This is a genomic window from Micrococcus sp. iso_229, from assembly GCF_058072725.1.
Window position 1 is genome coordinate 1,364,126 of sequence record NZ_CM176514.1, and the last position, 57,671, is coordinate 1,421,796.

Annotated in this window: 43 protein-coding genes and 2 pseudogenes (2 of these 45 running past the window's edge); 22 read left to right on the forward strand and 23 right to left on the reverse strand. The window is 73.5% G+C overall.

Annotated elements, in window-relative coordinates:
• The 3 genes in view from AC3RKA_RS06340 to dxs are tightly spaced (at most 3 nt apart) and all read right to left on the reverse strand, a layout consistent with a single transcriptional unit that may run on beyond the window.
• On the reverse strand, nt 1-250 hold the 5' portion of the coding sequence (locus AC3RKA_RS06340) for an aldo/keto reductase (RefSeq protein ID WP_136940489.1). The gene continues 725 nt to the left of window position 1, outside the view; the window shows 250 of its 975 coding nt (coding positions 1-250); the start codon lies at nt 248-250; its stop codon lies beyond the left edge, outside the window.
• A gap of 3 nt (nt 251-253) precedes the next feature.
• Nucleotides 254-772 carry a hypothetical protein gene (locus tag AC3RKA_RS06345; protein ID WP_136940488.1) on the reverse strand — a complete coding sequence of 173 codons (519 nt, stop codon included), beginning with the start codon at nt 770-772 and terminating at the stop codon, nt 254-256.
• Nucleotides 769-2,784 (reverse strand): 1-deoxy-D-xylulose-5-phosphate synthase, encoded by a 2,016-nt coding sequence (gene dxs, locus AC3RKA_RS06350; protein WP_260446432.1) that lies wholly within the window; start codon nt 2,782-2,784, stop codon nt 769-771. The genes AC3RKA_RS06345 and dxs overlap by 4 nt, the downstream gene beginning before the upstream one ends.
• Before the next feature lie 266 nt (nt 2,785-3,050).
• On the opposite strand from dxs, the gene AC3RKA_RS06355 reads away from it, so the two are divergent.
• The 4 genes and pseudogenes from AC3RKA_RS06355 to AC3RKA_RS06370 all read left to right on the forward strand — a co-directional run bounded on the left by AC3RKA_RS06355 (nt 3,051) and on the right by AC3RKA_RS06370 (nt 7,014).
• Nucleotides 3,051-3,638: a YdhK family protein gene (locus AC3RKA_RS06355; RefSeq protein ID WP_136940486.1), complete on the forward strand. Its 588-nt coding sequence runs from the start codon at nt 3,051-3,053 to the stop codon at nt 3,636-3,638.
• An 89-nt stretch (nt 3,639-3,727) separates the two neighbouring features.
• A complete protein-coding gene (locus AC3RKA_RS06360) occupies nt 3,728-5,863 on the forward strand; it encodes a heavy metal translocating P-type ATPase (protein ID WP_136940485.1) in 2,136 nt (711 codons plus the stop codon).
• Nucleotides 5,860-6,209, forward strand: a pseudogene (locus AC3RKA_RS06365) (metal-sensitive transcriptional regulator). Before AC3RKA_RS06360 ends, AC3RKA_RS06365 begins: the two are co-directional and overlap by 4 nt.
• A gap of 181 nt (nt 6,210-6,390) precedes the next feature.
• Entirely contained in the window at nt 6,391-7,014 is a 624-nt protein-coding gene (locus AC3RKA_RS06370; RefSeq protein ID WP_136940484.1) for a CueP family metal-binding protein, read from the forward strand.
• A 386-nt stretch (nt 7,015-7,400) separates the two neighbouring features.
• Here AC3RKA_RS06370 and AC3RKA_RS06375 read toward each other — a convergent pair.
• The 4 genes and pseudogenes from AC3RKA_RS06375 to AC3RKA_RS06390 all read right to left on the reverse strand — a co-directional run.
• Nucleotides 7,401-7,825 (reverse strand): annotated as a pseudogene (locus AC3RKA_RS06375) (transposase); the annotation flags it as partial.
• Between the two features lie 225 nt (nt 7,826-8,050).
• On the reverse strand, nt 8,051-10,753 hold the full coding sequence (gene acnA, locus AC3RKA_RS06380) for an aconitate hydratase AcnA (RefSeq protein ID WP_002858140.1): 2,703 nt from the start codon (nt 10,751-10,753) through the stop codon (nt 8,051-8,053).
• Nucleotides 10,754-10,954: 201 nt separating this feature from the next.
• Entirely contained in the window at nt 10,955-12,427 is a 1,473-nt protein-coding gene (locus tag AC3RKA_RS06385) for a class I SAM-dependent RNA methyltransferase (protein WP_002858141.1), read from the reverse strand.
• 159 nt (nt 12,428-12,586) lie between these two features.
• A complete protein-coding gene (locus AC3RKA_RS06390) occupies nt 12,587-14,539 on the reverse strand; it encodes an APC family permease (RefSeq protein WP_060774517.1) in 1,953 nt (650 codons plus the stop codon).
• Between the two features lie 134 nt (nt 14,540-14,673).
• Here AC3RKA_RS06390 and AC3RKA_RS06395 point away from each other — a divergent pair, with 134 nt between their 5' ends.
• Nucleotides 14,674-15,375, forward strand: coding sequence for a potassium channel family protein (locus AC3RKA_RS06395; RefSeq protein ID WP_060774504.1), 702 nt, complete (start codon nt 14,674-14,676; stop codon nt 15,373-15,375).
• Complete coding sequence (locus AC3RKA_RS06400) at nt 15,372-16,085, forward strand: potassium channel family protein (protein ID WP_060774505.1); 714 nt, start codon at nt 15,372-15,374, stop codon at nt 16,083-16,085. Before AC3RKA_RS06395 ends, AC3RKA_RS06400 begins: the two co-directional genes overlap by 4 nt.
• Here AC3RKA_RS06400 and AC3RKA_RS06405 read toward each other — a convergent pair.
• From AC3RKA_RS06405 to dut, 4 genes are read right to left on the reverse strand one after another with little or no spacing between them, the layout of a single operon-like run.
• On the reverse strand, nt 16,037-16,741 hold the full coding sequence (locus tag AC3RKA_RS06405; RefSeq protein WP_060774506.1) for a DUF3159 domain-containing protein: 705 nt from the start codon (nt 16,739-16,741) through the stop codon (nt 16,037-16,039). The genes AC3RKA_RS06400 and AC3RKA_RS06405 overlap by 49 nt on opposite strands.
• A 23-nt stretch (nt 16,742-16,764) precedes the next feature.
• Nucleotides 16,765-17,082, reverse strand: coding sequence for a single stranded DNA-binding domain-containing protein (locus AC3RKA_RS06410; protein ID WP_002858152.1), 318 nt, complete (start codon nt 17,080-17,082; stop codon nt 16,765-16,767).
• Nucleotides 17,079-17,855, reverse strand: coding sequence for a DUF3710 domain-containing protein (locus AC3RKA_RS06415; RefSeq protein ID WP_002858153.1), 777 nt, complete (start codon nt 17,853-17,855; stop codon nt 17,079-17,081). Before AC3RKA_RS06415 ends, AC3RKA_RS06410 begins: the two co-directional genes overlap by 4 nt.
• Nucleotides 17,852-18,334, reverse strand: coding sequence for a dUTP diphosphatase (gene dut, locus AC3RKA_RS06420; RefSeq protein WP_002858154.1), 483 nt, complete (start codon nt 18,332-18,334; stop codon nt 17,852-17,854). The genes AC3RKA_RS06415 and dut overlap by 4 nt, the downstream gene beginning before the upstream one ends.
• A 117-nt stretch (nt 18,335-18,451) precedes the next feature.
• On the opposite strand from dut, the gene AC3RKA_RS06425 reads away from it, so the two are divergent.
• Complete coding sequence (locus AC3RKA_RS06425) at nt 18,452-18,994, forward strand: DUF3093 domain-containing protein (protein WP_002858155.1); 543 nt, start codon at nt 18,452-18,454, stop codon at nt 18,992-18,994.
• 19 nt (nt 18,995-19,013) lie between these two features.
• Here the strand turns inward: AC3RKA_RS06425 and AC3RKA_RS06430 are convergent, their stop codons facing one another.
• On the reverse strand, nt 19,014-19,313 hold the full coding sequence (locus AC3RKA_RS06430; protein WP_002858157.1) for a DUF4193 domain-containing protein: 300 nt from the start codon (nt 19,311-19,313) through the stop codon (nt 19,014-19,016).
• Nucleotides 19,314-19,604: 291 nt separating this feature from the next.
• Here AC3RKA_RS06430 and sepH point away from each other — a divergent pair, with 291 nt between their 5' ends.
• Nucleotides 19,605-21,029: a septation protein SepH gene (sepH, locus tag AC3RKA_RS06435; RefSeq protein ID WP_136940483.1), complete on the forward strand. Its 1,425-nt coding sequence runs from the start codon at nt 19,605-19,607 to the stop codon at nt 21,027-21,029.
• Nucleotides 21,030-21,048: 19 nt separating this feature from the next.
• On the opposite strand, the gene AC3RKA_RS06440 is transcribed toward sepH, so the two are convergent.
• From AC3RKA_RS06440 to AC3RKA_RS06450, 3 genes are read right to left on the reverse strand one after another with little or no spacing between them, the layout of a single operon-like run.
• Nucleotides 21,049-22,230 (reverse strand): alkaline phosphatase family protein, encoded by a 1,182-nt coding sequence (locus AC3RKA_RS06440; protein ID WP_489727011.1) that lies wholly within the window; start codon nt 22,228-22,230, stop codon nt 21,049-21,051.
• The gene (locus tag AC3RKA_RS06445; protein WP_049158347.1) at nt 22,227-22,895 is read right to left on the reverse strand and encodes a DUF5998 family protein; all 669 of its coding nucleotides are present in this window, start codon (nt 22,893-22,895) and stop codon (nt 22,227-22,229) included. Before AC3RKA_RS06445 ends, AC3RKA_RS06440 begins: the two co-directional genes overlap by 4 nt.
• A gap of 57 nt (nt 22,896-22,952) precedes the next feature.
• Nucleotides 22,953-25,682, reverse strand: a complete 2,730-nt coding sequence (locus AC3RKA_RS06450; RefSeq protein ID WP_136940481.1) for a bifunctional acetate--CoA ligase family protein/GNAT family N-acetyltransferase — start codon at nt 25,680-25,682, stop codon at nt 22,953-22,955.
• A 48-nt stretch (nt 25,683-25,730) separates the two neighbouring features.
• Between AC3RKA_RS06450 and AC3RKA_RS06455 the strand changes: the two genes are divergently transcribed.
• The 4 genes from AC3RKA_RS06455 to AC3RKA_RS06470 all read left to right on the forward strand — a co-directional run bounded on the left by AC3RKA_RS06455 (nt 25,731) and on the right by AC3RKA_RS06470 (nt 33,534).
• Nucleotides 25,731-28,337, forward strand: a complete 2,607-nt coding sequence (locus tag AC3RKA_RS06455; protein WP_136940480.1) for a DNA gyrase/topoisomerase IV subunit A — start codon at nt 25,731-25,733, stop codon at nt 28,335-28,337.
• Between the two features lie 140 nt (nt 28,338-28,477).
• On the forward strand, nt 28,478-29,509 hold the full coding sequence (locus tag AC3RKA_RS06460; RefSeq protein WP_002858168.1) for a 3-oxoacyl-ACP synthase III: 1,032 nt from the start codon (nt 28,478-28,480) through the stop codon (nt 29,507-29,509).
• An 18-nt stretch (nt 29,510-29,527) separates the two neighbouring features.
• Nucleotides 29,528-32,464: an alpha/beta fold hydrolase gene (locus AC3RKA_RS06465; protein ID WP_489727012.1), complete on the forward strand. Its 2,937-nt coding sequence runs from the start codon at nt 29,528-29,530 to the stop codon at nt 32,462-32,464.
• Nucleotides 32,461-33,534: an NAD-dependent epimerase/dehydratase family protein gene (locus tag AC3RKA_RS06470; protein ID WP_489727013.1), complete on the forward strand. Its 1,074-nt coding sequence runs from the start codon at nt 32,461-32,463 to the stop codon at nt 33,532-33,534. Before AC3RKA_RS06465 ends, AC3RKA_RS06470 begins: the two co-directional genes overlap by 4 nt.
• Before the next feature lie 123 nt (nt 33,535-33,657).
• On the opposite strand, the gene AC3RKA_RS06475 is transcribed toward AC3RKA_RS06470, so the two are convergent.
• Entirely contained in the window at nt 33,658-35,763 is a 2,106-nt protein-coding gene (locus AC3RKA_RS06475) for a DNA gyrase/topoisomerase IV subunit B (RefSeq protein ID WP_049160243.1), read from the reverse strand.
• Between the two features lie 252 nt (nt 35,764-36,015).
• Here AC3RKA_RS06475 and AC3RKA_RS06480 point away from each other — a divergent pair, with 252 nt between their 5' ends.
• On the forward strand, nt 36,016-36,225 hold the full coding sequence (locus tag AC3RKA_RS06480; protein WP_002858172.1) for a DUF7455 domain-containing protein: 210 nt from the start codon (nt 36,016-36,018) through the stop codon (nt 36,223-36,225).
• A gap of 65 nt (nt 36,226-36,290) precedes the next feature.
• Here AC3RKA_RS06480 and AC3RKA_RS06485 read toward each other — a convergent pair whose 3' ends face one another.
• The 3 genes from AC3RKA_RS06485 to AC3RKA_RS06495 form a co-directional block, all read right to left on the reverse strand.
• A complete protein-coding gene (locus tag AC3RKA_RS06485; protein WP_230955696.1) occupies nt 36,291-37,841 on the reverse strand; it encodes an RNA polymerase sigma factor in 1,551 nt (516 codons plus the stop codon).
• A 160-nt stretch (nt 37,842-38,001) separates the two neighbouring features.
• The gene (locus AC3RKA_RS06490) at nt 38,002-39,060 is read right to left on the reverse strand and encodes a DUF4192 family protein (protein ID WP_145031565.1); all 1,059 of its coding nucleotides are present in this window, start codon (nt 39,058-39,060) and stop codon (nt 38,002-38,004) included.
• Between the two features lie 36 nt (nt 39,061-39,096).
• Nucleotides 39,097-40,053, reverse strand: a complete 957-nt coding sequence (locus AC3RKA_RS06495) for a PAC2 family protein (protein ID WP_060774489.1) — start codon at nt 40,051-40,053, stop codon at nt 39,097-39,099.
• A 234-nt stretch (nt 40,054-40,287) separates the two neighbouring features.
• Here AC3RKA_RS06495 and AC3RKA_RS06500 point away from each other — a divergent pair, with 234 nt between their 5' ends.
• From AC3RKA_RS06500 to AC3RKA_RS06515, 4 genes are all read left to right on the forward strand, one after another.
• A complete protein-coding gene (locus tag AC3RKA_RS06500; protein ID WP_002858179.1) occupies nt 40,288-41,820 on the forward strand; it encodes a leucyl aminopeptidase in 1,533 nt (510 codons plus the stop codon).
• Nucleotides 41,821-41,935: 115 nt separating this feature from the next.
• Nucleotides 41,936-43,315 (forward strand): dihydrolipoyl dehydrogenase, encoded by a 1,380-nt coding sequence (lpdA, locus tag AC3RKA_RS06505; RefSeq protein ID WP_036336938.1) that lies wholly within the window; start codon nt 41,936-41,938, stop codon nt 43,313-43,315.
• A 98-nt stretch (nt 43,316-43,413) separates the two neighbouring features.
• A complete protein-coding gene (gene sucB, locus AC3RKA_RS06510) occupies nt 43,414-45,279 on the forward strand; it encodes a 2-oxoglutarate dehydrogenase, E2 component, dihydrolipoamide succinyltransferase (protein WP_060774488.1) in 1,866 nt (621 codons plus the stop codon).
• Between the two features lie 18 nt (nt 45,280-45,297).
• The gene (locus AC3RKA_RS06515; protein WP_010078527.1) at nt 45,298-45,642 is read left to right on the forward strand and encodes a hypothetical protein; all 345 of its coding nucleotides are present in this window, start codon (nt 45,298-45,300) and stop codon (nt 45,640-45,642) included.
• Between the two features lie 116 nt (nt 45,643-45,758).
• On the opposite strand, the gene AC3RKA_RS06520 is transcribed toward AC3RKA_RS06515, so the two are convergent.
• On the reverse strand, nt 45,759-47,432 hold the full coding sequence (locus AC3RKA_RS06520; RefSeq protein ID WP_489727014.1) for a serine/threonine-protein kinase: 1,674 nt from the start codon (nt 47,430-47,432) through the stop codon (nt 45,759-45,761).
• Between the two features lie 108 nt (nt 47,433-47,540).
• On the opposite strand from AC3RKA_RS06520, the gene lipB reads away from it, so the two are divergent.
• Genes lipB through AC3RKA_RS06535 form a run of 3 tightly spaced genes read left to right on the forward strand, consistent with a single transcriptional unit; the run spans nt 47,541 to nt 50,085 of the window.
• Nucleotides 47,541-48,242: a lipoyl(octanoyl) transferase LipB gene (lipB, locus tag AC3RKA_RS06525; RefSeq protein WP_184170625.1), complete on the forward strand. Its 702-nt coding sequence runs from the start codon at nt 47,541-47,543 to the stop codon at nt 48,240-48,242.
• Nucleotides 48,239-49,246, forward strand: coding sequence for a lipoyl synthase (gene lipA, locus AC3RKA_RS06530; RefSeq protein WP_002857341.1), 1,008 nt, complete (start codon nt 48,239-48,241; stop codon nt 49,244-49,246). Before lipB ends, lipA begins: the two co-directional genes overlap by 4 nt.
• Nucleotides 49,247-49,272: 26 nt before the next feature.
• A complete protein-coding gene (locus AC3RKA_RS06535) occupies nt 49,273-50,085 on the forward strand; it encodes a DUF4191 domain-containing protein (RefSeq protein ID WP_489727015.1) in 813 nt (270 codons plus the stop codon).
• A gap of 103 nt (nt 50,086-50,188) precedes the next feature.
• Here AC3RKA_RS06535 and AC3RKA_RS06540 read toward each other — a convergent pair whose 3' ends face one another.
• Nucleotides 50,189-50,689 (reverse strand): RDD family protein, encoded by a 501-nt coding sequence (locus AC3RKA_RS06540; protein ID WP_002854838.1) that lies wholly within the window; start codon nt 50,687-50,689, stop codon nt 50,189-50,191.
• A 151-nt stretch (nt 50,690-50,840) separates the two neighbouring features.
• On the opposite strand from AC3RKA_RS06540, the gene glnA (AC3RKA_RS06545) reads away from it, so the two are divergent.
• Together glnA (AC3RKA_RS06545) and AC3RKA_RS06550 are read left to right on the forward strand one after the other, a co-directional pair.
• Nucleotides 50,841-52,265, forward strand: a complete 1,425-nt coding sequence (glnA, locus tag AC3RKA_RS06545) for a type I glutamate--ammonia ligase (RefSeq protein ID WP_002854839.1) — start codon at nt 50,841-50,843, stop codon at nt 52,263-52,265.
• Nucleotides 52,266-52,420: 155 nt separating this feature from the next.
• Complete coding sequence (locus AC3RKA_RS06550) at nt 52,421-53,425, forward strand: LLM class flavin-dependent oxidoreductase (protein ID WP_489727016.1); 1,005 nt, start codon at nt 52,421-52,423, stop codon at nt 53,423-53,425.
• A gap of 66 nt (nt 53,426-53,491) precedes the next feature.
• Here AC3RKA_RS06550 and AC3RKA_RS06555 read toward each other — a convergent pair whose 3' ends face one another.
• Together AC3RKA_RS06555 and glnA (AC3RKA_RS06560) are read right to left on the reverse strand one after the other, a co-directional pair.
• A complete protein-coding gene (locus tag AC3RKA_RS06555) occupies nt 53,492-56,617 on the reverse strand; it encodes a bifunctional [glutamine synthetase] adenylyltransferase/[glutamine synthetase]-adenylyl-L-tyrosine phosphorylase (RefSeq protein WP_489727017.1) in 3,126 nt (1,041 codons plus the stop codon).
• Between the two features lie 10 nt (nt 56,618-56,627).
• Nucleotides 56,628-57,671: the 3' portion of a type I glutamate--ammonia ligase gene (glnA, locus tag AC3RKA_RS06560; RefSeq protein WP_144823933.1), read on the reverse strand. 297 nt of this gene lie beyond the right edge of the window; 1,044 of the gene's 1,341 nt are visible here — the last part of the coding sequence; its start codon lies off the right edge, out of view — the gene reads right to left on this strand; the stop codon is at nt 56,628-56,630.

Sequence of the window (57,671 nt, forward strand, 5' to 3'; positions counted from 1 at the left end):
TGGTGCCGATGACCACCTCCTCGCGGCGGGCGCCCAGGGCGCGGCCGAGCCGCTCCTCGGACAGGCCGGGCTCGGCGCCGTAGATGTCGGCGACGTCGAAGAAGGTGATGCCGGCGTCGAGCGCGGCGTGGACGACTTCGTCGGTGCCGGCCTGCTCCAGCGTGGCGGTGCCGGGGCGGCCGAGGTTGTTGCAGCCCAGGCCGATGACGGAGACGGTCAGCCCGGAGCGACCGAGACGGGTGTGGCGCACGGGTCAGCCCTCCTGCTCTGCGGTGCGGACGTCCACCTTGTTCGGCTGCACGCCGTCGGCGCGCTTGGCGGCCGCCGGGATCTCGGCGGCGGCCTTGCGGGCGTGGGGGGTCCGCACGCGCAGCACGAGGGCACCGACCTCCTCCACGACGTCCTCGACCTCGCCGAGACCGCGCCAGGCCAGCTGGTGGGTCACCTCGACGCGCAGCCGCTCGACGGTGCGTCGCTCGATCGCGGTGGCCTCCCGGCCGCGGAGCCGGTAGGCCACCGGCAGCACGGCGAAGGCCGCGGGGTCCGCCTCGGCGAAGCCCTCCTCCGCGCCCTGCGCCACGAACGCGGCCAGCAGCTGATCGCCCTCGGCAGGGTCGGCCAGGGGCTGCTCCCCGACGGTGCCGGGCTGGCCGACCCGGCCGTGGTGGACCACGAACTCCCCGGCCTCCGCGTCGGCCCATGCCTCGCGGTATTCGAAGAGCCGGGCGCCGTCGTCACCGACGGTCTCACGGTACAGCCGGACGATGCTCATGCCTGCTCCTGGTGGTGGGGGGCGGCCGCGTCCTCGGGGACGGGCCGGGCGTACGGGACCTTGGCGCCGAGGACCTGGGCGACGGTGTCCTGGGTGATGCGCTGCGCGGTGAGGCCCACGCGGGCCAGCACCTGCTCGCGACTGCCGTGGGCGAGGAACTCCACGGGCAGGCCGACCTCGTTCAGGGCGGTGTCCACGCCGGCCGCGCGCATCTCCTGCCGGATCCGCGAGCCGACGCCGCCGGCCCGCACCCCGTCCTCGAGGCACACGACGATCCGGTGGCGGGCGGCCGTGTCGATCACGGACCGGGCCACGGGCAGGACCCAGCGCGGGTCGATCACCGTGGCGCTGATGCCGTGCCGCTCGAGCCGTTCGGCGACGTCGAGGCCGAGCTCGGCCATCGCGCCCACCGCCACGATCAGCACGTCCCGCTCGGCGCCGTCGCGTCCGCCGGCCTCGCCGCGCCGGGCGAGCACGTCCGTGCCGTCCGACAGCCGCTCCAGGGCACGCACCGACTCGCCGACCGAGCCCTTCGCGAACCGCACCACGGTGGGCGCGTCCTCGACGGCGACGGCCTCGCGCAGCTCCTCCCGGAGCGTGTCCGCGTCACGGGGCGCGGAGATCCGCAGCCCCGGCACCGACTGCAGCAGGGCCAGGTCCCACATGCCGTGGTGGCTCGGGCCGTCCGGCCCGGTGACGCCCGCGCGGTCCAGCACGAACGTCACGCCCGCACGGTGCAGGCCCACGTCCATGAGCACCTGGTCGTAGGCGCGGTTGAGGAAGGTCGCGTAGACGGCCACCACGGGGTGCAGCCCGCCGAAGGCCATGCCGGCGGCCGAGGTGACCGCGTGCTGCTCGGCGATGCCGACGTCGAACACCCGGTCCGGATGGGCCAGCGCCATCGGGGCCAGGCCCACGGGATTCTGCATGGCGGCGGTGATGGCCACGACGTCCGGCCGCTCATTCGCGATCGCGACCATCTCCTCGCCGAACACGGAGGTCCACGACTGGGCCGTCGACGAGGTGATGGGCTCGCCCGTGGAGGGGTCGATCACGCCGATCGCGTGGAACTGGTCCGCCTCGTGCGCGACCGCCGGCGGATAGCCGTGCCCCTTCTCGGTCATCGCGTGGACGATCACGGGCCCGCCGTACGCCCGCGCGTCCTCGAGGGCCTCCTCCATGGCCGTGAGGTCGTGACCGTCCACCGGGCCGATGTACTTCATGCCCAGGTCCTCGAACAGGCCCTGCGGCGCCCAGAGGTCCTTGAGGCCCTTCTTCGCCGCGTGCAGCGGCCGGTACACCAGCTCGCCCGCGAGGCCGGCCTCCTGGAGGCGGTGCTTGAGGTAGTCGAGGGTCTGCTCGTAGCGGTGGTGGGTGCGCACCTTGTCCAGCACCCCGCGGCGCAGTCCGCCCAGGTGCTCGGCGACGCCGCCCACCGTGGGCGCGTACGAGCGGCCGTTGTCGTTGACCACGATCACCACGCGCCGATCCCGGCCGGCGGCGATGTTGTTGACCGCCTCCCAGGCCATGCCCCCCGTGAGCGCGCCGTCGCCGATGACGGCCACCACGGTGCGGTCCCCCTGCCCGGTCTGCGCCCAGGCCCGCGCGATGCCGTCCGCCCAGGAGAGCGAGCTGGAGGCGTGCGAGGACTCCACCACGTCGTGCTCGGACTCGGTGCGGTCCCCGTAGCCGGACAGGCCCCCCTCCTGGCGGAGCGTCGTGAAGTCCTGGCGTCCGGTGAGCAGCTTGTGCACGTACGATTGGTGGCCCGTGTCGAAGATGACCGCGTCCTTCGGCGACTCGAACACGCGGTGCACGGCCAGCGTCAGCTCGACGACGCCCAGGTTCGGTCCGAGGTGGCCGCCCGTCTTGGAGACGTGGGCGATCAGGTAGGCGCGGATCTCCGCCGCCAGCGCGGTCAACTGGTCCTCCGTGAGGGCCGACAGGTCCGCCGGGCGGGCGATCTGCGGCAGCAGCGGGGCGCCGGGGCTCGTGGGGGGCAGATGTTCCATGGTCCGACCAGCGTACTCCGCGGGCCCGCACCCGGGCGGGACGCAGCCGATCCCGTCACGACGGCGAGCGAGGTGAACCCGTCCGTTCGGGCCGCGATTCCATCGGCCACCAGAGCCGCCGAGCCGTTGTCCTCCATCGCAGCATCAGTGCCACCACCCCGGGTCGATTGGATCATGGCCGGGCGAGTCCACGCCCGCCGATCGGCATGCGATCGATACCCCAGGGGGGTATAATGTCGACTGGACCAGAACGAACAGGAGACTTCATGCGCAAGCGCCTCAGGACCACCGTCGCCGCAGGAGTGCTCGGAGGAGCGCTCGTATTCACCGGCTGCAGCACCGGCGGTGACCAGGACCAAGCGACCCCCTCGACGACCAGCCACCACGAGGGCCACGGCAGCAGCTCTGACAGTGGCGGGATGGAGCATCCGATGGACGGCGGCCCCGCACCCGAGGGCATCGAGACGGCTGCGTCGCCCACATACCCGGTCGGCACCGAGGTCACGCTCACCGCCGACCACATGGAGGGCATGGACGGTGCGAACGCGACGATCGCCGGCGCGTACGACACGTACACCTATGCGGTGGACTTCACGCCGTCCACAGGCGGGGAGCCGGTCAAGGATCACAAGTGGGTCGTCCAGCAGGAGATCAAGGACGCCGGAGATGAACGTCTGGCCGACGGCACCGAGGTCACTCTCGAGGCCGAACACATGGAAGGCATGGAGGGCGCGGAGGCGACCATCGCCTCCTCCACCGAGGAGACCGTCTACATGGTCGACTACGAGTCCGACGGCATGACGATGACCAACCACAAGTGGGTCGTCGAGAGCGAGATCAAGCCGGCCTCCTGAGCCGATCGCCGCGGGCGCGCTGAAGGTCCGCGGCGACATACGACCCGATCGAAGGAAAGATCGGGGAATGACGAGGGGAAGCGAAGAGCATGACGGACCCGACCACGCATCACCATGACCACGACGGCGTCGCGACCATCGAGTCCGGCCACCGTGACGACTCGCGCGCCGAGAACAAAGACCACACCACGGAACACGGTGACCACGCCGGGCACGGTCATCACGGCAGTGGTCACGCGGGCCACGGCGACCACGTCGGCCAGTTCCGGCGGCTGTTCTGGATCAACCTGATCATCGCCATCCCGGTGGTCGCGTTCTCCCCCATGTTCGCCATGCTCCTGGGCTACTCGGTCCCCAGCTGGGCGGGCTGGGTCGCCGCAGTCCTCGGCTCCGTCATGTACGCCTGGGGCGGCACCCCGTTCCTCACCGGTGCTGTCAGCGAGCTGAAAAGCCGCCAGCCGGGGATGATGCTGCTCATCGCGCTCGGCATCACCGTCGCGTTCCTCGCCTCCTGGGCCGCCACTGTCGGTCTCGTCCACCCCGAGCTCGAGTTCTGGTGGGAGCTGGCGCTGCTGATCGTCATCATGCTGCTGGGCCACTGGATCGAGATGCGCTCACTGGCCCAGACCACCTCAGCGTTGGACTCCCTCGCCGCGCTGCTCCCTGACGAGGCTGAGCGCGTAGAGGGAGACGACGTCGTCAAGGTCGACCCGGCAGAGCTGCGCGTCGGCGACGTCGTCATCGTCCGGCCTGGCGGCAGCGTCCCCGCCGACGGCACCATCGTCGACGGCCGCGCCGACATGGACGAGTCCATGATCACCGGAGAATCACGCCCCGTCGCCCGCGGCGAGGGCGAGAACGTCACCGCCGGCACCGTGGCCACCGACTCCGGCCTGCGCGTAGAGATCACCGCCACCGGCGACGACACGGCTCTGGCGGGCATCAACAGGCTCGTCGCCGAGGCGCAGGGCTCATCCTCCCGCGCCCAGCGCATCGCCGACCGGGCTGCCGCCCTGCTGTTCTGGTTCGCCCTCGGAGCTGCGCTGATCACCGCCGTCGTCTGGACGCTCTTCGGGCTCCCCGACGACGCGGTCGTTCGCACCATCACGGTCCTCGTCATCGCCTGCCCCCATGCGCTGGGTCTGGCGATCCCTCTGGTCGTGTCCATCGCCACCGAGCGCGCCGCCCGCGGCGGGGTCCTGATCAAGGACCGCCTCGCCCTGGAGTCCATGCGCCAGGTCGACGCGGTGCTCTTCGACAAGACCGGCACCCTGACCAAGGGCGAGCCCACCGTCATCGGCGTGGAGCCGACCGGCGGCGTGAATGCCGAACAGGTCCTCGCCCTGGCCGCCTCCGCCGAGGCCGACAGTGAGCACCCCCTCGCCCGGTCCATCGTCACCGCCGCCAAGGAGAAGAGCCTCGCCGTCGAACCGGCCAGCGGGTTCACCTCCTCCCCGGCGGTCGGCGTCACCGCGACGGTGGCCGATCACGAGATCCGCGTCGGCGGACCCCGTCTGCTCGAGGAGACCGGCCAGGACGAGATCGGTGTCGCCGACGAATGGCGGGCAGAGGGTGCGATCATCCTGCACGTCCTCCGCGACGGCAAGGTCATCGGCGGTCTCAAGCTCGCCGACGAGATTCGCCCAGAGTCCCGCGATGCCGTCGATGCGCTCCATCAGCTCGGCGTCGAGGTCGTCATGATCACCGGCGACGCGGAAGCCGTGGCGAACGAGGTGGGAAGAGAGCTCGGCATCGACCGGGTCTTCGCCGGCGTCCGCCCCGAGGACAAATCCGCCAAGGTCGACCAGCTGCAGAAGGAGGGCAAGAAGGTCGCCATGGTCGGCGACGGCGTCAACGACGCCCCTGCCCTGGCCCAGGCCGACGTCGGCATCGCCATCGGGGCCGGCACCGACGTCGCCATCGCTTCTGCAGGTGTCATCCTCGCCAGCTCCGACCCGCGCAGCGTGCTCTCGGTGATCCAGCTCTCCCGCGCCGCATACCGCAAAATGAAGCAGAACCTGTGGTGGGCTGCAGGGTACAACGTGCTCTCTGTGCCGCTCGCGGCTGGCGTGCTCGCACCCGTCGGCTTCGTCATGCCGATGTCAGTAGGTGCGATCCTGATGTCGATCTCCACCGTCGTCGTCGCGCTCAACGCCCAGCTGCTGCGTCGCATCGACCTCGCCCCAGCTGCCAGCACCCGCTCCGTCCTGGAGCACCAGAAGTGAAGGACACACCCGTGACCACTGACACTGCAGCCGATGAGACCGGCACCGACACCGGAGCCCATCGGCACGGCTACATCAGTGACAAGGACCGCTACCGCAACCGCATGAAGCGTGTCGAAGGCCAAGCCCGCGGCATCACGCGATGATCGACGACGAAAAGTACTGCATCGACATCCTCACCCAGGTCTCGGCCCTCACCCGCGCCCTGCAAGGAGTGGCGACCGGTCTGCTCGATGACCACCCCAAGCAGTGCGTGCCCGACGCCGTCAGGAAAGGCGATGAAGACGCGGCCATCGCCACGATCCAGGAGGCCAGCGACGCCATCAATCGCCTCGTGCGCTCCTGACACCATCCGATGTCGTCAACACAGGGTGCCTCGGACCGGTTGGCCCCAGATCAGGACAAGGCTCTCGATGTCTCCGGGCAGGCGTGCGTCGCACCTCGTCGAACCCTTGACACCGGCGAACTCGGATGCCTTCGGTCCAACCTGACGACATGAACACGTTCACCTGAGAAAAGAGTTGGGCATGCCACTTGCCATTGTTGCTCCGATCCAGTCCTCCAGGATCCGCCTGAGAATCTGCGCGGCCTTCACCGGTCTGGCGACCAGCGCCGTCCTCCTGCTCAGCGGCTGTGCTGATGCGGGACCGTCCGCTGATCCAGGATCCGATCGCTCACTGGTGGTCGAGCACGATCTAGACGGATTGAATGCTCGCGAGATCATCGAGCGCCTCGACTCAACGAAGATGACAGATCGCTCGTCCGAATTCATCGCTTCGATTGAACCGGACCAGCTTGTACTGACCGACGATCAGAACAATCAGACCACCCTGCGGATGCCAGAAGACGAATTCTACGTCTCTATCGCCCCGTATCGCAGCCAGACTCACGAATGCTACTTCCACAGCCTCACTACGTGCAGCGGCGAACTCGCCAATACGGACGTCCACGTCACCGTGGTCGAGGCGACGTCCGGGGAGACCATCCTCGATGAAACGCTGACGACTCACGACAACGGATTCGTCGGGGTCTGGCTGCCGCGTGGAATTGACGCCACTCTCACGGTCTCAGCTGAAGGCCGCACCGCGGAAAAGGCCATCTCGACCCGCCCCGACGACCCCACCTGCTTGACCGGTCTTCAGCTGGCTTGAGGCCCAGGCCTCATGCTCCTCTGCAGCCCCGACAGATCAGGCGTCGAGACGTCCCGTCCTTGGATGCCCCAAGGGTCTCGGCGTCCCGATGTGAGGATTCGCCCGAGAGCCGGCTTCAGAGTCATCGGAGGGCATAAGCAGACCGGGCTGAAGCCTCGTCGACCAGTATCAATCAGTGCCAACTGAAGAGCACTACATCACTCACGCCCCTTCACGATGTGCACTGTGGGGGATCCTCTCTGTCCGGGTCCTCACGCTCATGCCTGCCGGTGCTGAGCCTCGCCGAGCCTCTTGAGCACTTGACCTGGATCGTTGATCAGTTCGAACACGCTACGAGGGCGTGTCTGAGAATGCCGTCGACCACGCGAGCACAGCATTCAGGACCACGGCAGCCCTGCCCCGTCGATCAGCTGATGGGTCTTCGTGCTCAGCCCGCCCCAGGGGCGCCCGATGCCGTGATCGGCGGGGTCCTTCACGCGGATTCCTGTCGTTCGATCCAGCCCCCTGTGAGCCGGGTGGTGTTCGTGGCGCGCTGATGTGCGTGGGCGATCGTGGAGTCTACCGAGGCCGACCCATCGATCAGGCCTTCGGCCTCCGCTGCAGGGGGTCAGTGTTGCCGGCACCGTGTCCCAGGTGCCCTGTTCGGCCATGCGCCGGTGCCAGGTCCACACGTCACTGTCAGGGCCCGTAGACCTCGGGCAGGTCCTGCCAGGGGATCGATGCACCTGTACCGGTGGATGATGGCGTCGAGCATCGTGCGGGTATCGGCGAACGGCCGGCCCTGCCGGCCTGTGGGGGCGTGGGAGAGCATCTGGAACCGGGACGTGTCGTCGAGGGTGCCGGCCGCCCCCCGGCTTCATTGTCAGACACGCCCGAGGCCCGTCTGGCCCAAGGGTTAGCCGGTCCCTGCACTGGGGGATGAAGAGCGGTCGTGCACCGGAGTCGCCCCCGGCGCCCACGACGACGGCGGCCCGCCGCCCCCCGTGCGGAGGGCGGCGGGCCGCCGTCGTGGTGCCCGCGCGCGGTGTCCCGTGGATCAGGCCTTCGAGGCGATCTGACGGAGCACGTACTGCAGGATGCCGCCGTTGCGGTAGTACTCGGCCTCACCGGGGGTGTCGATGCGGACGACCGCGTCGAACTCGGTGACCTTGCCGTCCTCACCGGTGGCCGTGACCTTCACGGTCTTCGGCGTGGTGCCCTCGTTGAGGGCGATGATGCCGGAGATGTCGAAGGTCTCGGTGCCGGTCAGGCCCAGCGAGTCGGCGTTCTCACCCTCGGGGAACTGCAGCGGCAGCACACCCATGCCGATGAGGTTCGAGCGGTGGATGCGCTCGAAGGACTCGGTGATCACGGCCTTGACGCCCAGGAGCGCGGTGCCCTTGGCCGCCCAGTCACGGGAGGAGCCGGAACCGTACTCCTTGCCGCCCAGGACCACCAGCGGGGTGCCCTGCTCGGCGTAGTTCTGCGCCGCGTCGTACACGTAGGCCTGCGGGGCGCCCTCCTGGGTGAAGTCGCGGGTGAAGCCGCCCTCCACGCCGTCGAGCAGCTGGTTCTTGATGCGGATGTTCGCGAACGTGCCGCGGATCATCACCTCATGGTTGCCACGACGGGAGCCGTAGGAGTTGAAGTCCTTGCGCTGCACGCCGTTCTCCAGCAGGTAGCGGCCCGCCGGGGTGTCCGACTTGAAGGAGCCGGCCGGGGAGATGTGGTCCGTGGTCACGGAGTCGCCCAGCTTGAGCAGGACGCGGGCGCCGGAGATGTCCGACACCGGGTCCGGCTGCATGGTCATGCCCTCGAAGTACGGGGGCTTGCGCACGTAGGTGGACTTCTCGTCCCACTCGAAGGTGGAGCCCGAGGGGGTCTCCAGGGACTGCCAGCGCTCGTCGCCGTCGAAGATCGTGGCGTACTGCGAGGTGAACATCTCGGTGTCGATCGACGCGTCGATGATCTTCTGGACCTCGGTCGGGTCCGGCCAGATGTCCTGGAGGAAGACGTCGTTGCCCTCGGTGTCCTGGCCCAGGGCCTCGTTCTCGAAGTCGAAGTCCATGGTGCCGGCCAGGGCGTAGGCGACCACCAGCGGCGGGGAGGCCAGGTAGTTCATCTTCACGTCCGGGTTGATGCGGCCCTCGAAGTTGCGGTTGCCGGAGAGCACCGCGGTCACGGACAGGTCGTTCTCCTGGATGGCCTCGGAGATCTCGGACTCCAGCGGGCCGGAGTTGCCGATGCAGGTGGTGCAGCCGTAGCCGACCACGTTGAAGCCGAGGTCGTTGAGGGACTCGCGCAGCCCGGACTTCTCGTAGTAGTCGGTCACCACGCGGGAGCCCGGGGCCACGGAGGTCTTCACCCACGGCTTGGACTTCAGGCCCTTGGCGACCGCGTTGCGGGCCAGCACGCCGGCCGCCATCATCACGGACGGGTTGGACGTGTTGGTGCACGAGGTGATCGAGGCGATGGACACGGCGCCGTGGTCCAGCTGGAACTGACGGCCGTCCGCCATGGCCACGTCCACGAGCTTGGACGGGCGGCCCTCGCCGGCCTCGTCCTGCGTGGCGTAGTTGTGCAGGTCCTTGCGGAACTGGTCCTTGGAGTCGGTGAGCTCGATGCGGTCCTGGGGGCGCTTCGGGCCGGAGATGGAGGGCACCACGGTGGACAGGTCCAGCTCGAGGTACTCGGAGTACGCGACCTCGGAGGACGGGTCGTGCCACATCCCCTGCTCCTTGGTGTACGCCTCCACGAGGGCGACCTGCTCCTCGGAGCGACCGGTCAGGCGCAGGTAGTCGAGGGTGACCTCGTCGATCGGGAAGATCGCGGCGGTGGAGCCGAACTCGGGCGACATGTTGCCGATGGTGGCGCGGTTGGCCAGGGGCACGGAGCCGACGCCCTCGCCGTAGAACTCGACGAACTTGCCGACCACGCCGTGCTGGCGGAGCATCTCGGTGATGGTCAGCACGACGTCGGTCGCGGTGGCGCCGGACGGGATGCTGCCGGTCAGCTTGAAGCCCACGACCCGCGGGATCAGCATGGACACGGGCTGGCCGAGCATCGCGGCCTCGGCCTCGATGCCGCCGACGCCCCAGCCGAGCACGCCCAGGCCGTTGACCATGGTGGTGTGCGAGTCGGTGCCGACGCAGGAGTCCGGGTAGGCGCGCAGCACGCCATCGACCTCGCGGGTCATCACGGTGCGGGCCAGGTTCTCGATGTTGACCTGGTGGACGATGCCCATGCCCGGGGGGACGACCTTGAAGTCGTCGAAGGCGGTCTGGCCCCAGCGCAGGAACTTGTAGCGCTCCCCGTTGCGCTCGTACTCGATCTCCATGTTCCGCTCGATGGCGGCGTCGTTGCCGAAGGAGTCGATCTGCACGGAGTGGTCGATCACGAGCTCGGCCGGGGAGAGCGGGTTCACGCGCTCCGGGTCGCCGCCCAGGTCCTGGATGGCCTCACGCATGGTGGCCAGGTCCACGACGCAGGGCACGCCGGTGAAGTCCTGCATGATCACGCGCGCCGGCGTGAACTGGATCTCGGTGTCCGGCTGGGCGTTCGGGTCCCAGGCGGCCAGGGCCTTGATCTGGTCGGCGGTCACGTTGGCGCCGTCCTCGGTGCGCAGCAGGTTCTCCAGCAGCACCTTCAGGGAGTAGGGCAGCTTCTGCGCCCCCTCGACCTTGTTCAGACGGAAAATCTCATACTCGGCGCCCTTGACGTCCAGGACGCCCTTGGAGCCGAAGCTGTCGACGGTGGTCACAAGAGGACTCCTCTTCCCGCCCGGTTTCCTCCGGGCGCTCGTCCAGTGGGGGGTGGTCACCCGCGGTCGCGGACCGCGCGCCGTCCGGGACGGGCGTCGTCTGCGTCACAGGTGCCGCACTGCGTCCCAGGGTACCGCGCCGGTCCCGTGTGACGCGGGCATGGCGCGCGGCGGCCCGCAGGCCGCCGCGCGGATGCCGGATCAGATCTCGACGACGGCCGCGGCCGGGGTGCTCTGGGCGGCCGGCACCAGCACGGTCACCGACTCGAGGTGGTGCGTGTCCGGGTAGAGGTCGAACACGCGGGCGCGCTCCACCTCGTAGCCGCCGTCGCGCAGCCACGCCAGGTCACGGGCGAACGAGGCGGGATCGCACGAGACGTACACGATGCGGCCCGGCTCGAGCGCGAGGATGCGCTCGATCGCCCGCCGCCCCGCGCCGGCCCGCGGCGGGTCCAGGACGACGGTGTCCAGCGCGGCACCGCCGAGGCCGCCGTCGGCCACGGGGCGCTCGGGGTACTTCAGCCAGCTGCCGAGCACCTTGTCCGTGGGGCCGTTGAGCACCGAGGCCTGCGGCTGGTCGTGCAGGTTGCGGCGGGCGTCCTTCGAGGCCTGGCGGGAGGCCTCCACCGAGTACACGCGGCCCTCGGGTCCCACGGCGTCCGCCAGGTACGCGCTGAACAGGCCGGCGCCGCCGTAGAGGTCGGCCACGACCTGGCCCGGCTCGACGCGCGCGTCCTCGAGCACCGCGTCCACGAGGGTGGCCGGGGCGTGCTGGTGGACCTGCCAGAAGCCGTCACCCGTGACACGGAAGCGCTTGGTGCCGCCGCGCTCGGACTCCACGGTCTCCTCGACCCAGGTCTTCCCGGTGATGCGCTCGACCTTGACCGGCAGGAACCGCTTCGGGCCGGGCAGGGCCAGGCCGGTGGAGACGTCCACGCCGCACGCATTGGCGGCCTGGCGGATCCGGGTGCGCAGCCGGCCGAGCTTGACCTCGTCCGCCCGCGTCTGCGGGGTGGGCGTCACCAGCACGAGGGGGCGGGAGCCGGAGGCCGGCGTCGCGACGTCCACGCGGGCCGCCCCGGTGAAGTCCCAGTCCCACAGGGCGAGCGCGTCGAGGGCGGGCACGCCGAGCGGCATGTTGCGCACGGGCAGCAGGGTCGCCGAACGGTAGGCGTGCATCGCGATGTGCCCCTGAGGGGTCACCGCGAACGCGTTGCGGGTGCGCCAGCGCTGGCCGGTGGGCTCGTCCTCGGAGCCGGCGAAGCACACCTCCGGCTCCACCGCGAGGTCGGCGATGCGGTGCACCGTGTCCCGGAAGACCTGGGCCTTGAGCCGGCGCTGGTGCGGGACCACGATGTGGCCGAACTCGGCGCCGCCCACGGGCGGGCGGCCCGAGGCGTGGGCGCGCAGCATGTCGGCCAGCTTCCACTGGTGGATGCGGCGGAACTCGGAGGGCCGCAGCACCTCCACGACGTCGCCGCGCCAGAAGCGGGCGCCCTCCTCGGCCTCGGTCAGGGCCACCCGGACCTTCTCGCCGGGAACGGCGTGGCGCACGAAGACGACCCGCCCCTCGTGCCGGGCCACGCAATGGCCGCCGTGGGCCATGGCCCCGACCTCCACCTCGATGGTCCCTCCGATCCCGGTGACGTCTGTGGTTGTGTCGACGACTGCCATCTCTGGCTCCTCTCGCATCGCAGCGCGCTTCAGGTCTTGCCCTGAGCATCGACTGGCCAGATCATCACCATCCTTGCAGACCGATGCGGCTGTGTCGCCTCGATCTTGGGCGCGCCGTCGGACGGCGTCATCCGCCGCTCGCCGGGGGCGCCGGGGCGGTCAGGAGCCCTGGCCCTCGTGGACCTGCCACGGCACCGAGCCCACCATCACGCCCGGCTCCCGCTGCAGCCGCCGCGTCTGGCGGGTGGCGGTTCGGTTGTGCAGGAGCGTGCGCCAGCCGGGCCGGACCACGTACTCCGGGATGAACACCATGGTCAGGTCCCGCGGGGAGCGGCGTCGGTGCTCGCGCACATGCCGCACCAGGGGGGCCACCGTGTCGCGGTAGGGCGAGGCGATCACGGTGAGCGACATCGGCAGGCCGGCGCGCTCCCAGGCGTCGATCACCTCCAGGGTGGCGGCGCGCTCGGCGTCCACGACGACGGCCTCGAGCGAGGACGGCCGCGACGCGCGGGCGTAGGCCAGCGCCCGCAGTGCCGGCCGGTCCAGCGTGGTCACGACGACCACCACGTGGACCCGCGAGGGCAGGGCCCGCGCGTCGTCCTGGGGGTCCGGTGCGAGCTCGCGGTCCACGTCCGCGTAGTGGCGGCGGATCCGCCCCATCACCAGCGAGCCGAGCACGATCGCCAGCAGCGCCACCCACGCGCCCTGCGTGAAGCGGGTGACCAGGACGACGACGCCCGCCAGCGCCGTGACCACCCAGGCCACCGACGTGATGATCAGGCGCAGCCGGACGGCCGCGCGGGCCCGGGCGCCCGGCGTGTGCACGAGCCGACGGCGCCACAGCCGCAGCATGCCGGCCTGCGCGAGCGTGAAGGCCAGGAGCACGCCGATGACGTAGAGCTGTACCAGCAGGGCGGTCCGGGCCTCGAAGAACAACACGAGCGAGAGGGCCACGGCCCCCATCCCGAGGACGCTCCACGTGTGCACGAGCCGGTCGCTGCGGACCCTCAGCTGCCGGGGCAGGTAGCCGTCCTCGGCCACGCGCGCGGCCAGGGCGGGGAACGAGCGGAACGCCGACTTGGCCGCGAACAGCAGGAGCAGGGCGGTGGCCGCGATGGTGGCGACGGACAGGACGCTGCCCGGGCCGTACACGGTGTCCGCGAGCTGGGCGAGCACGGGGGCGGGGGCGCGGTCGGGCGTGACCTCCGCGCCCGCGGCGTCCCGGAGGTTCTCCAGCTCCAGCCCGACGACGACGCCGGTGCGCTGGGCCAGATGCATGACGCCCACAGTCAGCGCGCCGAGGGTGAGGGCCATCACGGTGAGCACCCACCGCACCATGGGCACGGCCGGCCGGGCCATCAGGCGGGTGCTCGACACCGGCACCTCGACGCCGGTGAGCAGCACCGATCCCGCGCTGAACGCGCGCAGGGCGAGCAGCGCCGTCGCCACGGTGCCGACGGTCTCGCCGACCCCGGCGCCCTCCTGCGTCCACCCGGCCGTCGGCGCCGCGCCGAGCAGCCCACGACCCTCCTGCCACAGACCCGCCAGGACGAGCAGCCCGGTCAGGGCGACGAACACGCCCACGAGCACGGGCAGCACCCACCGGGACAGCCGCACCCCGCGGAGTGCGGCCAGCAGCACGCCCACGAGCGCGGCCGAGGCCACCAGCACGCGGCTGCCGACGGTGAGCCCGGGGGCCAACGCCGCCACGAAGTGGGCGAAGGCGGCCACGGAGACCGCGGCGGTGAACACGAAGTCCAGCAGGAGCGCGGCCGAGGCGACGACACCGGCCCTCGGGCCGAACTTCGTGCCGGCCATGTGGTAGATGCCGCCGTGCGGAACGGCGGCGACCGCGGCGCGGAAGGACACGACGATGAGCAACATCACCGCGACGACGGCCCAGCCGACGGCGGGTCCGAGCGCGAGCGCGGACGTGCCGGCGGCGACCAGGGTGAGGATGACCTCGTCCGGGGCGTAGGCGAGGGAGGACAGGGCGTTCGACGACGTCACGGGCAGCGCCCGCCACCGGTTCATGCGGGGCTCGTCGGCGGCGTGCGACGTCACGGGGCGACCGAGGAGGCCGCGGCGCAGGAGGGAGGACAGCGAGGCCACCGCACCACGGTACCCCCGCCGGGCCCGGGCACCGCGGCGACGCGGATGCTCCCGGACGTGCCCGCCGGATGCGAGGATGGAGCCCGCGTCGGCTCCCCGGCGCACGGAGCACCGCACGAGAGGCAGGGACGGGCATGGCCCACTACGTGATCGTCGGCGGCGGACGGGTGGGCACCCGGCTGGCGGCCGCGCTGGACGCGGCCGGTCACGGCGTCGCCCTCGTGGACCGCGACCCGCGGACCGTGGAGGGGCTGGCCCCCGGCTTCTCCGGCGAGCTCGTGGCCGGTGTGGGCTTCGACCGCTCCGCGTTGCTCGCCGCGGGCATCGACCGCGCGCAGGGCCTGGCGGCCGTGACCGCGGACGACAACACGAACATCATCGCCGCCCGCGTGGCCCGCGAGACCTTCCACGTGGACCACGTGGTGGCGCGCATCTACGACACCGACCGGGCCCGGCTGTACCAGCGCCTGGGCATCCCCACGGTCGCCTCGATCCAGTGGACGGCCGACCAGGTGCTGCACCGGCTGCTGCCGGCTGGCACCGCCGACGCGGAGCACCGCGACGGCTCCGGCCGACTGCTCGTGACCGAGCTGGTCCCCCACTCCTCGTGGTGGGGCCGTCGGCTGAGCGACGTCGAGTCCACGGTGGGGATGCGCATCGCCTACCTCACCCGGCTCGGCGACGGTCAGCTGCCCCGGCCGGGCGACCGCCTGCAGGAGGGCGACGTGCTCCACGCCGTCTACCCGGTGGACCGCCGGGACCGGGTGGAGGCCGCCCTGCAGGGCGAGGCACGCGTGCCGGACGGCACGGACGAGGACGAGGAGGGACGGGCATGAGGGCCGTCATCGCCGGAGCGGGCGCCGTGGGCGCCTCCATCGCGCGGGAGCTGCACGCGCACGGCCACGAGGTGGTCGTCGTCGAGGCGCGCACGGACGCGGCCCGCAAGGCCGATGTCGGCGGCGCGCGCCTCGTCCTCGGGGATGCATGCGACCTGACCGTGCTCGAGCAGTGCGGCGCCCTGGAGGCGGACGTGCTCGTCGCGGCGACCGGCGACGACCGGGTCAACCTCGTGTGCTCCCTGCTGAGCCGCTCGGAGTTCGGCGTCGGCCGCACCGTGGCCCGCGTCAACAACCCGCTCAACGACTGGCTCTTCGACGAGTCGTGGGGTGTGGACGTGGCCGTGTCCACCCCCTCGATCATGACGGCGCTCGTGGAGGAGGCCGTCGAGACCGGGGACCTCGTGCGTCTGCTCAGACTGGAGGCCGGCGGCGCGGCGCTGTCCGAGTTCCGGGTCCCGGCGGGGCACTGGCTCGAGGGCCGGCGCATCGGCACCGTGTCCTGGCCGCAGGAGGCTCCGCTCGTGGCGGTCGTGCGCGACGGTGCCCCCCGGCAGGCGTCGGCGGACGAGGTCCTGGAGGTGGGCGACGAGCTCTTCTTCCTGGCCGCCGGCTCCGCCGAGCCGGCCCTGCGTCGCCTCCTCGTCGGCGAGGGCCGCGTTCAGGGGCGCTCGGAGGCGGCGGAGTCCGCCGGCACGCCGTCGTCCTGACCGGGCGAGCTGACGGACCAGGCGAGCCAGAGCCCCAGGGCATAGAGCGGCAGGCCCATCACCAGGCGGGCCACCCCGAGCGCGGTGACGGCGTCCCCGAGGTAGAGGGGCACCTGCACCGCCAGGCGCAGCGCGAACACGGCCACCAGGATCCAGGTGGCCGCGGCGTAGGCGCGGCGCCGACGCCGCTGGGCCCGCCAGCGGGTCCCCTCGGCGCGCACGAGGCCGAGCACCAGGCCCGCCGCGGGCCAGCCCACGAGGGCGGACACCGCGAACGCGAGGCCATAGGCGGCGTTGGTGACGAAGCCCCACAGGTAGTAGTCGCGGGCCTGGCCGGTGGTCAGGGAGACCACGACGGACAGGACGACGACGGCGAGGCCGGCCAGTACCTGGACCGGCGACTGGCGCTGGACGAGGCGCGCGACGCCCAGCACGAGTGCGACCACGACGGCCGCCACGCCGGAGGGCCACACCTGCTGGGTGGCGACGTAGCCGACCATGTAGACGAGGGTGGGCAGGGAGGCCTCGACGATGCCGCGCCAGCCTCCGACGCTGCCCAGCGCGTCGAGGCGGCCGCGCTCATCCAGACGGGCTCGAGACGGCAGGGGGCCGGCGCCGTCCGGGGCGGCGGTGGCGGGGCCATGCGGCTCGGTCATGGGCTCTCCTCTCGGGGCCGTGCTCAGAGCGTGGCGCCGGGCGCGTCGACCAGGTCGAACTCGGGGTTGTGCAGGGTGGGCACGCCGTCCATCTGGGTGACGCGGCCGCGGACCGTCAGCCACTCCCCCGGCATGACGCCGGGCACGCGGCGCCGCCCGTGCCAGACCAGCTGCAGCGTCTCGGCGGGCGCCATGCTCCCGGGTGCGGGCGGGCGGTCGGCCAGGGACGCGCGGAAGACGGTCGCCTCGTCCGCGCCGGGCAGCGTGACGGAGGCGATGACGCCGCGGCGCTCGATGCGGCCCGCGGCCCCGACCGGGCGGGGCGCGACGGCGGAACTCACCGGATCTCCGTGATCTCCGGACCGCGCTCGGGCAGCGCGGTGGCCTCCGGTGCCGCGCCGTCCCCCGGGCCGGCAGCGGTGTCCGCGAGCACGTCCCGGCCCTCGTCCGGGGCCGGGCGGCGACGCTGCAGCGGGCGCGCGTTGGGAGGCGGACGCAGGGGCAGCAGCTCGCGCGGCGGAAGCGGCTCGTCGCCCCGCACCACGACCAGGTCGGAGAACACCTGTTCCAGCGCCTCAGCGGCCTCCGGCTGGAAGGCGGCCTCGCCGTGGAACACACCGCGGACGAACCAGCGCGGACCGTCCACGCCCACGAACCGGGCGACGTTCCACCCCGGCGAGCCGTCCGGCAGCGCCGCCGGCACGCGCGTGAGGATCTCAATGCCGAAGCGGCCGGACTGCTCCTGCACGGTCGCGTGGGCGGTGGTCGACAGGGAGTCGTGCAGCTCGGCGCGCAGGTCGTCCCACAGACCCGTGCGGCGCGGGGCGCTGAACGCCTGGACCTGCAGGGCCGAGCGTCCGAGGCTGACGGTGGCGGCGACGATCCGCTTCGTCGCGTCCTCGACGTCGAGGCGCAGCTTCATGCCCTGGACGGCCCGCAGGCGCAGCGACCCCAGGTCGATCATGCCCGCGGGGTCCGGGCGGGTGGCGACGTCGTGCGGACCGACGTCGACAGTTTCCGGCGCGGCGGCGATCTCGAGGTCGCGCTCCTCCAGCAGCTCGTCCGGCAGGCTGACCTGCTCGTGGCGCACGGTGCGGTTACGTCCGAAGATCACGACGTCCTCCCAGGGGTGATGTCGGCGGTGAAGCCGCCGGTCGAGCCGAAGCCGCCGACCCCGCGCTCGGAGTCGGGCAGCGCGTCCACAGGCTCGAAGCGGGCGCGCACGACCGGCTGCAACACGAGCTGGGCAATCCGGTCGCCGCGGCGCAGCACGATCGGCTCGGTCGGGTCCAGGTTGATCAGGGGCACCTTGATCTCGCCGCGGTAGCCGGCGTCGATGGTGCCGGGGGCGTTGACGACGCTCAGGCCGTGGCGGACCGCGAGGCCCGAGCGGGGGTGCACGAACCCCGCGTGGCCCTCCGGGATGGCCAGCGCCACGCCGGTCGGCACGAGGGCGCGCTCGCCCGGGGCCAAGGTCACGTCGACGGCGGTGCGCAGGTCCGCGCCCGCGTCGCCCCGCTGCGCGTAGGCGGGCGGGGCCAGGCCCGGATCGAGGGCGTGCAGGGGCACGGGCAGCTCGGCGGAGTCGGTCACGAGGCCCGACCCTACACGAGCACCCGTCGGCCCGGGGCCGTGTCGAGGCGGCCGGGCGGGCGCCCTCGCCGGTGCCGCGCGGCGGGACCGGAGTCCGGATGTGGGAAGCTGGGACCCATGCGTGATCCCCAGCAGCACCCCGTCGCCGATGCCTCCCGCCGCGCCCCCGAGGGTGCTGCGGCGGGACCCGATCCGGTCCTGTTCGAGGAGCGGTTGACGCCCTCCGCGGGGGTCTGGGCCGTGGCGCTCATGCTGGCGGCGCTGACGATCCTCGTGTTCGCGCCGATCGACCTCGGGCTGGGCATCGCGGCCGCCGTCGTGTTCTTGGCCGTCGAGGTCCTGATCCTGGTGGCCACCACCCCGCGCATCGTGGTGCGCGAACGCACTCTCCAGGTGGGCCGCGCCAGCATCGAACGGCATCACGTCGGTCAGGTCACGGGGTATCGCGGCGAGGATGCCCGGGCCCAACGCGGCCCGCTGCTGCACGGGCTGGCCTTCGTGAACGTGCGCGGCTGGATCGCGCCCGTCGTGCGGATCCAGCTGACCGACGAGCGCGACCGCACGCCCTACTGGCTGACCAGCACCCGGCGCCCGGAGGAGCTGGTCGCGGCCCTCGGCGGGACCATGGCCCGGCAGGAGGGGGCGGCCGAGGACCGCTGACCGCCCCGGCGGCGGGGGCTCAGCCCTCGCAGTCGGTGCAGTAGATCAGGCCGTTCTTCTCTCGCGCGGCCTGCGAGCGATGGCGGACCAGGAAGCAGGAGGCGCAGGTGAACTCATCCGACTGGGCGGGCAGCACCCGCACCATCAGCTCTTCACCCGAGAGGTCGGCGCCGGGCAGCTCGAACCCCTCGGCGGCCTCCGCCTCGTCCTCGTCCACGACGGCGGACTGGGTGTCCGTGCGCCGTGCCTTCAGCTCCTCAATGGAGTTCTGGCTCAGCTCTTCCTCGTTCTTGCGAGGGGCGTCGTAGTCAGTGGCCATGGGGTTTCACGCTCCGCTGGTGGGGGACGGCACCGGGACCGGTGCCGGCACTGCGCGGACGGCGTCGTGGACGGGCCACGCATCACCGGCCTGCGCCGTTGCGCGTAGATTGTGCACCATGGCCGAACCCGTGCCAAATGTTGACCGGCATGCTCGCCCAGGGCGGATTCGCGCGGGCACTCGTCCCTCGCCCGGGCCGTGGTCTGCGGCCCGGCGGCTAGGATCGGGGCATGCCCGGCCGGGCGTCCGCATGCCCGGTGACCAGAACACGACGTGGGAGGGACCACCGCCATGGCAGAGCTGCGACTGACCGGACCCACCGAGGACGGCGACGCGCTGCGCCTGTCCGGGCCGGAGGGTGAGGAGCACACGCTCGCCCTCTCCCCCTATCTGCGCCGGCTGGTCATCGAGGGCGCTGCGCCGGAGGACGGGCGACCGGCCGAGGACGGCCCCGCGGCCTGGCACGACATGACGGAGACGGACGTCCCCGGGACGGGCGACGAGGACGCCGAGGGACCGGTAGACGCGACGACGCACACCGACGATGCCGCGGAGGAGGGCGAGCGGACTCCCGAGGCGCCCTCCGGCCCGGCCCGGCCGGACGAGGACCTCGCGCTCACCCCGCGCATCGACCCGCGGCCCGTGGCCGACGACGAGACCGCGGACGGACCGACCCCGGCGCCGCTGACCGACCAGGAGTCCGTCAAGGCCGCCGCGACCCAGGAGGCCGTGCCCCTCACCCCCCGGGAGATCCAGCAGCGCATCCGTGCGGGCGCCTCCGTGGAGCAGGTGGCCCGGGAGAGTGGGAACGCCTTCTCGCGCATCCGCACCTACGGTCACCCCGTCCTGGCCGAGCGCGACTGGATCGCCCGGCAGGCCCGCGCCGTCGAGGTCTGGGTCGGCGGGCCCGACCTCTACTCGGACCTCGTCCAGGACGGCGGCCCCACGACGCTCGGCGAGCTCGCCGCGCACCGGCTCGCCGAGCTGGGCGTGGACGAGGCGAGCCTCGAGTGGGACGCGTGGCGCGAGGATCAGGCCGGTTGGACCGTGGCCGCCCGGTTCGCCGTGGCCGGTGCGAGGGGTCTGCCCACCCACGAGGCGCCCCCGGCGCTCTGGACGTTCCGCCCGGCCGGACGCCACCTCGAACCCGAGAACGCCTGGGCCCGCGCCCTGTCCGAGGCGGAGGCCTGGGACCTGGTCCCCCGCGCCCCCGCGGCTGAACCGGTGACGGACGACGTGGACGCCGAGGACGCCGTGACCCCCGCGGGTGCGCACTCGACCGCCGCCGACCGCGACGCCGATCTGCTGGAGATCCTGCGGGTGCGCCGGGGTCAGCGCGTGGGCGCGGACCTGGAGTCGGACGACGCGCTCGCCCACCTGATCGCCCGCGAGCACCAGGACCGGAGTCAGCGCGAGGCCGCCCCGGCGCCCGAGCGGCTCGCCCCGGTCGACGCCGAGGGTGCCCTCACGACCGCCGACGACGCCCCGGGCGTCGACGAGCCGGAACCGGCCACCGAGACCGACCGCGCCGAGCACACTGCCGCAGACGTCGCGGAGCCGGGTGTCGAGGACGCGGGGGCGGAGCCCGCGCCCCGCGAGCGTGCGGCGCGCCCGGCCATGCCGACCGTCACACCGCGCCCCCGGGCCCGCTCGGCCGCGCGCCGAGCGTCCGTGCCCAGCTGGGACGAGATCGTCTTCGGCCGCAAGGGCGACTGACCCCGGCCCCGGGGCGGGCTCAGCGGTGCCAGGTGAGCAGCGGGACCTCCCGCTCAGCGCGCGTGGGCGCGCCGTGCTGGCCCACCATCTCGAAGGCGTGCGGGGGCACCCGCCGGCCGTCGTAGAGGGCCAGATCCCCGTGGACGGCGACGAGCAGATCCCCGATGCGGGCACGGACCCGGTCCTCGACGACGGTGCCGAACCAGCCGGCGTCGACGGCCTCGTCCCGCGTGAGCACCCACGCGTGCGCCCCGCAGCGCTCGGCCCAGGCGCGCCGCACCCTCGCGCGCACGTCCGGACCCGCATCGGACCGGAAGTGCAGCTGCACGAGACGGGGCTCCCCCGCGGTGTGCGCGATCCCCTCGAGCAGCGCAGGGTCGGCGAGCTCCCCGGTCTCGTCCAGGGCGGCGTAGTCCACGCGGCGCGACGGCGGCACGTCGACCATGCCGTGGTCGCCGGTGGCGAGCACCACCGTGCCGGCGGGCACGCGGTCCACCAGGCGCCGCACCGCCGCGTCGATCTCCTCGAGGGCGTGCAGCCACCGGTCCGAACCCACGCCGTCCCGGTGGCCGGCCTTGTCCAGCTCGTTGACGTAGAAGTAGACGAGCGTGGGCACGCGGGCGTCATTCAGCACGCGCTCGGCGGCCTGCGTGCGGGCGATCAGGGTGCGGCCGGCCACGAACCGGCCGCCACGCAGCCCCGCCCGTGTCAGGGCCGAACGCTCGAAGGCGGGCAGCGAGACCGTGACGGCGTCCACGCCGGCCGCGGCGGCGCGCTCGAACACGGTGGGCTTCGGCTGCCACCCCACCGGGTCGGTGGACTCGTCCCAGCCGCCCAGCTGGTTGATCACCACGCCCCGGTCCGGGTCGAGCACGTCGTAGCCGGCCACGCCGTGCTCCCCCACGTCCAGCCCGGTGCCCAGGCTCGTGAGGGAGGCGGCCGTCGTGGTGGGCACGGCCACCTCGAGGACGCGGCCGCCGTCGGCCATCGCGGAGCGCAGCGTGGGGGCGTGGCCGCCGAAGCGCTTCAGCAGGGACCGTCCGAGGCCGTCCACCAGGGCCACGACCACGCGGCGCCCCTCCGGGACCGCGAGCGCGTTCTCACAGCCCGGGACGCCGAGGGCGGCCGCGGCGGAGGTCAGGACGGAGCGCAGGGCACGGTCGGGGGGGACCACGCCGGCGGGCAGGGCGGGTCCCGTCACGTGGTGGCCGCCAGGTGGGCGCGGCGCAGGGCCCGGGCGAAGGCCAGGGCGCCGTCGACGGCGCCCTGCCCGTCGGCGTCGGCGGCGACGCGGATCACGAGGTCCTCGCGGGTGGCGGTGCCGGTGTAGCCGTGGTCGAGGTCGCACTGGGGGTCGGCGCAGCCGGCGGGCTGCAGGTCCAGGCGCTGGCCGCCGGCCCACATCAACCCGAGGGTCATCTCGGCCACGGGGTCGGACGGCCGGAAGCGGGCGGGGTCGGCGTGGCCCGTGGTCAGGACCACGGAGCCGAGGGCGCGGACCGGGACCATCTCGGTGGAGACCTGGGCGAGGACCGCCTGGCCGGCCGGGTCGGCGGCGTGGTCGTCGAGGTGGACGGCCAGCAGGGTGTCCCCGGCGAGCACGAGGGCCGTGATGTGCCGGTGGATCTCCTCGTAGTCGAAGTGCGTGTCCACGTGGACGAGGTGCGCGTCCGGGGTGCGGCCCTCGAGCTCGACGGCGATGGCGTGCGCCACGAGGTCTGGGTAGAAGCCGGCGCGGACGAGCGAGGCGTCGAGGCCGCCGCTGCCGTCCAGGGTGCGGGCCTCGCGCTGCCGTCCCTCGGCCTCGGGGGTGCCGGGGCGGTGGTCGGGACGGCCGGGCTCGTGACTCCTGCGGAACGGGCTCATGTCCCCCATGCTACGGGTCCGGCGCCGGGCCGCCGGGGCCCGCTGTGGACGGCCCGGTCAGCGGCCGCGCAGCGCGCGCCGGGCCGAGTCGGTGCGACGGGCCGCGTTGGCGACGTGCACCTCGGCCTGCAGCACCGTCACGCCCTCGGGGGCGGCCAGCACGGGCGCGAAGCGCAGGCGGGCGACCTGCGGCAGGTCGTCCTTGAGGACGCTGACGCGGCCCACGAGGTCCTCGAGCGCGGCGAGGTCGACGGGGGGCACCCCGCCGGTGCCGCGCAGCTTCACGGCGGCGCGGGGGGCGCGGACCATGCGGGCCACGTCCCGGTCCGTGAGCGGGGGAACGCGGTGCACCCAGTCCCCGAGCAGGTCCGTGGCGTCGCCGGCGATGCCGAAGGAGACCACGGGGCCCAGCAGCGGGTCCTCGAGCGCCGTGAGCATGCAGGCCTGCCCGGCGGGGGCCATGGCCTGGACCTCGAGCTCGCGCACGCCGAACGGCGCGAGCAGACGCCGCATCTGTTCGACGTTGCGGCGCAGCGAGTCGGCGTCCACCACGTTCAGACGGACGCCGCCCAGGTCGAGACGGTGCCGCAGGTGGGGGTCCACGGCCTTGAGGGCCACGGGGAAGCCGAGCCGCCCGGCGGCCGCCACGGCCTCGTCGGCGGTCTCGAACCGGGCCGAGGGCAGCACGGTGATCCCGTAGTGGCCCAGCAGCGTCTGGGTCTCCTCGTCGGGGAGCCGGACGAGTTCGGTGCCCTCGGCGCGCGCGGCGGCCGCCTCCACGAGCTCCTCGGCCTCGTGCGGGTGCAGGCCGGTCGGCTCGAGCGGCTCGCCGACCTCCTGGCAGCGCCAGTGGACGTAGTCCGCGAGCGCGCCGAGCACGGACAGGGCCTGCTGCGGCGACGGGTAGAAGGGCAGGCCGGGCTGCAGGGAGCCGGGCTCGGCGTCGTCGTCCACGGGCCCGGCGGCGCCGAGCGTGGCGCCGCGGTAGCGCGGGGAGACGACGTCGGTCAGGCAGCCGAGCACGGGGATGCGGGCGTCCCGGGTCGCGTCGGCGAGGGCCTGGGCTAGCCGCTCCGGCTCGTCGTCCGCCTGGTGCAGGCCGAGGCGGGCCAGCACCACGACGGCGTCGGCCTGCTCGTGGCGGACGGCGTCCCGGACGGCGGAGACCAGCGTGTCGGCGGGCGGGGCGATGCCCTGCTCGCTGCCGACGAGGCCGACGGTGGCCGTGACCTCGAGCCCGGCCTCGGCCGCGGCGTCGCGGCCCAGCCGGTCCAGGGCGAGCGAGTCGGCCACGAGGACGACGCGGTGGCCCGTGGGCAGCGGCTGGCTGGCCACGGCCATGAGGATGTCGAGCATGGCCTCGTGCGTGTGGGCCTCGAGCACGCCGGTCTGGTCGAGCATCGAGTCCACGGTGCCCTCGGGGGCCTGGGTGGTGCGGGTCTCGTGGCCCGGGGGCAGGAAGCGCCCGGTGACGTCGGAGCGGACCACCACGACGGGCTTGGTCCGGGAGAGCCGCCGGGCGATGCGGGAGAACTTGCGCGGGTTGCCGAACGACTCGAGGTACACGCCGACGGCGGCGGTGTGGGGGTCCGCCTCGAAGAACTGCATGGCGTCGTTGCCCGAGACGTCCGCACGGTTGCCGGCGCTGATCGAGGTGGAGATCCCCACCCCGCGGCGCTTGACGCCGGCGGAGACCATGGCGCCGACGGCGCCGGACTGGCTGAACAGGCTGACGGGGCCGCGCTGGGCCAGGCCCGGGGACGGGGAGGCGTTGAGGCGGATCGCGGGGTCGGTGCGGACCAGACCGGTGGAGGCCGGGCCGATCACGCGCATGCCGTGGGCGCGGGCGAGGGAGACCAGGCGGCGCTGGGCCTCGAGTCCCTCGGCGCCGGCGTCGGCGTAGCCCGAGGTGAGGACGACCAGCCCCTGGGCCCCGGCCGCGGCGGCCTCGGGGATGAGGGCCTCGACCTCGTCGGCGGGCACGGCGACGACGACGAGGTCGACCGGCTCGCCGATGTCGGCCAGGGAGCGGTGGGCGGTGAGGCCCTGGACGTCCTCGGCGGCGCGGTTCACGGCGTGGACGGCACCCGTGAAGCCCGCCTCGAGGACGTGGCGCAGCACGAGCGAGCCCACGGCCTGCGGATCGCGGGAGGCGCCGACGACGGCCACGGAGGCGGGCTCGACCAGCTCGGCGACGCTGCGGGACTCGGCGCGGTGCTCGCGGGACTCGACTACGGCGCGCCACCGGGCGGTGGGGTCGATGGGGAACTCGACGGCCACGACGCCGTCCTCGAACCGGCGGGTCACCTCGAAGCCGGACTCCTGGAACACCGAGAGCATCTTGCGGTTCTCGGGCAGGACCTCGGCGGTGAAGCGGCGGATGCCGTTCTCGCGGGCGGCGACGGCCAGGTGCTCCATGAGGATGGAGCCCAGTCCGCGGCCCTGCGCGGCGTCGGAGATGTTGAAGGCGACCTCCGCGGTGTCGGAGTCCCCGTAGCGGTCGTAGCGGCCCACGCCGAGCAGGCGGCCGCCGCGGGTGATCACGAACGCCACCCGGTCCCGGTGGTCCACGTGGGTGAACCGGTCCAGGTCCTTGGTGCTTAGCTCGGACTTGTACGTGAAGTAGCGCAGGTAGATGGAGTTCTCGGACTGCCCGGCGTGCATGCGCTGCAGCTCGGCGGCGTCCTCGGGCGAGATGGGCCGCAGGTGGGCCGTGGCGCCGTCACGGAGCACCACATCGGCCTCCCAATGGGAGGGATATCCGCGGTCGGCTTCGGTCTCACCCATAGGATCACTGTAGACAATCCCCGACGCCGTGAGGACTCCCCGACCACCATGATGGCCCGTTCATCCCGTTCCCGCCCCGCCGAGCAGGACGCCCCGCGCCCGCTGCCGCTGGAGCAGGAGAACATCGTCGACGTCGACGTCTCCGAGGAGATGGAGGCGTCCTTCCTCGAGTACGCCTACTCGGTGATCTACTCGCGCGCCCTGCCGGACGCGCGCGACGGCCTCAAGCCGGTGCAGCGGCGCATCCTCTACATGATGTCCCGCATGGGCCTGCGCCCGGACCGCGGCCACGTGAAGTCCGCCCGCGTGGTGGGCGAGGTGATGGGCAAGCTCCACCCCCACGGCGACGCCGCGATCTACGACGCGATGGTCCGCCTCGCCCAGCCGTTCTCCCTGCGCCTGCCCGTGGTGGACGGGCACGGCAACTTCGGCTCGCTCGACGACGGCCCCGCGGCCCCGCGCTACACGGAGGCCCGCATGGCCCCGGCCGCCCTGGCGCTCACCGCGGACCTCGACGAGGGCACCGTGGACTTCATCCCCAACTACGACAACCAGCTCCAACAGCCGGCCGTGCTGCCCGCCGCCTACCCCAACCTGCTCGTCAACGGCACCACTGGCATCGCCGTCGGCATGGCCACGAACATGGCCCCGCACAACCTGCGCGAGGTCGTGGCGGGCGCGCGCCACCTGCTCGCGGACCCCGCGGCGGACCTCGAGGCGATCATGGCCCACATCCCCGGCCCCGACCTGCCCTCGGGCGGCCGGATCGTGGGGCTCGACGGCGTCCGCGACGCCTACGCGACCGGCCGCGGCACGTTCCGCATGCGGGCCGCCGTCGCCGTGGAGCAGGTCACCGCGCGTCGCACCGGCCTGGTCGTCACCGAGCTGCCGTACGGCGTGGGCCCCGAGAAGGTCATCGAGCGGATCAAGGCCGGCGTCGACGCGAAGAAGCTCAGCGGCATCGCCGACGTCGTGGACCTGACGGACCGCAAGAACGGGCTGCGCCTGCAGATCGAGCTCAAGTCCGGGTTCAACCCCCAGGCCGTGCTGGCCGCCCTCTACCGGCACACCCCGCTCGAGGAGACGTTCGGGATCAACAACGTGGCGCTCGTCGACGGGCAGCCGCAGACCCTGGGCCTGCTGCCCCTGCTGCGCGTCTACGTGGACCACCGTCTGGACGTGGTGCGGCGCCGCACCGGGCACCGCCTCGGCAAGCACCGCGACCGCCTCCACCTCGTGGAGGGCCTGCTGCTGGCGCTCGTGGACATCGACGAGGTCATCGAGATCATCCGTTCCTCGGACGACACCGCGGCCGCGCGCACCCGCCTCATGGGCGTCTTCGACCTCACCCAGGTGCAGGCCGATCACATCCTGGAGCTGCGGCTGCGCCAGCTGACGAAGTTCTCCCGCATCGAGCTGGAGGCCGAGCGCGACGAGCTGCAGGCCGCGATCGCCGAGCTCGAGGCGATCCTCGCCTCCGACGCGCGGCTGCGCGAGGTGGTCTCGTCCGAGCTGCAGGCCGTGGCCGACGAGCACGGCGACGACCGCCGCACGGTCCTGCTCGAGGCCGAGACCGCCGCGGCCCCCGCCGCCGGGCCCGCGCCGTCCGGGCCGACCCCCGCCGGCGCCGGTCAGGCCGGGGCGGACCTGATGGTCCCGGACACGGCGTGCTGGGCCCTGCTCTCCACCTCCGGACGCCTGCTGCGCACCGCGGACCGCACGCCGATCGCCCCGCAGGGCCGGCGCCGCAAGCACGACGCCTTCGCCTCCGTGGTCCCGACGACGGCCCGCGGCGAGATCGGGGCCCTCACCTCCGCCGGCGCGCTGCACCGCCTCCAGGCGGTCGACCTGCCGGTGGCCGGCGAGCCGTCCGCGGCCCCCGCGATGACCACGGCCCTCCCCGCCGCGGAGCTGGTGCCCCTGGCCAAGGGCGAGACGCTCGTGGCCCTGGTCCCCCTGGACACCGTCATGGCACTGGGCACCGCCCACGGGGTCGTCAAGCGCGTCCGGCCCGAGTGGCCCCTGAACCGCCAGGTCGTCGACGCCGTCGCCCTGAAGGACGGCGACGCGGTGGTCGGGGCCGCCCCCGCCCCGGACGAGGCCGACCAGCTCGTCTTCCTCACCCGCACCGGCCAGCTGCTGCGCTACGCCGCCTCCGCCGTGCGCCCCCAGGGCCCGGCCGGCGGCGGTGTCGCGGGCATCCGGCTGGCCGCCGGGGACACGGTGCTCGCGTTCGGGGTGGCCCCCGCGGCCTCCCTCACCGAGACCGGTGCGGACGCCGCGGCCCACCCGCGGCCCGCCGTCGTGGTGACCGTGACGGACGGCGAGGCGGACGTGCTCGGCTCCGCCCCAGGCTCCGTGAAGGTCACGCCGCTCGGGGAGTACCCGGCCAAGGGCCGCGGCACCGGCGGCGTGCGCGCCCACCGGCTGCTCAAGGGCGAGAGCGGCCTCGAGCTCGGCTGGATCGGCGCCGCGCCCGCGCTCGCGGCCTCCCGGGCCGGCGTGGCCCGCGCGCTGCCGATCGAGTACGGGCGCCGGGACGGCTCGGGCGTGCCCGTGGACCAGCGCATCGAGGCCGTCGGCGCCGGCGCCTCCCCCGAACTCGTCCCGGCCCCGCCCGCCGAGGACGACGCCGTGGCCGTGTCCGCGGACTGATCCCGGCCCGGGGCGACCCTGTTCGCCCCGGGCCGATCGACGCCCCCGATGGGCGCCCCACCCGGCCCCTCCGATACAGTGGGCTGTCGTCTCACCGCAGGTGAGCACCCCCTCCCCCGACCCCCCGCAGATTGGTCCTGGTGACGAACGTGTCCGGCAACGCCAGCTACGAGTACTCCCGCGCCGCCCTCCTGGCGGTCACCGAGGTGGAGGCCCCCGTCGAAGTCACCTCGCAGGACCTCGACGACCAGCTGGCGGAGGTGCTCACCCGCCTGCGCCTGCCCGGCTCCCTCCTGGAGCGGGTGGCCGGTGTGCGCAGCCGACGGAACTGGGACGAGACCGAGGACTTCCAGGAGGCCGCCGCCCGCGCCGGCGTCGCGGCCCTGGAGCAGGCCGGCGTCCCCCGGGAACGGGTGGGGCTGCTCGTGAACACCTCGGTCACCCGGGCCACGCTCGAGCCCTCCGTGGCCGTGCGGATCCACCACCTCATGGGGCTGCCGACCTCCGCGACCAACTTCGACATCACGAACGCGTGCCTCGGGTTCGTCAACGGCCTCATGCTCGCCTCCACGCTCGTGGACGCCGGCCAGATCGACTACGCGGTCGTGGTCGCCGCCGAGGACGCCTCGAAGGTGCAGGCCGCCACCGTGGCCAACCTGCACGCCGAGACCACGCACCGCGGCAACTTCATGGAGCAGTTCGCGTCCCTGACGCTGGGCTCCGGGGCTGCCGCCGCCGTCGTCGGCCGCATCGAGGACCATCCGGACGCCCACCGGATCGTCCGCGGGATCACCCGCGCCGGCACCGACCACCACGGCCTGTGCGTGGGCGACCACCACGGCATGTACACCGACTCCACCGCCCTGCTCAAGGACGGTCTCGAGCTCGTGATGGACGCGTGGCACGACGTCCCGGCGGAGTGGGCGTGGCCGGAGGCGGACCGGTTCATCACCCACCAGGTCTCGCAGATGCACACCGACGCGATCGCGGAGTCCGCCCACCTGGACCCGGCGCGCATCCCGACGACGTTCCCCACGCTGGGCAACGTCGGCCCGGCGTCGCTGCCCATCACCCTCGTGCGGGAGATGGACGCCCTGGAGGACGGGGACACGGTGGTCTGCCTGGGCGTGGGCTCGGGCCTGAACACCGCGATGCTCGAGATCGAATGGTGAGCTGAAGGAGCCAGAGCCATGCCCCAGATCCCCGCCGCCCCTGCCGCCCTTCCGCCGGCCGACCGACTGCCCGGCTGGGACCCGGCGTGGTCCCGCCTCGTGGAGATCCGCTCCGCCGCGGACCCGGAGGGGACCGTGCGGACGCTGCACGTGGCGGACACCGGTCCCGTGCTCGCGGCGGCCGGGGCGGAGATCGTCGGCACGATCGTGGCGGTGCACGGCAACCCGACGTGGTCCTGGCTGTGGCGGTCCCTGCTCGCCGAGACGGTGCGCCGGGCACGCCGGGGCATGGCCGCGTGGCGCGTCGTGGCGCCGGACCAGCTGGACATGGGCTTCTCCGAGCGCCTCGCGCACGCGGGCTCCCCGTCCGCCGCGTCGATGGGCCGCGCCGGCGACACCTACCGCACGCTGGGCGGCCGCATCGCCGACCTGGACGCCCTGCTGGCGGCTCTCGGGCTGCGCGACCTGGCAGCCACCGGCCACCCGCTGATCACGCTCGGCCACGACTGGGGCGGCGTCGTGTCCCTCGGCTGGGCGGCGCGTCATCCGGAGCTGGTGGCCGGCGTCGCGACCCTGAACACCGCGGTCCACCAGCCCGAGGGGGCGCCGATCCCCGCCCCGCTGCAGGCCGCCCTCGCCGGGCCCGTCCTGCCGGCCTCCACCGTCACCACGGACGCCTTCCTCTCCGTGACGACCTCCCTCGCCACCCCGGCCCTCGACCGCGAGACCCGGGCCGCCTACCACCTGCCCTACGACACGGCGGCCCGACGCGGCGGCGTCGGCGGCTTCGTCGCGGACATCCCGGCCGACCCCGGCCACGGCAGCCATCCCGAACTGCAGCGGGTGGGCGAGGACCTCGCCGCCCTGGGCCGCACCGACGTGCCCGCCCTCATCCTGTGGGGCGCCGACGACCCGGTCTTCCTGGACCGCTACCTCGACGACCTCCGCGACCGCCTGCCCCACGCGCGCGTGCACCGCTACGAGCGGGCGGGGCACCTGCTCGTGGACGACCGCGACATCACCGCGCCCCTGCTGCAGTGGGCCCAGCTGCTGCGCGGCGGCCAGCTCTCCGACCCCGCCTCGGGGCTGCCGGGCCCCGTCCCGCACGCCACCGCCGACGCGGCCGCCGACCCGGGCCTGGAGGTGGACCTCGGGGAGGAGCCCGGAGCCCGCGAGCCCGGCGCGGTCCGGCTCTGGGACCACCTGCGCGACTGGGGCGCCCCCGGCTCGGACCACCGCGAGTACACCGCGCTGGTGGACATGGCCGGCGCCCAGGCTGGCCGCTCGCTCGTGGGCACCGCCCGCCGACCCGTGGCCGTCACCTGGGGCGAGCTGCAGGAGATGGTCTCGGCCATCGCCACCGGGCTGTGGGCCGCCGGCATGCGGCCGGGCGACCGGGTCGCCATGCTCGTGCCGCCGGGCCGCGACCTGTCGGCGGCCCTGTACGCCGTGCTGCGCGTGGGCGCCGTCGCCGTGGTGGCGGACCAGGGCCTCGGCGTCAAGGGCATGACCCGGGCGATGAAGTCGGCCCGCCCCCGCTGGATCATCGGCCGCACCCCCGGGCTGACACTCGCCCGCGCCCAGTCCTGGCCGGGCACCCGGATCTCCGTGACCGAGCCCGGCGCCGCCCAGCGCCGCCTGCTCGACGTCACCGACTCGCTCTACGCGATGGTCGACCGCCACCGCGACCCGGCCGCGGGCGACGCCGTCGACGAGCACGGCACCGTGCTGCCCGAGCCCGCCCTGGACGCGGACGCCGCGGTGCTGTTCACGTCCGGCTCCACGGGCCCGGCCAAGGGCGTCGTGTACACGCACGAGCGGCTGGGCCGCCTCGTGGCGCTGATCTCCCGCACCCTGGGCATCCGTCCGGGCGGCTCCCTGCTGGCCGGCTTCGCCCCGTTCGCGCTGCTCGGACCCGCCCTCGGCGCCGCGTCCGTCTCCCCGGACATGGACGTCACCCAGCCGGCCACCCTCACCGCGCAGAAGCTGGCCGACGCCGCGATCGCCGGGCAGTCGAGCGTGCTGTTCGCCTCTCCCGCCGCCCTGGCGAACGTGGTCGCGACCGCCGACGGCCTCGACGCGCCCCGGCGCGAGGCGCTCGACGCCGTGCGTCTCGTGCTCTCGGCCGGCGCCCCCGTGCACCCGCAGCTGATGCGTCAGGTCTCGGACCTCATGCCGAACGCCCGGGTCCACACGCCGTGGGGCATGACCGAGGGGCTGCTGCTCACGGACATCGACGGCGCCGAGGTGCAGCGCCTGCGCACCGCCGACGACGAGGGCGTCTGCGTGGGCTCCGCGCTGCCCACGGTGTCCCTGGCCATCGCGCCGCTGCTCGAGGACGGCAGCGCCGACGACGTCATCCTCGACCCCGCGCGGGGCCACGGCGTCCTCGGCGAGATCGTGGTCAGCGCCCCCCACCTGAAGGACCGCTACGACGCGCTCTGGCACACCGACCAGCAGAGCAAGCGCGACGGGCTGTGGCGGCGGGACGGCCGGGTGTGGCACCGCACCGCCGACGTCGGCCACTTCGACGCCGAGGGCCGCGTCTGGCTCGAGGGTCGGCTCCAGCACGTGATCACCACGCCCGCGGGCCCGGTCGGTCCGGGCGGGCCCGAGAAGACCGTCGACGCCCTCGGGCCGGTGCGGCGCAGCGCCGTCGTCGGCGTCGGGCCCCGGGGCACGCAGGCCGTGGTCGTCGTCGTGGAGGCGGCAGTGCCGGCCACGCGCCCGGCGCGGCGCCCGGGTCACCACCGGGACGGCCGGCCCAAGCAGGGCCTCGCCCCGACCGCGCTGGCCTCCGCCGTGCGCGCGGCCCTCGAGCCGCTGCCGGTGGCCGCGGTGCTCGTGGCCGATGAGATCCCCACGGACATCCGGCACAACTCGAAGATCGACCGCGCCCGGGTGGCCGACTGGGCGGAGTCCGTGCTCGCCGGCGGGACGGCGGGTGCGCTGTGAGCGGCTTCGGCTACGACGTCGGCCTCGATGCCGCCGGCATGCCCGACCTCGTCGAGCGCCTCGAGTCCCGCCGCGTCCTGGTGACCGGCGCCTCGGGGCTGCTGGGTGCGGGCGTCGCCCGGGTGCTCGCCGATGCCGGCAACGACGTGACCACCCTGCAGCGGCGTCCGTCGGGCGTGCCCGGTGCGCGGGACGTGCGCGGGTCCGTGACCGACCCGGCCGCCGTCGAGGAGGCCCTGACCGGCGCGGACACCGTGGTGCACGTGGCCGCGAAGGTGTCCGTGTCCGGCCCCGAGCACGAGTATGAGGCCGTGAACGTCGAGGGCACGCGCATCCTCCTGCATGCCGCGCAGCGCCACGGCGTGCGACGCTTCGTCCACGTCTCCTCCCCCTCCGTGGCGCACGCCGGCGACTCCATCGTCGGTGAGGGCGCCGGAGCCGCCAGCCCCGAGCACGCGCGCGGACCCTACGCCCGCACGAAGGCGGCCGGCGAGCGGCTGGCCCTGGCCGCCGACCGCGACGACTTCCGCGTCCTCGTGCTGCGCCCCCACCTGATGTGGGGGCCCGGGGACCTGCAGCTCACCGACCGGATCGTGCAGCGCGCGCGGGCCGGGCGGATGCCCGTGCTCGGCACGGGCGCTCCCCTGGTCGACACGCTGTACACGGCCAACGCCGTCGAGGCCGTGGTGGCGGCCGTGTCCGCGGCCGACGTGCACCACGGCGAGGCCCTCGTGGTGACCAACGGCGAGCCGCGACCGGTGGGCGAGCTGATCCGCCAGATCGCGCTGGCGGGCGGCGCCGCGGAGCCCGAGCGCCGCGTCCCGGCGGGCCTGGCCCGGCGCGCCGGCGCCCTGATCGAGCGGGCGTGGGAGCGGGACCTGTTCGGGCTGCGGTCCCGGGGTGTCGGCTCCGACGACGGCGAGCCGCCGCTGACCGAGTTCCTCGCCGAGCAGCTCTCGACCTCCCACTGGTTCGACCAGCGTCGCACCCGTGAGGTCCTCGCGTGGACGCCGACCGTGAGCATCGACGAGGGCCTGCACCGCGTCGCGGCGTACTACCGCGACCGCTGACGTCCGCCGCGGGCGGAACGGGCGCCCACCCAGAGCTTTCGTTCGGGAAACGGCGCGGGTCACGCCGCTTTCGTTCGGGAAACGGCGGCGGCCGCGCCGCCGTCTCCCGAACGAAAGCGGGGGTCAGGCGTCGATACGCTCGCGATCCAGCTCGTCGGCGTGGGAGACGATGAAGTCCTTGCGCGGGGCCACCGCAGAACCCATGAGCAGGTCGAAGACCCGCTCGGCGGCCTCCACCTCGGCGATGTTCACGCGGCGGAGCATGCGGTGGCGCGGGTCCATGGTGGTCTCGGCCAGCTGGTCGGCGTCCATCTCGCCCAGGCCCTTGTAGCGCTGGATCGGCTCGCGGTACGAGCGGCCCTCCCGCTCCAGGCGGGCGAGCGTCGCGTGCAGCTCCTGCTCGGAGTACGTGTAGATGACCTCGCGTTCCTTCACGCCGCGGGTCACCGCCTCGATCCGGTGCAGCGGCGGGACTGCTGCGTACACGCGCCCGGCCTCGACCATGGGTCGCATGTAGCGGAAGAAGAGCGTCAGCAGGAGGGTGCGGATGTGGGCACCGTCCACGTCCGCGTCCGTCATCAGCACGACCTTGCCGTAGCGGGCCGCATCCAGGTCGAAGCTGCGCCCCGCACCACCTCCGACGACCTGGATCAGCGCCGCGCACTCGGCATTGGCCAGGATGTCCGAGACGGAGGCCTTCTGCACGTTCAGGATCTTGCCCCGGATCGGCAGCAGGGCCTGGAAGTCGGAGGACCGGGCCAGCTTGGCGGTGCCGAGCGCCGAGTCGCCCTCGACGATGAACAGCTCGGAGGAGGCGACGTCGTTGCTGCGGCAGTCCGCCAGCTTGGCCGGCATCGTCGAGGTCTCCAGGGCGTTCTTGCGTCGCTGGTTCTCCTTGTGGGTGCGCGCGGAGATGCGCGACTTCATCTCGGCGACGACCTTCTCCAGCAGCGTGTGCACCTGCTGCTTCTGGGCGCGGGCCGTGGAGGTGAGGCGGGCGGTCAGCTGCTTCTCCACCACCTGGGAGACGATCCGCCGCACCGCGGAGGTGCCGAGGATCTCCTTGGTCTGCCCCTCGAACTGCGGTTCGGCGAGGCGCACCGTCAGGACGGCGGTCATGCCGGCCAGCACGTCATCCTTCTCCACCTTGTCCGACCCGGCCTTGAGCCGGCGCGCGTTGGCCTCGACCTGCGCGCGGAACACCTTCAGCAGTGCCGCCTCGAACCCGGACTGGTGGGTGCCGCCCTTGGGTGTGGCGATGATGTTCACGAAGGACCGGAACACGGTGTCGTAGCCGACGTCCCAGCGCAGGGCGACGTCCACCTCGCACGTGCGCTGCACATCCTGCATGGAGGTGCGCCCGTCCTCCCCGAGCACCGGGACCCGCTCCTTGAAGGTGCCGGAGCCCTGGATCCGCCACACGTCCGTCGCCGGGGTGGCGGGCGTGAGGTGCTCCACGAACTCGGAGATGCCGCCGTCGTACTGGAAGACCTCCTCGACCGGGTCGTCGGCGCCGGGCGTGCCGGGTCGGCGGCGCAGGTCCTTGACCGTGATCCGCAGACCCGGGATCAGGTAGGCGGTCTGGCGCGCCCGCGCCTGGAGCTCCTCCGCGGAGAACGTCGCATCCTTCACGAAGATCTGCTCGTCCGCCCAGTAGCGCACGCGCGTGCCGGTCTGCCCGCGCTTGGCCTTCCCGACGACGTCCAGCGGCGAGGCGTCCGTGGACGGCTCGAACGGGGCGTCCGGCGACGGGCGCGACCCGTCCTGGAAGCGGCCCGGCTCGCCGCGCCGGAACGACATCTGGTGGACCTTGCCGCCGCGCAGCACCTGCACGTCCAGGCGCGAGGACAGGGCATTGACCACCGACGCGCCCACGCCGTGCAGGCCACCCGAGGCGGCGTAGGAACCGCCGCCGAACTTGCCGCCGGCGTGGAGCTTGGTGAACACCACCTCGACGCCGGACAGGCCGGTGCGCGGCTCCACGTCCACGGGGATGCCGCGCCCGTTGTCCTCGACCTCGACGGAGCCGTCCGGATGCAGGGTGATCTCGATGGACTGCCCGAAGCCGGCCAGGGCCTCGTCCACCGAGTTGTCGATGATCTCCCAGAGGCAGTGCATGAGGCCGCGGGAATCGGTGGAGCCGATGTACATGCCCGGCCGCTTGCGGACGGCCTCGAGCCCCTCCAGCACGGAGAGGTGGCGGGCGTTGTACTCGGTGTTCGCGGGCACGGGGGCGGGCCTTTCGGTGGACGACGGCGGCCGGTCCAGCCTACTCCGCGGGCCGGACACGCCAGGATCCACGCCGGTCGTCCCGGGCCGCCCGGCCCGCGCATTCGCGTACGCGGGTGGCGAAACGCGGGTGCGAGGCGGGCGCGCGGGGAAGTTCCCTGCCATCCTTGCTGTTCCATGGGACAAGAGGAGGACCGGCCCGCCCCACCGGCGTCGTCGCCCTCCAGCCCCGAGAGACCCGAGGAGGACACCATGTCCATCACCGCCGTGGCCGAGCCGGCCGCCCTCACCCGTTCCGACCGCTGCGACCGCTGCGGCGCGCAGGCCTACGTCCGCGCCGTGCTGCACTCGGGCGGTGCCCTCCAGTTCTGCGCCCACCACGCCCGCGCCGTCGAGGACGCGCTGCGTCCCCAGGCCGCGCTGTGGCAGGACGAGACGGACCGCCTCACCGCCGGCGCCTGACGCGCCCGGCATGACGAAGGGCCGGACCCCCGCGGGGGTCCGGCCCTTCGTCATGCCGCTCCGACTCAGTCCAGGTAGTCCCGGAGCACCTGCGAGCGGGAGGGGTGACGCAGCTTGGACATGGTCTTCGACTCGATCTGGCGGATCCGCTCGCGCGTCACGCCGTAGACCTTGCCGATCTCATCCAGCGTCTTGGGCTGGCCGTCGGTCAGGCCGAAGCGCATGGCGACGACGCCGGCCTCGCGCTCGGAGAGGGTGTCCAGCACCGAGTGCAGCTGCTCCTGGAGCAGCGTGAAGGAGACCGCGTCTGCGGGCACCACGGCCTCGGAGTCCTCGATCAGGTCGCCGAACTCCGAGTCGCCGTCCTCGCCGAGCGGGGTGTGCAGCGAGATGGGCTCGCGGCCGTACTTCTGCACCTCCACGACCTTCTCCGGGGTCATGTCCAGCTCCTTGGCCAGCTCCTCCGGGGTGGGCTCGCGGCCGAGGTCCTGGAGCATCTGCCGCTGCACGCGGGCCAGCTTGTTGATGACCTCCACCATGTGCACCGGGATGCGGATGGTGCGGGCCTGGTCCGCCATGGCGCGGGTGATGGCCTGACGGATCCACCACGTGGCATACGTGGAGAACTTGAAGCCCTTGGTGTAGTCGAACTTCTCGACGGCACGGATCAGGCCCAGGTTGCCCTCCTGGATGAGGTCCAGGAACAGCATGCCGCGACCGGTGTAGCGCTTGGCCAGGGAGACCACCAGACGCAGGTTGGCCTCGAGCAGGTGGTTCTTGGCCTTGCGCCCGTCCGCGATGATCAGCTGGATGTCCCGGCGCTCGCGGTAGTCGTCGGAGGCCTCGTGCTGCACGACGTGCTCGGCGTAGAGGCCGGCCTCGATACGCATGGCCAGGTCCACCTCCTGCTCGGCGTTGAGCAGGGCGACCTTGCCGATCTGCTTCAGGTAGTCCTTCACCGGATCCGCCGTGGCGCCCGCCACGACCACCTGCTGCACCGGGGCGTCGTCCTCGGAGTCGTCCATGACGAACGCGCCCTTGGACTGGGCCACCTTCTGGCCCGTGGCGGCCTTCGTGCCGGTCACGGCCTCCGCGTCCATCGCCGGGCGCTCCGGAGCGTCCGAGCCGTCCGCGTCCTCGTCGTCCGAGTCCTCGGTGGCGGTCTCGTCCTCCACCACGTCCTCCTCGACGGCGTCGGCGGCCTCGGTGCGCTCGCGCGCCTCGACGAACTCCTCGTCGTCCTCGGCCTGCTCGGCGGAGGCGGCCGAGGCGGTGGCCTTCTTGCCCCGGGTCGTGGCGGCCTTCTTCGTGGCGGTGGTCTTGGCCGCGGCGGTGGTCTTGGCCGCGGCGGGCTTCCGGGTCGCCTTCTTCTTGGCCGTCGGCGTGGCAGCGGTCTTGGTCGCCGCCGACTTCGTCGCGGTCGTCCGCGTCGTGGTGCCCTTGGTCGTGGCGCTCTTCGTGGCGGTCGACTTCTTGGCAGCCGTGGAGCGGGTGCGCGTGGTCGTGGCCCCGGAGGCAGTGGTCTCCTTGCCGTCCTGCGCACCGCTGGTCGTCGAAGTGGTCACTCGAGGCCTTTCCGTCTCGTCCGCGGCCACCCGCGGATCCTTGCAGTCCATATACACGTGACCCTGTCAAGTCCCGGCCTCGGACGACCGACGTCGTCCGGGCCCGTCGACTGCAGGGTCCGCGAGTGCCAACGACGGCTGTGACCGATCTATTCCGAACCCGGGAAACGGGGTGCGATCGGCCGTGCCGTCGTGAAGCCGCATCATTCTCTCATGGGCCGCCACCGTCGGGCCGCCACGCGGTGGCCGGGTCGGTCGCCCAGCCGGCGACGCACCCCGCGGCCACGATGCGTCGCAGGACGGAGACGAACGGGTCGCCGGGGTTCAGCGCCGCCGCCGCGGTCAGGTGGGCATCCGCGTCGGAGCCGTGGCCGCGGGCCCAGCCGACCCACCCGGCCAGCGCCAGGGCCTGCGCCGCCACGGCCGGCGTCGCGACGGGCACGAGCGCGCGCAGCCCCGCCCGCAGGGCGTCCAGCCGATCCCAGGCCGGCGCCCGGCCCGTGGCCGCGGTGAGGATCCGTTCCTCGTCCCCCGGATCCCCCGTGGCCGCGCCGGATGGCGCGGCGGCATGGAGCAGCAGGCCGTCGCGCCAGGCCGGACGCGTCAGCGGCGAGCCCAGCACGGCGGGTGCGGGCGCGCCGCGGTCACCCACCGCGCCGGTCAGCACCGACTCCCACTGCGCCAGCCACGCGCGGCGTGCCGCGGGCGCGTCCTGCTCGGGCGGCCGCCACCGCGCGTCGTCGGGCCGGGCCGCGGCGGGACCGCGGCGCGGGACCGGGTCGGGCACCGCCGCACGGTCCCAGACCGAACCGCGGGTCATCAGGTGCAGGGACAGCGGCGCGGCTCGGGGGTCGAGCGGGCCCTCCTCGGCGACGCCGCTCCCCCACCAGGGGCGCGCCCGTCCCCGCGCGCACGTCCAGGCCGCGGCCAGGGGGCGACCCGCGGACGCCAGGGCGTCGTCGAGCGTCGCGGCCCAGCCGGGACGGGCGAGCGTGGCCCGGGCGCCGTCCGGCAGCGCGAGGCAGAGCGTCGCGTCCGCGGCCGCGTCCCGCCGGCACACCTCGGCCACGGCGCAGGCCCAGGCGCCGGCGTCGACCTCCTCGGGAGGCAGGTCGACCCGCACCACGGCGCGCAGGCGCCCGTCGCGCAGGGTGAGGAGGACGAGGCTGTCCTCGGGCAACCGCCCGAGGGCGTGGCCGACGTAGGCGAGCAGGTCCTCGGGGCCGCGGGCCGGCAGGACGGGGACGTCGAGCGAGGTGGGGGCTTCCATGCCGCCACCCTGGCCGACCGGGTGCCCGCGGTGGGATCAGTCCCCGTCGTCGGTGGACGGACGGCCGGGTCCGTCCTCCTGTGCAGGAGCGGACCCGCCGCCGGCGTCCCGCGCGGCGAGGTACGCCTCGACGGCGGAGGCGAGTTCGTCCCCGTCGGGCAGGCCCTGCTCGGTCTCCAGGAGCGATCGCTCCTGGTCCTCGGCGTTCTGGTCGTAGTTGCGCTCCAGGCCGGCGATCATCTGCTGGATCTCCCCGGACCCGGAGACCTGGCGCTCCAGCTCGGCCTCGATGTCCCGCGAGGCGTCTCGCAGGTCGTCCGAGGGCAGCATGAGTCCCATGGCGGCCCCCGCGTACTCGAGCGCGGCCACGGCCGCCTGGGGGAAGGACGCCTCGGCCACGTAGTGCGGCACATGGACGGTGTAGCCCGCCGTCGGCAGGTCCGCCTCCTCGGCGCGCAGCTCGAGCATCTGCAGCAGCCCCGCGACGATGTCCGCCTGCGGGCTCCAGGTGGACAGCCCCTCGACGGCGTCGGCGCGGGAGCCGTGGGTCGTGACCCCGAGCCGCCGCGTGTGCGGCACGGGCAGCGGGGCCGCGTCGAGGAACGTGAGCGAGTCCACCTCCCACTCCTGCGCGAGGCCGAGCACGGCCTCCGTCACCGCGTGCCACCGGAAGTCCGGCTCGGGGCCGGACAGCAGCAGGAAGGGGTGGCCGAGCAGGTCCTCGACCAGCTGCACCTCGAGCGCGGGCAGGCGCAGATCACGGTAGCGGTCCCGGTCGAACCGGAGCCGGGGACGCCGGGCGCGGTAGTCGAACATCGAGTCGACGTCGAAGGAGACGACGGTCCGATGGGTCAGGTGCTCGTGCAGCGCGGCCCGCACCTGCCGAGCGACCCGGCCCGCGTCCATGTGTCCGGTCAGGGCCACGAGCATGCCCAGGCCGGGGGGCACGGGCGCCCCCTCATGACGGGTGTACAGCGGCGCGGCGTCCTGCACGTCTCGTTCCCCTTCCGGTGGTCTGTCTGCGGAAGAGCCGTCCCCGCCGCCCGGATGGCGACGGACGCGGATCCCTCCCTGTCCTCTGGCGTCAGTCAACCACGGCACGGCACCCTCCTATTCCGCGCCCGCGCGCCCTGGACGGGTGCGCGAGCCCTCTGACTAGGATGACGCGGGACGGCCCGGCCCACCCCGCCGGGCGCAACCCCCCACCCCCGGAAGAGAGGCCCGTCCGTGATCACCCTGGACCGCCCGACCCTGACCGCCCGCGCCCTGGAGGACCTGACCGCCTCCGCCCTGGTGGTGGGGGTGGGCACCGGCCCGGACGGCCCCGTGCTCCTGACGGACGCGCTGCCGGCCGAGGCGGCCGCCGCCCTCGAGGCCTCGTTCGAGCTGCTGGGCGTGCGGGGCGCCGAGGACGAGGTCCACCGCCTCCCGGGCCTGGGCGGCGTGCCGGTGCCGCTGCTGGTCCTGGCCGGCGTCGGCGGTCTGGACGACGACGGCGAAGCCGCGGACGAGTCCCTGCGCCGCGCCGCCGGGGCTGCCGTGCGCTCCCTGGCCGGCACCGACGCCGTGGCCCTGGCCCTGCCGGCCGACACCCCGGCCCGGCTGGCCGCCGTCGCCGAGGGCGCCGTCCTGGGTGCGTACGCCTTCACCGCCCAGAAGTCCGAGCGCGCCCGCGCCGAGGCGGACACGTCCCGTCCCGTCCGCGAGGTCGAGGTCGTCACCCCGCTCGCCGCCGCGGACGCCGACCCCGTGCTGCGCCGGGCCGCCGTCGTGGGCGACGCGGTCTGCGCCGTGCGCGACCTGGTGAACACGGCCCCCTCGCACCTCTACCCGGCCACGTTCGCGGACGCGGTCGCGGAGGACCTCGCGGACTCGTCCGTGAGCGTGGACGTGTGGGACGAGGACCGCCTGCGCGCCGAGGGCTTCGGCGGCATCCTCGCGATCGGCCAGGGTTCCTCCCGCCCGCCGCGGCTCGTGCGCATCGAGCACGCGCCGGCCGACGCCGCCGCGCACATCGCGCTGGTGGGCAAGGGCATCACCTTCGACTCGGGCGGCATCTCGCTGAAGCCCGCCGCCTCGATGATGACGATGAAGTCGGACATGGCCGGCGCCGCCACCGTCTTCGCCGTCGTGCGCGCCGCCGCGGCCCTGGACGTCCCCGTGAAGGTGACCGGCTGGCTGGCGCTGGCCGAGAACATGCCCTCGGGCACCGCCATCCGCCCGTCTGACGTCATCACGATGTACGGCGGCAAGACCGTGGAGGTCATGAACACGGACGCCGAGGGCCGCGTCGTCATGGCCGACGCCCTCGTGGCGGCCACCGACGAGCGCCCCGACGCGGTGCTCGACGTGGCCACCCTCACCGGCGCCCAGCTGGTCGCCCTCGGCGTGCGCCACACGGGCGTCATGGGTGACGACGCGCTGCGCGACGAGGTCGTCGCCGCGGCCGACGCCGCCGGGGAGCTTGCGTGGGGCATGCCCCTGCCGGAGCAGCTGCGCGCCTCGCTCAATTCGCGCGTCGCGGACATCTCCAACATGGGCGACCGCTTCGGCGGCATGATGACCGCCGCCACCTTCCTGCGCGAATTCGTCGACGCCGGACGGTCGGAGGGCGACGCCGCCGCACGGACCCCCTGGGCCCACCTCGACATCGCCGGCCCCTCCTTCAACGAGTCGGCCGCGTACGGCTACACCCCGCAGGACGCCACCGGCGTGATGGTGCGGACCCTGTTGGGTCTCATCGAGGGGCGTGCCCGGTAAGGTTGGTCCCGATGTCCACCGCGTCCCCGGCCGCGCGGCCCGCCGCCGACGGCCGGGGGTGGCGGTGACGCACCACCACCACGATCCACCGACCCCAGCACCAAGGAGCAACACCGTGGCCGACAAGGCAACCGCTCAGGAATTCGACGTCCTCGTCCTCGGCGGTGGCTCCGCCGGGTACGCCGCAGCCCTGCGTTCCGTGCAGTACGGCAAGTCCGTCGCCCTCGTGGAGAAGTCCAAGGTCGGCGGCACCTGCCTGCACTGGGGCTGCATCCCCACGAAGGCCTACCTGCACGCCGCCGAGGTGGCCGACGAGACCCGCAACGCCGCCAAGTTCGGCGTCAACGCGACCCTCGAGTCCGTGGACATGGCGAAGGTGCGCGACTACAAGGACGGCATCGTCGCCGGCAAGCACAAGGGCCTGGCCGGCCTGCTGAAGATGCGCAAGGTCCAGGTCATCGAGGGCGAGGGCAAGCTCGTCTCGAAGAACGAGGTCGAGGTCGACGGCACCCGTTACACGGCGGAGAACATCGTGCTGGCCTCCGGCTCCGTGGCCAAGACCATGGGCCTGCCCATCTCCAAGAAGATCATGACCTCCACGGAGGCCCTCGAGCTGGACTACACCCCGAAGTCGGCCATCGTGCTCGGCGGCGGTGTCATCGGCTCCGAGTTCGCGTCCCTGTGGAACTCCTTCGGCGTCGACGTCACCATCATCGAGGGCCTGAAGACCCTGGTCCCCAACGAGGACCCGGCGATCATCAAGGTCCTCGAGCGCGAGTTCAAGAAGAAGGGCATCAAGACCAACCTGGGCACGTTCTTCGACAAGGTCGAGGAGACCGACTCGGGCGTCAAGGTGACCCTCGCGGACGGCAAGGAGTTCGAGGCCGAGGTCTGCCTCGTCGCCGTCGGCCGCGGCCCGAACACCGAGGGCCTCGGCTACGAGGAGCAGGGCGTCAAGATGGACCGCGGCTTCGTCCTCACCGACGAGCGCCTGCACACCGGCGTCGGCAACATCTACGCCGTGGGCGACATCGTCCCCGGTCTGCAGCTGGCGCACCGCGGCTTCCAGCAGGGCATCTTCGTGGCCGAGGAGATCGCCGGCAACAAGCCGATGGTCGTCGAGGACATCAACATCCCGAAGGTCACCTTCACCGAGCCGGAGATCATGTCCGTGGGCTACACCCAGCCCAAGGCGGAGGAGAAGTTCGGCAAGGACAACGTCGAGGTCGCCGAGTACAACCTGGCCGGCAACGGCAAGTCCTCGATCCTCGGCACCGGCGGCATCATCAAGATGATCCGCCAGAAGAACGGCCCGATCGTGGGCGTGCACGGCATCGGCAAGCGCATCGGCGAGCAGATCGGCGAGGCGCAGCTCATCGTGAACTGGGAGGCCTACCCCGAGGACGTCGCCCAGTTCGTGCACGCGCACCCCACGCAGAACGAGGCCCTGGGCGAGGCCGCCATGGCCCTGTTCGGCCACCCGCTGCACAGCTGACCCACCGCACTGACCATCCCGGGTCCGTGCGTCGGGCCCACCTCGCAACCCCGGGTGGGCGCCCCCGGCGCCCACCCCTCATGAGGAGCATCGGAACCATGTCTGAAACCGTGAACCTGCCCGCCCTGGGCGAATCCGTCACCGAGGGCACCGTGACCCGCTGGCTCAAGGCCGTCGGCGACGAGGTCGCCGTCGACGAGCCCCTGGTGGAGGTCTCCACCGACAAGGTCGACACCGAGATCCCGTCCCCCGTGGCCGGCGTGCTCGAGGAGATCCTGGTCGAGGAGGACGACACGGTCGAGGTCGGCGCCCCGCTGGCCACGATCGGCGACGGCTCCGGCGGCGGCTCCGCCGACGCGTCGGAGGACGACGCCGCGGCCGAGGAGCCCGCCGTCGAGGAGGCGCAGCAGGACGACGCCCAGCAGGAGCCCGCAGGCGAGCCGGCCCCGGAGGAGCGCGCCTCCACCGACCAGGGCTCGGACGAGGCCCCGTCGGCCGGCGGCGAGGCCTCCGAGGTCACCCTGCCCGCGCTGGGCGAGTCCGTGACCGAGGGCACCGTGACCCGCTGGCTGAAGTCCGTCGGCGACGAGGTCGAGGTCGACGAGCCGCTGCTCGAGGTCTCCACCGACAAGGTCGACACCGAGATCCCCTCCCCCGTGGCGGGCACCCTCCTGGAGATCCGTGCGGAGGAGGACGACACCGTCGAGGTGGGCGCCGTCCTCGCGCTCGTCGGCTCCGGCTCCGCCGGCGGCGGCTCCGCCCCGTCGGAGGGCTCCTCCGGTCAGGACGAGGCGTCCGCCGAGGAGATCGAGGACAAGGCGACCGAGGCCGAGGCCCCCGAGGAGACCGAGGAGGCCGCCGAGGCCGCCGGCGCCGAGAAGTCGGAGAAGACGCCCGAGGCGTCCCCGTCCGAGGAGGCCTCCCGGCGCGAGTCCGCTGAGCGCGACTCCGCGCAGGCCGAGTCCGCCGAGGCGCCCTCCGCCACCGAGCCCGGCCAGGGCTACGTGACCCCGCTGGTGCGCCGCCTGGCCCACCAGAACAACGTGGACCTGTCCACGGTCCGCGGCACGGGCGTCGGCGGCCGCATCCGCAAGCAGGACGTGCTCGCCGCCGCGCTGGCCTCGCAGGCCGCCGCGGGCGGATCCGAGGCTCCGGCCGAGCAGGCCTCCGAGGCTGCCGCCCCGTCGTCGGCCCCGGCCGCTGCGTCCGCCCCGGCCGCGAGCTCCTCCGTGGACCCCTCGGTCCGCGGCGAGGTGGAGAAGGCGCCGCGCATCCGCCAGGTCATCGCCCAGCGCATGCGCGAGTCCCTCGACCTGTCCACCCAGCTCACCCAGGTGCACGAGGTGGACGTCACCCGCATCGTGCAGCTGCGCAAGAAGGCCAAGGCCTCCTTCCAGCAGCAGGCCGGCGTGAACCTGACGTACCTGCCGTTCATCACCAAGGCGGTCGCCGAGGCCCTCAAGCAGCACCCCAAGCTGAACGCGTCGTTCTCCGAGGACAACAAGGAGATCACCTACCACGCGTCCGAGGACATCGCGATCGCGGTGGACACGGAGAAGGGGCTGCTGGTTCCCGTCATCAAGGACGCCGGCTCCCTGAACCTGACGGGCCTCGCCCAGAAGATCGCCGACGTGGCCGAGCGCACCCGCACGAACAAGATCTCGCCGGACGAGCTCTCGGGCGGCACGTTCTCGATCACGAACATCGGCTCCGTGGGCGCGCTGTTCGACACGCCGATCATCAACCAGCCGCAGGTCGCGATCCTGGGCACCGGTGCGATCGTGAAGCGCCCCATGGTGGTGACCGACGCGGACGGCAACGACTCGATCGCCATCCGCCACATGATGTACCTGTCCCTGACCTACGACCACCGCCTGGTGGACGGGGCCGACGCGGGCCGCTTCCTGACGACGCTGCGTCAGCGTCTCGAGGGCGGCGAGTTCGCCAACGAGCTGGGTCTCTGACGGAAAGGGAGAAGGACTGTGGATATCCTGCACAGCATCCTGGTGGCCGTGCACATCGTGTCCGCCGCAGCGATCGTGGGCGGTTGGTTCGCGCACTTCCGCAACCCGACCGTCACCACCTCGCAGTGGTGGGGCTCCGTGGGCATGATCGTCTCCGGCGTGGTGCTTTTCGGCCTCGCCATGAGCGGGGAGCCGAACCACATGAAGCTGGGCGTCAAGTTCCTGATCGGCGTCATCGTCTTCGTGGCCGCCCTGATCGGCCGCCGCAAGTCCAACCGCGGGGAGGTCGTGCCCACGGGCCTGGCCCACGCGGTGGGCGGTCTGGGCCTGGTGAACATCCTGGTCGCCGTCCTCTGGCAGTGATCAGCCCAGGCGGCTGACGCCGCACCACGCCGCGGGCCCCGGGGAGCTTCTCCCCGGGGCCCGCGGCGTCCCCCCGTCTGGACCGCCGGCCTCCGGCGCTGGATCCGGGCCCGGGGTCAGCGCGGATCGACGGTCTCGACCCGCCACGTCCGACCCGCCGCGCCGCCGTCCCGCCCCTCGGGGCCCTCTCCGTGGCCGCTGCGCAGGACCAGCACGACCTCCTCGGCCGTCGCCTCCCGATGCGCCGCCACGCGTCCCGCGCGGTCCAGCACGGTGTGGGCCGACGTCCGGAGCACGGCGTCGACACGCAGCGCGTCGTCCCCGGCCCGCCGGGCGGGTCCGGCCTGCTCCACCGTCACCTCGAGGCCGGAGAAGGCGAACCCCTCGTCCGTCAGCCGGCGCAGCAGATCCCGGTCGTTCTCCCACGCCGGTCCCCCGGGCACGGCGTAGGCGTCCAGTCGCGCAGGCTCCGGGTCGATGAGCGCGGCCGTCCGGGCGTGGCCGACCGCGGCCAGCGCCTCGCCCACGTCGACGGCGTCCTCCCCGGCGGCGTCCTCCCCGGGGGCACCCGCGTCCGGCACCCTCGCCGGCGTCCCGCTCTCCGGCGTCCCGTCCTCCGGGCGCGCCGCGTTCACCGAGGTGCCGGCCGGCACCGCGCCCGCCGGCTCCGGCGCCCCCTCCGTCGCGTCGCCCAGGGACGCCGGCCACCACAGCCCCACGGTGCCGCCGCCCAGGGCCAGCGCGGTGGCCAGCCCGGCGGCCACGAGGACGCCCCGGCGTGGCGCCGCCCCCCGTCGGCGCGCGAGCGCGCGCCGTCCCGGAGCCGCGCGTCGTCCCCGGCGTCGCCGCGTGGGCCCGGAGCCCGGCAGCACCGTGGGCAGCAGGTGCGCCACCTCGGCGGGGGCGGCCTCTCCCAGCGGGACCGGCTCGGGCCGGGCCGTCGCGTATACGGCTGCGGCGGCCTCTTCCGCGCTCGGCCGCGCCGCCGGGTCCGGGGAGAGCGCCGCATCGAGCAGCAGCGCGAGCTCGGGGGACGCTTCGGGGACCAGGACGGGCAGCGGCGCCCGATGCCCGGCGGCGCCCGGCGCCCGACCGGTGAGCGCGTACCAGCCCAGGGCGGCCCACGCATGGACGTCACTCGGCGCCCCCACCGCCGGAGACGCCCCCGGTTCCGCCCCGGCCCCCTCCACCGCGGCGAGCGCCTCGGGGGCCGCGAAGCCCGGCGTCGCCCCGGCCCCCGACGCCCCGCCGACCACCCGGGCGACGCCGAGGTCGGCGAGGGCCGGGCTGCCGTCGACGCCGAACAGGACGTTCGCCGGGGACACGTCGCCGTGCACCACACCCTCGCGGTGAAGGCACGCGAGAGCCTGCGCGATCGGGACGAGCACGGTGACGGCCTGCCCCGGGCTCAGGGGTCCGACCCGCTGCACCATGTCCTGCAGCGTGCCGGCCGCGCGGTGTTCGGTGAGGACCCCGAGGCCCCGGTCCGTCTCCACCACGCCGAGCACGCGCAGCAGATGGGGATGCGCGACCCGTCCGGCCTGCGCCTCCGCCGCCAGGGCGTCCGGCGCCGCGCCGGCGCGGGGCACCTTCAGGGCGGACCGGACGCCCCGGCCGTCCTCGACGAGCCAGACCTCCGCCTGGGCACCCGAGCCGAGCAGCCGGACGGGTTCCCAGCCCGGGGCGCGCGGCGCAGCCGTGCCCGGCTCCGACGACCTCTCCGGTTCGGTCTCCGGCCCGCCGCCGACGCGTCCCGCCGCGCCGCCGTCCGCCTCGTCCCAGTCCCGCATCGGGCTCCCCTCTCCGCCGCGCCGTCCGTTCCAGCCCAGGGTGCCGCATGTCCCCGAGCGTCACGGCGGTTGTCCACAGGTCCGGGCCCGAGGACTACAGTGGACGTCATGCCCGAGACACTCCTGCCGCCCCTGCGCGTGCTCGGCCTGGCGCCCGACCTGGTGGACTACCACGCCGCCTGGGACGCCCAGCGCGCCCTGCACGCGGACGTCGTCGCCGGCCGCTCCGACGGCGAGTTCCTCCTCTTGGAGCACGAGGCCGTCTACACGGCCGGTCGCCGCACCGAGGACGCTGAGCGCCCCACGGACGGCGCCCCCGTCGTGGACGTGGACCGGGGCGGCAAGATCACGTGGCACGGGCCGGGCCAGCTAGTCGGCTACCCCGTGGTCCGGCTGCGTGACCGTGCCCACGTCAAGGACTACGTCTGGTTCCTCGAGGAGCTGCTGATCCGCACCGCCGCCGAGTTCGGCGTCACGGCCGTCCGCGTGGACGGGCGGGCGGGCATCTGGGTCCTCGCGGACCGGGACGACGACGGCGCGGCCCGCCCGGACCGCAAGGTCGGCGCCATCGGCCTGTCCATCCACGACGGCGTCTCGATGCACGGCTTCGCGCTGAACTGCTCCAACTCCCTGGCCCCCTACGAGGGGATCATCGCGTGCGGCATCACGGACGCCGCCACCACCACCCTGTCGGTCGAGACGGGCCGGACCATCACGCCGGCCGACGTCGTCCCGGTGCTCACCCGTCATCTGGACGAGCTCGGGCCGGCGTACATCGCCGTCACCCCCACGGAAGGAATCCCCGCATGAGCCTCGCCCCCGAAGGCCGCCGCCTGCTGCGCGTGGAGGCGCGCAACGCCGAGGTGCCCGTCGAGCGCAAGCCCGAGTGGATCAAGGCCAAGGTCCACATGGGCCCCGAGTACATCGGCCTGAAGAACAAGGTCAAGTCCGCCGGCCTGCACACCGTGTGCGAGGAGGCCGGCTGCCCCAACATCTTCGAGTGCTGGGAGGACCGCGAGGCCACGTTCCTCATCGGCGGCGACATCTGCACCCGCCGGTGTGACTTCTGCGACATCACCTCCGGCAAGCCGCGTCCCCTGGACATGGAGGAGCCGCAGAAGGTCGCCGAGAACATCCGTGAGATGGACCTGCGGTACGCCACCGTCACGGGCGTGGCCCGTGACGACCAGAAGGACGGCGCGGCGTGGCTCTACGCGGAGACCATCCGCCGCATCCACGCGCTCAACCCGGGGACCGGCGTCGAGATCCTGCCGCCGGACTTCGGCGCGGTGCCGGAGCTCGTCCAGCAGGTGTTCGACGCGCGGCCCGAGGTGTTCGCGCACAACCTGGAGACGGTGCCGCGCATCTTCAAGCGCATCCGCCCGGCCTTCACGTACGAGAAGTCCCTCAAGGTGCTCACGATGGCCAAGGCCGACGGGCTCGTCACCAAGTCCAACCTCATCCTGGGCATGGGCGAGGAGGACCACGAGATCGACCAGGCCCTGGTGGACCTGCACGAGGCCGGCTGCGACATCATCACCATCACGCAGTACGTGCGGCCCTCGAAGCTGCACCACCCCATCGACCGCTGGGTGAAGCCGCAGGAGTTCGTCCAGTGGTCCCAGCGCGCCGAGGAGATCGGCTTCCAGGGCGTCATGGCGGGCCCGCTGGTGCGCTCGTCGTACCGCGCGGGCAAGCTCTACGCGCAGGCCATGCAGCGCCTCGGCCGGACCCTGCCGGAGAACCTGGCGCACCTGGCCGGGGAGAAGACCGCCCGCCAGGAGGCCTCCGCCGTCGTCGCCCAGATGTCCTGAGCCGCCCGACTAGACTGGACCCCGCCATGACGAAGAACAGCCAGCCCCCCGCGTCCTCCTCCGGCTCCACCTCCGCCACGCTCAGGGAGGTCAAGGCCATGCAGCGCGAGCGTCGCCGCCACGAGAAGGAGCAGACGAAGGCCCAGCGCCGGGACAAGCGCGCGGCGAAGGGCCCGGGCGTGATCTCCCAGCTCAAGCAGGCCTACGCCATGACCAAGGCGCACGACCCCAAGGTCGGTCTGTGGATGCTGCTGGCCTTCCTGGCCGCCCTCGTCATCGGCCTCGTCATCGGCCTCCTGCTGGACAACTGGATCACGTGGCTGCTCATCGCGATCCCGTTCGGTGTGCTCGCCGCCGTCGTCATCCTGAACCGGAAGGCGCGCCGCGCCGGGTTCGCCCAGCTCGAGGGCCGCCCCGGCGCCGCCGGCGCCGCGCTCTCCACGCTGGGCCGCGGCTGGATCGTGCCCGAGCAGCCGGCCGCCGTGAATCCGAAGACCCAGGACCTCGTCTACCGCGCCGTGGGCCGGCCGGGCGTGGTGCTGGTGACGGAGGGCCCCTCCCCCCGCGTCGCCGCGCTGGTGGGCAAGGAGGAGAAGGCCATGCGCCGCTTCCTGCCCGGCGTGCCCGTCACCGTGGTGGAGTCCGGCAACGGGCAGGGCCAGGTTCCGCTGCACGAGCTGCCCGGCACGCTCAAGGGCATGAAGAAGGCCCTCACGGCACAGGAGGTCCAGGCCGTGGACAAGCGCCTGACCGCGCTCAACACCAACCGGCTGCCCATCCCCAAGGGCGTCGACCCGAACAAGGTGCGCCCGAGCCGCCGCGCGATGCGCGGCCGCTGAGCGCCGCCGCACACGCGCGAAAGGGGCCGCCCCGCCGAATCCTCGGCGGGGCGGCCCCCTTCGTCGCGTCAGGCCCCGCGCCGAATGGCGCGGGCCGGTGTGCTCACATGCGGATCTCGACGGTGCCGGCGACCTTGTCGTGCATGCCGCGGCCGTCCGGGCCGACGACGACGGCCGGCAGCACGAGGCACAGCAGCGCCGTGCGCACCACCACGCGGTGTACGGGGGCGGTCCGGCCGCCGAGGCGCACCACCTGGGTGCGGCACACGGCCTTGCCCACGGTGGTGGCCAGCAGGGTGATGCCGAGGATGTGCATCGTCGCGAAGACCATCAGGGTGGCGATCGCGTCGGAGTCGAAGAGCAGCCAGGACACGCCCAGGGCCAGGAACCAGTCGATCACGAGGGCGACGGCGCGGCGAGCCGCGGTGGCCATCGAGGTGGGGCCGTGCTCCGGCAGGCCCAGGAGGTCCCCCGGCCAGCGCCCGCCGGCCAGGCCGCCGCCCGGACCGTCCACCCAGCCGGCGAGGTCGCGCCGGGTGATCAGCGGCTCGTCACGGCGGGTCGGTTCGGGCTCGTGCGCGGGGTCGGGTGCTCTGCGTGCCACCGGCCCAGCCTACCGGCGCGGAACCTCGAGGCTCGCCGTGGGGCGTCACCGACGCCCACGGGGGCCGCCGGGCAAGTAGGGTGGTGACACCCGCCACGCCAGCGCCGCCGTGCCGGACATGCCACCATCGTCACGACCACAGGAGCGCACCATGTTCACCTCCCCCGCGGACGTCCTCGCGTACATCAAGGAAGAGGGGGTCGAGTTCGTCGACATCCGCTTCACCGACCTCCCCGGCATGCAGCACCACTTCAACGTGCCCGCGTCCACGGTCGACGAGGACTTCTTCACCACGGGTCAGCTGTTCGACGGCTCCTCCATCCGGGGCTTCGCCGGCATCGCCGAGTCCGACATGCAGCTCATCCCGGACGTCGCGACGGCCTTCGTGGACCCCTTCCGGGTCCGCAAGACCCTCACGATGAACTTCTCCATCGTGAACCCCCGCACCGGCGAGCCCTACCTGCGCGACCCGCGCGGCGTGGCCCAGCGCGCGGAGGCCTACCTGAGCTCCTCCGGCATCGCGGACACGGCGTTCTTCGCCCCCGAGGCCGAGTTCTTCATCTTCGAGGACGTCCGCTACGAGTCCTCCCCCCGCGGCTCGTTCTACGCCGTGGACTCGGACGAGGCCTGGTGGAACGCCTCCCGCGAGGACGAGGGCGGCAACCTGAGCCATAAGACCGGCCTCAAGGGCGGCTACTTCCCCGTCACCCCCACGGACAAGCAGGCCGACCTGCGCGACGAGATCTGCGCGGTCCTGGCCGAGGTCGGCCTCGAGGTCGAGCGCTCCCACCACGAGGTGGCCGCCGCGGGCCAGGCGGAGATCAACTACCGCTTCAACACGCTGACCCACTCGGCGGACGACCTGCAGAAGTTCAAGTACGTCGTCAAGAACGTCGCCGAGCAGTTCGGCAAGACGGCCACCTTCATGCCGAAGCCCGTATTCGGCGACAACGGCTCCGGCATGCACTGCCACCAGTCCCTGTGGAACGGCGGCGAGCCGCTGTTCTTCGACGAGAAGGGCTACGCGAACCTCTCGGACACCGCCCGCTGGTACATCGGCGGCCTGCTGAAGCACGCCTCCGCGGTCCTGGCCTTCACCAACCCCACGGTGAACTCCTACCGCCGCCTGGTGCCGGGCTTCGAGGCCCCCGTGAACATGGTCTACTCGCAGGGCAACCGCTCGGCGGGCATCCGCATCCCGATCACCGGCTCCAACCCGAAGGCCAAGCGCATCGAGTTCCGCGCCCCGGACGCCTCGGGCAACCCGTACCTCGCGTTCGCCGCGCAGCTGATGGCCGGCCTGGACGGCATCCGCAACCGCATCGAGCCGGCCGAGCCGATCGACAAGGACCTCTACGAGCTGCCGGCCGAGGAGGCCGCCGACATCCAGAAGGCACCCGCCACCCTGGACGAGGCCCTGAACGCCCTCGAGGAGGACCACGAGTTTCTCCTGGCCGGCGACGTGTTCACCGAGGAGCTGATCGAGACCTGGATCGCGTACAAGCGCGAGGTGGAGATCGCCCCGCTGGCCCTGCGCCCGAACCCCTACGAGTTCGAGCTCTACTACTCGGTCTGACCCCGCCGCGGACCCCACGACGGCCGCCCGTCTCCCACGCCGGAGGCGGGCGGCCGTCGTCGTGCCCGGCCGCGGAATAGTCCGGGGCCGGTCGGCGCTGGATCTGTGGAGACCTCCGCCCGGCCGGCCGGGCGGCCCCGCAGACCAGGAGCACCATGACCGAGCACACCGCCCCCACCCCCCTGCCGTTGTCCCTGCTGGACCTCGCCCTCGTCCGCGACGGCGCCCCGATGGGTGAGGCCTTCGCCGAATCCGTGGAGCAGGCACGCGCCGCCGAGGCCGCCGGCTTCCGGCGCGTCTGGTACGCGGAGCACCACAACATGCCCTCCATCGCCTCCTCGGCCACGGCTGTGCTCATCGCGCACGTGGCCGCACACACCGACTCGATCCGCCTCGGCTCCGGCGGCGTCATGCTGCCCAACCACTCGCCGCTGGTGATCGCCGAGCAGTTCGGCACCCTGGCCGAGCTGCACCCCGGCCGCATCGACCTGGGCCTGGGCCGCGCCCCCGGCACCGACCAGCGGACGCTGCAGGCGCTGCGCCGGGAGCCGTCGGCGGCCGAGCGCTTCCCGCAGGACGTGCTCGAGCTGCAGGGCTACCTCACCGGCCAGAGCCGGATCCCCGGCATCGACGCCTACCCCGGCAAGGGCACCGACGTGCCGCTGTACATCCTCGGCTCCTCGGCGTTCGGCGCCCAGCTGGCCGCGCAGCTCGGCCTCGGCTACGCGTTCGCGAGCCACTTCGCACCCCAGATGCTCGAGCATGCGGCGCGCCTGTACCGGGAGCACTTCGAGCCGTCCGAGGCCCTCGCGGAGCCGCACTTCATCGCGGCGGCCAACGTGATCGCCGCGGACACCGAGGAGGTGGCCGAGCGGGAGTGGCAGGCCGCGCAGCGGGCGCGCATCCGGATGATGCTCGGCCGGGGCCGCACCCTCACCGACGACGAGGTCGAGACGCTGCTGCACTCCCCCGCCGGCCAGCAGGTGCTCGGGATGCTCGAGTGCACGGCCGCGGGCACCGGCCCGACGACGGCGGCATGGCTGCACGACTTCGCGGCGCGGGTCCAGGCGGACGAGCTGATCGTGACCACGGCCGCGCCGGACCCCGCCGTGCGGCGTCGCACCCTGGAGCTGCTCGGGGAGCACGTCGTGTGCGCCTGAGCCGGAGCTCGCGGCACCGGAGCACGGCCGGCCCGCCACCCTGTCGGGGTGGCGGGCCGGCGTCGTTCAGAGCCCGTAGAACCGGGTCTCGAACACCTGACGGGCCAGGCGGGTCACCCGCAGGTAGCGCTCCTCGAGCTCGCCGCCGGCCGTGCCCACCCCGCTGAGGCGAGCCACGGCCTCGAGGTCGCGCATGTTCGTGGGCAGCACGTCCGAGACCTTGCCCGTCCACAGCAGCAGGGCGGCGCGGATCCGGGTGGCCAGCAGCCAGGCCTCCTCGAGGACGGCGACCTCGGACTCGGGCAGCAGGTCGTGCCGGGCGAGCGCCCGCAGCGCCGGCAGTGTGCCGGTCACGCGCAGGTCCTCGATCTGACCGGCGTGCTTGAGCTGCAGCGACTGCACGAGCCACTCGACGTCCGAGAGCCCCCCGCGCCCGAGCTTGACGTGCCGCGCCGGGTCCGCCCCGCGGGGCAGCCGCTCGGCCTCCACGCGGGCCTTGATCCGGCGGATCTCCCGGGCGTCGGCGGCCGAGAGGTCCTGCGCGTAGCGGACGCCGTCGGCCCAGCGGCGGAAGTCGGTGGCCAGGTCGTCGTCGCCGGCCAGGGGGCGGGCGCGCAGCAGCGCCTGCCGCTCCCACACCTCGGCCCAGCGGCCGTAGTACTCCCGGTAGGAGTCCAGGGTGCGCACCAGGGGCCCCTGGCGTCCCTCGGGACGCAGGTCGGCGTCCACCTCGAGCCGCCGCTCCCCGGGCAGCGGCGGCGCGGCGGGCTTCTGCAGGAGGGCCATGAGCGTGCGGACGACCTCTTCGGCCTGCTCGCGCGCCCGCTCCTCGTCCGCGCCGGGACGGGGCCGATGCACGAACAGGGCGTCCAGGTCCGAGCCGTAGGTGATCTCGCGCCCGCCCTGGCGGCCCATCGCCACCACGAGCACGTCGGTGAGGGGCTCGGCATCCCCGACGACGGCCCGCCACGCCACCCGCAGGGCGCCGACCACCGTCACCTGGTCGATGTCCGCGAGCGCGCCGCAGACGGCTTCCAGGTCCAGCAGGCCGGACATGTCGGCCAGGGCGACACGCAGCGTCTCGCTGCGCCGCACCTGCCGCACGTGGCGCACGGCCGCGGGGGCCTCCTCCGCGGCCACGCGACGGTCGAGCCGCGCGTCGACCTGGCGCCAGAGCTGGATCGCGCCCCGGGGGTCGAGCTCCCGGTCGTCGCCCACCCAGGCCACGGCCTCGGGCGAGTGCTCGAGCAGGTCCCCCACGAACCGGGAGCCGGACAGGACCAGGCACAGCCGCCGGGCGGCGTCCGAGGAGTCGCGGAGCATCCGCAGATACCAGGCCGTGCCGCCGAGCGACTCGGAGAGCCGGCGGAAGGCGAGCAGGCCGCCGTCGGGGTCGGCGCCCCGGGCGAACCAGCCGAGCATGGCCGGCAGCAGCTGGCGCTGGACCGCAGCCCGGCGGGAGACGCCCTGGGTGAGCGCCTCGATGTGCCGCAGGGCCCCCTTCGGGTCGCGGTAGCCCAGGGCCGCGAGGCGCTCGCGCACCGCCTCGGCGGACAGGCGCACGTCGTCGTCGGACAGGGCGGCCGTCGTCGACAGCAGCGGCCGGTAGAACACCGTCTCGTGCAGGCCGCGCACCGCCCGACGGACGCGCGTGAACGCGGCCTGCAGGTCCTCGCCGGTGGCCGGCCCGGTCTCCTGGGCGCCGCGCAGCGAGCGGGCGACGACGCGGAGGGCCTCGTCCTTGACCGGCATCAGGTGGGTGCGTCGCAGGTGCACGAGCTGGATGCGGTGCTCGAGCGTGCGCAGCCACCGGTAGTGCTCGTCGAAGGCGGCCGCGTCCCGGGTGCTGATGTAGGAGGCCTCGTGCAGCGCCCGCACGGCGTCCAGGGTGCCGCGGACGCGGATCGACTCGTCCGCGCGCCCGTGCACGAGCTGGAGCAGCTGCGCGGTGAACTCCACGTCCCGCAGCCCGCCGGAGCCGAGCTTGATCTCCCGCTCCCGTTCGGCCGGGGCGATGGTCTCCAGCACCCGCGAGCGCATGGCCCGCACCGAGTCCACGAAGCCCTCGCGCGCCGAGGACTCCCAGACCCGGGGCCAGATCCGCTCGAGGTAGCGGGCGCCCAGGTCGGCGGAGCCGGCGATGGGCCGGGCCTTGAGCAGCGCCTGGAACTCCCAGCCGTGGGCCCAGCGGCGGTAGTACTCGGCGTGGGAGTCCAGGGTGCGGCTGAGGGCGCCGTCCTTGCCCTCGGGGCGCAGGTTGGCGTCCACCTCCCAGAGGCCGGGCTCGGGGGCGGCGGCCTGGATGACGCGGCCGATGCCAGCGGCGAGCTCGGCGGCGAGCACCGCGGCACGGGTGCCGTCGACGGCGTCGGACGCCTCCCCGGCGGCCTCCGGGTCGGGGTCGAGGAGCTCGTGGACGAAGACCACGTCGACGTCGGAGATGTAGTTCAGCTCCCGGGCGCCGCACTTGCCCATGCCGATCACGGCCAGATCCACGCGGTCCACCGCGGGGCCCTCGCGCTCGGCGAGCGTGGCCCGTGAGACCGCGAGCGCGGCGTCCACGGCGGCGCCGGCCAGGTCGGCGAGCCAGCGGCCGACGGAGGGCATGACGGCGGCGGGGTCCGCGGAGTCGAGGTCGCGCAGGGCGATCGCGGCGAGCTGGCGTCGGTAGGCGCGGCGCAGGGCGACGGCGGCATCCGTGCCGGTCAGCCCGGCGCGGGGCCGGTCGGCGTCGGGGTCGGCCTCCACCGCCTCCAGGAGCAGGCGGCGCAGGGCCGCGGGCTCGTCGGCCCACTCCTCACCGTCCGCGGGGTCCGGCTGGGCGAGCGCCGGGGCGGTCGCGGCGGCGGACTCGGGCTCGAGGACGAGGTCGAGGTGCTCGGGACGGCGGATGAGGAACTCGCCGAGCGCCTCGGAGGCGCCGAGCAGGCGCAGCAGGCGCGCGGTGGTCTCCGCGTCCCGCAGGGCGCGGTGGACGCGGGGCTCGCGCTCGGCGAGGCGCACCCAGAGCAGCAGGGCGCGGTCCGGGTCGGCGGCGTGGCCGAGCCGCTCCACGAGGGGGGTGACGTCGGCCCCCTCGAACTCCGGGGAGGCGAGCAGCGACTGGACGCGGCGGGCGTCGGCGACCCCCGCCTGCGCGAGGGCGCGGCGGTCCGGGGCGTCGGCGGTCGCCGCGTCGGGCAGGGCGGACACGGCCGGCGCCTCAGAGGCCGGAGAGGTAGCGCCGCAGCTCGTACGGCGTGACCTCCACCCGGTAGTCGTCCCACTCCTGGCGCTTGTTGCGCAGCAGGGCGTCGAAGACGTGCTCGCCCAGAACGGAGGCGACGAACTCGGACTCCTCGGCGGCGCGCAGGGCGTCGTGCAGGGTGCCGGGCAGCGGGTCGTGGCCGAGGACCCGGCGCTCGTGGGTGGTGAGCGCGCTGACGTCCTCGGCGGCGGACTCGGGCAGCTCGTAGCCCTCCTCGATGCCCTTCAGGCCGGCGGCCAGCAGCAGCGCGTAGGCCAGGTACGGGTTGGCCGAGGCGTCGATGCCGCGGTACTCGATGCGGGCGGAGCCGGCCTTGTCCGGCTTGTACAGGGGCACGCGCACGAGCGCGGAACGGTTGTTGTGGCCCCAGGAGACGTACGAGGGCGCCTCGCCGCCGCCCCACAGGCGCTTGTAGGAGTTCACGAACTGGTGGGTGACGGCGCTGATCTCCACGGAGTGGCGCAGCAGGCCCGCGATGAACCGGCGGCCCGTCACGGAGAGCCGGAACTCGTCCGCGGGGTCGTAGAAGGCGTTGGAGTCGCCCTCGAAGAGGGAGATGTGGGTGTGCATGCCCGAGCCGGGGTGCTCGGAGAACGGCTTGGGCATGAAGGTGGCGTAGGTGCCCTGGGCTGCGGCCACCTCCTTGACCACAGTGCGGAACGTCATCACGTTGTCCGCGGTGGTCAGCGCGTCGGCGGCGCGCAGGTCGATCTCGTTCTGGCCCGGGCCGTTCTCGTGGTGGCTGAACTCCACGGAGATGCCCATGCTCTCCAGCAGCGTCACGGCGTCGCGGCGGAAGTCGGCGGCGTCGGAGCCGGGCACGTTGTCGAAGTAGCCGGCGCGGTCCACCGGCACGGGCCGGCCGTCGGGGCCGGGCTGGTCGCTCTCGAGCAGGTAGAACTCGATCTCCGGGTGCATGAAGCAGGAGAAGCCCATGTCCGAGGCCTTCTCCAGCACGCGGCGCAGCACGTGGCGCGGGTCGGCCGGGGCGGGGCGCCC

Excerpts from the sequence above, each read along its gene's own strand:
- AC3RKA_RS06345 (WP_136940488.1), bottom strand. The coding sequence starts at position 772 with ATGAGCATCGTCCGGCTGTACCGTGAGACCGTCGGTGACGACGGCGCC.
- dxs (WP_260446432.1), bottom strand. The coding sequence starts at position 2,784 with ATGGAACATCTGCCCCCCACGAGCCCCGGCGCCCCGCTGCTGCCGCAG.
- AC3RKA_RS06355 (WP_136940486.1), top strand. The coding sequence starts at position 3,051 with ATGCGCAAGCGCCTCAGGACCACCGTCGCCGCAGGAGTGCTCGGAGGA.
- AC3RKA_RS06360 (WP_136940485.1), top strand. The coding sequence starts at position 3,728 with ATGACGGACCCGACCACGCATCACCATGACCACGACGGCGTCGCGACC.
- AC3RKA_RS06370 (WP_136940484.1), top strand. The coding sequence starts at position 6,391 with ATGCCACTTGCCATTGTTGCTCCGATCCAGTCCTCCAGGATCCGCCTG.
- AC3RKA_RS06385 (WP_002858141.1), bottom strand. The coding sequence starts at position 12,427 with ATGGCAGTCGTCGACACAACCACAGACGTCACCGGGATCGGAGGGACC.
- AC3RKA_RS06395 (WP_060774504.1), top strand. The coding sequence starts at position 14,674 with ATGGCCCACTACGTGATCGTCGGCGGCGGACGGGTGGGCACCCGGCTG.
- AC3RKA_RS06400 (WP_060774505.1), top strand. The coding sequence starts at position 15,372 with ATGAGGGCCGTCATCGCCGGAGCGGGCGCCGTGGGCGCCTCCATCGCG.
- AC3RKA_RS06405 (WP_060774506.1), bottom strand. The coding sequence starts at position 16,741 with ATGACCGAGCCGCATGGCCCCGCCACCGCCGCCCCGGACGGCGCCGGC.
- AC3RKA_RS06425 (WP_002858155.1), top strand. The coding sequence starts at position 18,452 with ATGCGTGATCCCCAGCAGCACCCCGTCGCCGATGCCTCCCGCCGCGCC.
- AC3RKA_RS06430 (WP_002858157.1), bottom strand. The coding sequence starts at position 19,313 with ATGGCCACTGACTACGACGCCCCTCGCAAGAACGAGGAAGAGCTGAGC.
- sepH (WP_136940483.1), top strand. The coding sequence starts at position 19,605 with ATGGCAGAGCTGCGACTGACCGGACCCACCGAGGACGGCGACGCGCTG.
- AC3RKA_RS06445 (WP_049158347.1), bottom strand. The coding sequence starts at position 22,895 with ATGAGCCCGTTCCGCAGGAGTCACGAGCCCGGCCGTCCCGACCACCGC.
- AC3RKA_RS06450 (WP_136940481.1), bottom strand. The coding sequence starts at position 25,682 with ATGGGTGAGACCGAAGCCGACCGCGGATATCCCTCCCATTGGGAGGCC.
- AC3RKA_RS06455 (WP_136940480.1), top strand. The coding sequence starts at position 25,731 with ATGATGGCCCGTTCATCCCGTTCCCGCCCCGCCGAGCAGGACGCCCCG.
- AC3RKA_RS06465 (WP_489727012.1), top strand. The coding sequence starts at position 29,528 with ATGCCCCAGATCCCCGCCGCCCCTGCCGCCCTTCCGCCGGCCGACCGA.
- AC3RKA_RS06480 (WP_002858172.1), top strand. The coding sequence starts at position 36,016 with ATGTCCATCACCGCCGTGGCCGAGCCGGCCGCCCTCACCCGTTCCGAC.
- AC3RKA_RS06485 (WP_230955696.1), bottom strand. The coding sequence starts at position 37,841 with ATGGACTGCAAGGATCCGCGGGTGGCCGCGGACGAGACGGAAAGGCCT.
- AC3RKA_RS06490 (WP_145031565.1), bottom strand. The coding sequence starts at position 39,060 with ATGGAAGCCCCCACCTCGCTCGACGTCCCCGTCCTGCCGGCCCGCGGC.
- sucB (WP_060774488.1), top strand. The coding sequence starts at position 43,414 with ATGTCTGAAACCGTGAACCTGCCCGCCCTGGGCGAATCCGTCACCGAG.
- AC3RKA_RS06520 (WP_489727014.1), bottom strand. The coding sequence starts at position 47,432 with ATGCGGGACTGGGACGAGGCGGACGGCGGCGCGGCGGGACGCGTCGGC.
- lipB (WP_184170625.1), top strand. The coding sequence starts at position 47,541 with ATGCCCGAGACACTCCTGCCGCCCCTGCGCGTGCTCGGCCTGGCGCCC.
- lipA (WP_002857341.1), top strand. The coding sequence starts at position 48,239 with ATGAGCCTCGCCCCCGAAGGCCGCCGCCTGCTGCGCGTGGAGGCGCGC.
- AC3RKA_RS06535 (WP_489727015.1), top strand. The coding sequence starts at position 49,273 with ATGACGAAGAACAGCCAGCCCCCCGCGTCCTCCTCCGGCTCCACCTCC.
- glnA (WP_002854839.1), top strand. The coding sequence starts at position 50,841 with ATGTTCACCTCCCCCGCGGACGTCCTCGCGTACATCAAGGAAGAGGGG.
- AC3RKA_RS06550 (WP_489727016.1), top strand. The coding sequence starts at position 52,421 with ATGACCGAGCACACCGCCCCCACCCCCCTGCCGTTGTCCCTGCTGGAC.